Annotated in this window: 50 protein-coding genes and 3 tRNA genes (2 of these 53 only partly in view); 26 read left to right on the forward strand and 27 right to left on the reverse strand. The window is 68.1% G+C overall.

Going from position 1 to position 55973, the window contains the following annotated elements; genetic code table 11:
• The 3 genes in view from NKT36_RS04135 to NKT36_RS04145 are tightly spaced (at most 39 nt apart) and all read right to left on the reverse strand, a layout consistent with a single transcriptional unit that may run on beyond the window.
• Positions 1 to 228 carry the 5' portion of a succinate dehydrogenase gene (locus NKT36_RS04135; RefSeq protein ID WP_327052685.1) on the reverse strand. 138 nt of this gene lie to the left of the window's left edge, so 228 of the gene's 366 nt are visible here — the first part of the coding sequence; the start codon lies at positions 226 to 228; its stop codon lies off the left edge, out of view.
• Between the two features lies 1 nt (position 229).
• The gene (gene sdhC / locus NKT36_RS04140) at positions 230 to 622 is read right to left on the reverse strand and encodes a succinate dehydrogenase, cytochrome b556 subunit (protein WP_327052686.1); all 393 of its coding nucleotides are present in this window, start codon (positions 620 to 622) and stop codon (positions 230 to 232) included.
• A 39-nt stretch (positions 623 to 661) separates the two neighbouring features.
• On the reverse strand, positions 662 to 1741 hold the full coding sequence (locus tag NKT36_RS04145) for a succinylglutamate desuccinylase/aspartoacylase family protein (RefSeq protein WP_327052687.1): 1080 nt from the start codon (positions 1739 to 1741) through the stop codon (positions 662 to 664).
• Between the two features lie 201 nt (positions 1742 to 1942).
• Between NKT36_RS04145 and NKT36_RS04150 the strand changes: the two genes are divergently transcribed.
• The gene (locus NKT36_RS04150) at positions 1943 to 3292 is read left to right on the forward strand and encodes an ATP-grasp domain-containing protein (protein ID WP_327052688.1); all 1350 of its coding nucleotides are present in this window, start codon (positions 1943 to 1945) and stop codon (positions 3290 to 3292) included.
• A 35-nt stretch (positions 3293 to 3327) separates the two neighbouring features.
• Entirely contained in the window at positions 3328 to 3888 is a 561-nt protein-coding gene (locus NKT36_RS04155) for a DNA-3-methyladenine glycosylase family protein (RefSeq protein WP_327052689.1), read from the forward strand.
• A gap of 80 nt (positions 3889 to 3968) precedes the next feature.
• Here the strand turns inward: NKT36_RS04155 and NKT36_RS04160 are convergent, their stop codons facing one another.
• A complete protein-coding gene (locus NKT36_RS04160) occupies positions 3969 to 4334 on the reverse strand; it encodes a DUF7344 domain-containing protein (protein WP_327052690.1) in 366 nt (121 codons plus the stop codon).
• 111 nt (positions 4335 to 4445) lie between these two features.
• Positions 4446 to 5600: an acyl-CoA dehydrogenase family protein gene (locus tag NKT36_RS04165; RefSeq protein WP_327052691.1), complete on the reverse strand. Its 1155-nt coding sequence runs from the start codon at positions 5598 to 5600 to the stop codon at positions 4446 to 4448.
• A 115-nt stretch (positions 5601 to 5715) separates the two neighbouring features.
• Here NKT36_RS04165 and NKT36_RS04170 point away from each other — a divergent pair, with 115 nt between their 5' ends.
• Both NKT36_RS04170 and NKT36_RS04175 read left to right on the forward strand, forming a co-directional pair.
• Positions 5716 to 7683 (forward strand): 3-hydroxyacyl-CoA dehydrogenase/enoyl-CoA hydratase family protein, encoded by a 1968-nt coding sequence (locus NKT36_RS04170; protein ID WP_327052692.1) that lies wholly within the window; start codon positions 5716 to 5718, stop codon positions 7681 to 7683.
• Between the two features lie 255 nt (positions 7684 to 7938).
• Positions 7939 to 8013, forward strand: a tRNA-Glu gene (locus NKT36_RS04175).
• Between the two features lie 189 nt (positions 8014 to 8202).
• On the opposite strand, the gene NKT36_RS04180 is transcribed toward NKT36_RS04175, so the two are convergent.
• From NKT36_RS04180 to NKT36_RS04215, 8 genes are all read right to left on the reverse strand, one after another.
• Positions 8203 to 10182 (reverse strand): SpoVR family protein, encoded by a 1980-nt coding sequence (locus NKT36_RS04180; RefSeq protein WP_327052693.1) that lies wholly within the window; start codon positions 10180 to 10182, stop codon positions 8203 to 8205.
• Positions 10179 to 11489 (reverse strand): YeaH/YhbH family protein, encoded by a 1311-nt coding sequence (locus tag NKT36_RS04185; RefSeq protein WP_327052694.1) that lies wholly within the window; start codon positions 11487 to 11489, stop codon positions 10179 to 10181. The genes NKT36_RS04180 and NKT36_RS04185 overlap by 4 nt, the downstream gene beginning before the upstream one ends.
• Entirely contained in the window at positions 11480 to 13768 is a 2289-nt protein-coding gene (locus NKT36_RS04190; protein WP_327052695.1) for a PrkA family serine protein kinase, read from the reverse strand. The genes NKT36_RS04185 and NKT36_RS04190 overlap by 10 nt, the downstream gene beginning before the upstream one ends.
• A 4-nt stretch (positions 13769 to 13772) precedes the next feature.
• The gene (locus tag NKT36_RS04195; protein WP_327052696.1) at positions 13773 to 15845 is read right to left on the reverse strand and encodes a PrkA family serine protein kinase; all 2073 of its coding nucleotides are present in this window, start codon (positions 15843 to 15845) and stop codon (positions 13773 to 13775) included.
• 647 nt (positions 15846 to 16492) lie between these two features.
• Positions 16493 to 16903, reverse strand: coding sequence for a hypothetical protein (locus NKT36_RS04200; RefSeq protein WP_327052697.1), 411 nt, complete (start codon positions 16901 to 16903; stop codon positions 16493 to 16495).
• Positions 16904 to 17225: 322 nt separating this feature from the next.
• Positions 17226 to 17299 (reverse strand) — tRNA-Thr (locus NKT36_RS04205).
• A gap of 17 nt (positions 17300 to 17316) precedes the next feature.
• The gene (locus tag NKT36_RS04210) at positions 17317 to 17844 is read right to left on the reverse strand and encodes a GNAT family N-acetyltransferase (RefSeq protein WP_327052698.1); all 528 of its coding nucleotides are present in this window, start codon (positions 17842 to 17844) and stop codon (positions 17317 to 17319) included.
• Positions 17845 to 19044 carry a phosphoglycerate kinase gene (locus tag NKT36_RS04215; RefSeq protein ID WP_327052699.1) on the reverse strand — a complete coding sequence of 400 codons (1200 nt, stop codon included), beginning with the start codon at positions 19042 to 19044 and terminating at the stop codon, positions 17845 to 17847.
• 278 nt (positions 19045 to 19322) lie between these two features.
• Here NKT36_RS04215 and NKT36_RS04220 point away from each other — a divergent pair, with 278 nt between their 5' ends.
• The 4 genes from NKT36_RS04220 to NKT36_RS04235 are packed head-to-tail and all read left to right on the forward strand — an operon-like array spanning position 19323 to position 23342.
• Complete coding sequence (locus NKT36_RS04220; RefSeq protein ID WP_327052700.1) at positions 19323 to 20435, forward strand: branched-chain amino acid ABC transporter permease; 1113 nt, start codon at positions 19323 to 19325, stop codon at positions 20433 to 20435.
• On the forward strand, positions 20432 to 21796 hold the full coding sequence (locus NKT36_RS04225) for a branched-chain amino acid ABC transporter permease (RefSeq protein ID WP_327052701.1): 1365 nt from the start codon (positions 20432 to 20434) through the stop codon (positions 21794 to 21796). The genes NKT36_RS04220 and NKT36_RS04225 overlap by 4 nt, the downstream gene beginning before the upstream one ends.
• A complete protein-coding gene (locus NKT36_RS04230; protein WP_327052702.1) occupies positions 21793 to 22638 on the forward strand; it encodes an ABC transporter ATP-binding protein in 846 nt (281 codons plus the stop codon). Before NKT36_RS04225 ends, NKT36_RS04230 begins: the two co-directional genes overlap by 4 nt.
• Positions 22638 to 23342 carry an ABC transporter ATP-binding protein gene (locus tag NKT36_RS04235; RefSeq protein ID WP_327052703.1) on the forward strand — a complete coding sequence of 235 codons (705 nt, stop codon included), beginning with the start codon at positions 22638 to 22640 and terminating at the stop codon, positions 23340 to 23342. Before NKT36_RS04230 ends, NKT36_RS04235 begins: the two co-directional genes overlap by 1 nt.
• Positions 23343 to 23379: 37 nt before the next feature.
• Here NKT36_RS04235 and NKT36_RS04240 read toward each other — a convergent pair whose 3' ends face one another.
• From NKT36_RS04240 to NKT36_RS04250, 3 genes are all read right to left on the reverse strand, one after another.
• The gene (locus tag NKT36_RS04240; RefSeq protein ID WP_407652228.1) at positions 23380 to 24624 is read right to left on the reverse strand and encodes an ABC transporter substrate-binding protein; all 1245 of its coding nucleotides are present in this window, start codon (positions 24622 to 24624) and stop codon (positions 23380 to 23382) included.
• 171 nt (positions 24625 to 24795) lie between these two features.
• Positions 24796 to 25374, reverse strand: a complete 579-nt coding sequence (locus tag NKT36_RS04245) for a CBS domain-containing protein (protein WP_327052705.1) — start codon at positions 25372 to 25374, stop codon at positions 24796 to 24798.
• A gap of 71 nt (positions 25375 to 25445) precedes the next feature.
• Positions 25446 to 26216 carry a GTP cyclohydrolase III gene (locus NKT36_RS04250; protein ID WP_327052706.1) on the reverse strand — a complete coding sequence of 257 codons (771 nt, stop codon included), beginning with the start codon at positions 26214 to 26216 and terminating at the stop codon, positions 25446 to 25448.
• Positions 26217 to 26607: 391 nt separating this feature from the next.
• On the opposite strand from NKT36_RS04250, the gene NKT36_RS04255 reads away from it, so the two are divergent.
• Together NKT36_RS04255 and udk are read left to right on the forward strand one after the other, a co-directional pair.
• Positions 26608 to 27849, forward strand: coding sequence for a methyl-accepting chemotaxis protein (locus tag NKT36_RS04255; protein WP_327052707.1), 1242 nt, complete (start codon positions 26608 to 26610; stop codon positions 27847 to 27849).
• A gap of 91 nt (positions 27850 to 27940) precedes the next feature.
• Positions 27941 to 28663 (forward strand): uridine kinase, encoded by a 723-nt coding sequence (udk, locus tag NKT36_RS04260; protein WP_327052708.1) that lies wholly within the window; start codon positions 27941 to 27943, stop codon positions 28661 to 28663.
• A 42-nt stretch (positions 28664 to 28705) separates the two neighbouring features.
• Here the strand turns inward: udk and NKT36_RS04265 are convergent, their stop codons facing one another.
• Positions 28706 to 29026 carry a DUF5785 family protein gene (locus NKT36_RS04265; protein WP_327052709.1) on the reverse strand — a complete coding sequence of 107 codons (321 nt, stop codon included), beginning with the start codon at positions 29024 to 29026 and terminating at the stop codon, positions 28706 to 28708.
• A 45-nt stretch (positions 29027 to 29071) separates the two neighbouring features.
• Positions 29072 to 30241, reverse strand: coding sequence for a succinyl-CoA:mesaconate CoA-transferase (mct, locus tag NKT36_RS04270; RefSeq protein ID WP_327052710.1), 1170 nt, complete (start codon positions 30239 to 30241; stop codon positions 29072 to 29074).
• 152 nt (positions 30242 to 30393) lie between these two features.
• Here mct and glmS point away from each other — a divergent pair, with 152 nt between their 5' ends.
• The 7 genes from glmS (at position 30394) to NKT36_RS04305 (ending at position 37585) form a co-directional block, all read left to right on the forward strand.
• On the forward strand, positions 30394 to 30834 hold the full coding sequence (gene glmS, locus NKT36_RS04275; protein ID WP_327052711.1) for a methylaspartate mutase subunit S: 441 nt from the start codon (positions 30394 to 30396) through the stop codon (positions 30832 to 30834).
• Between the two features lie 9 nt (positions 30835 to 30843).
• Entirely contained in the window at positions 30844 to 32277 is a 1434-nt protein-coding gene (locus NKT36_RS04280) for a methylaspartate mutase subunit E (protein WP_327052712.1), read from the forward strand.
• Positions 32274 to 33539, forward strand: a complete 1266-nt coding sequence (locus NKT36_RS04285; RefSeq protein ID WP_327052713.1) for a methylaspartate ammonia-lyase — start codon at positions 32274 to 32276, stop codon at positions 33537 to 33539. Before NKT36_RS04280 ends, NKT36_RS04285 begins: the two co-directional genes overlap by 4 nt.
• Positions 33532 to 34605 (forward strand): 2-methylfumaryl-CoA hydratase, encoded by a 1074-nt coding sequence (gene mch / locus NKT36_RS04290; RefSeq protein ID WP_327052714.1) that lies wholly within the window; start codon positions 33532 to 33534, stop codon positions 34603 to 34605. The genes NKT36_RS04285 and mch overlap by 8 nt, the downstream gene beginning before the upstream one ends.
• A gap of 16 nt (positions 34606 to 34621) precedes the next feature.
• A complete protein-coding gene (gene citE / locus NKT36_RS04295; protein ID WP_327052715.1) occupies positions 34622 to 35647 on the forward strand; it encodes an L-malyl-CoA/beta-methylmalyl-CoA lyase in 1026 nt (341 codons plus the stop codon).
• A gap of 69 nt (positions 35648 to 35716) precedes the next feature.
• Positions 35717 to 36862 (forward strand): chorismate synthase, encoded by a 1146-nt coding sequence (gene aroC, locus NKT36_RS04300; RefSeq protein ID WP_327052716.1) that lies wholly within the window; start codon positions 35717 to 35719, stop codon positions 36860 to 36862.
• A gap of 90 nt (positions 36863 to 36952) precedes the next feature.
• The gene (locus NKT36_RS04305) at positions 36953 to 37585 is read left to right on the forward strand and encodes a uracil-DNA glycosylase (protein ID WP_327052717.1); all 633 of its coding nucleotides are present in this window, start codon (positions 36953 to 36955) and stop codon (positions 37583 to 37585) included.
• A 2-nt stretch (positions 37586 to 37587) separates the two neighbouring features.
• Here the strand turns inward: NKT36_RS04305 and NKT36_RS04310 are convergent, their stop codons facing one another.
• Positions 37588 to 37788: a hypothetical protein gene (locus NKT36_RS04310; RefSeq protein WP_327052718.1), complete on the reverse strand. Its 201-nt coding sequence runs from the start codon at positions 37786 to 37788 to the stop codon at positions 37588 to 37590.
• 68 nt (positions 37789 to 37856) lie between these two features.
• Between NKT36_RS04310 and NKT36_RS04315 the strand changes: the two genes are divergently transcribed.
• From NKT36_RS04315 to NKT36_RS04330, 4 genes are all read left to right on the forward strand, one after another.
• Positions 37857 to 38603, forward strand: a complete 747-nt coding sequence (locus tag NKT36_RS04315) for a TIGR04282 family arsenosugar biosynthesis glycosyltransferase (RefSeq protein WP_327052719.1) — start codon at positions 37857 to 37859, stop codon at positions 38601 to 38603.
• Positions 38604 to 38706: 103 nt separating this feature from the next.
• Positions 38707 to 38789 (forward strand) — tRNA-Ser (locus tag NKT36_RS04320).
• A 133-nt stretch (positions 38790 to 38922) separates the two neighbouring features.
• On the forward strand, positions 38923 to 39336 hold the full coding sequence (locus NKT36_RS04325; RefSeq protein WP_327052720.1) for a hypothetical protein: 414 nt from the start codon (positions 38923 to 38925) through the stop codon (positions 39334 to 39336).
• Between the two features lie 81 nt (positions 39337 to 39417).
• A complete protein-coding gene (locus tag NKT36_RS04330) occupies positions 39418 to 40680 on the forward strand; it encodes a lactate racemase domain-containing protein (protein WP_327052721.1) in 1263 nt (420 codons plus the stop codon).
• Between the two features lie 26 nt (positions 40681 to 40706).
• Here the strand turns inward: NKT36_RS04330 and NKT36_RS04335 are convergent, their stop codons facing one another.
• The 3 genes from NKT36_RS04335 to NKT36_RS04345 all read right to left on the reverse strand — a co-directional run bounded on the left by NKT36_RS04335 (position 40707) and on the right by NKT36_RS04345 (position 44766).
• A complete protein-coding gene (locus tag NKT36_RS04335) occupies positions 40707 to 41144 on the reverse strand; it encodes an NUDIX domain-containing protein (protein WP_327052722.1) in 438 nt (145 codons plus the stop codon).
• 73 nt (positions 41145 to 41217) lie between these two features.
• Positions 41218 to 43956 (reverse strand): ATP-dependent helicase, encoded by a 2739-nt coding sequence (locus NKT36_RS04340; protein ID WP_327052723.1) that lies wholly within the window; start codon positions 43954 to 43956, stop codon positions 41218 to 41220.
• Between the two features lie 60 nt (positions 43957 to 44016).
• A complete protein-coding gene (locus tag NKT36_RS04345; protein WP_327052724.1) occupies positions 44017 to 44766 on the reverse strand; it encodes an endonuclease/exonuclease/phosphatase family protein in 750 nt (249 codons plus the stop codon).
• A gap of 148 nt (positions 44767 to 44914) precedes the next feature.
• Between NKT36_RS04345 and NKT36_RS04350 the strand changes: the two genes are divergently transcribed.
• Positions 44915 to 45646: an MBL fold metallo-hydrolase gene (locus tag NKT36_RS04350; RefSeq protein WP_327052725.1), complete on the forward strand. Its 732-nt coding sequence runs from the start codon at positions 44915 to 44917 to the stop codon at positions 45644 to 45646.
• 1 nt (position 45647) lies between these two features.
• Here NKT36_RS04350 and NKT36_RS04355 read toward each other — a convergent pair whose 3' ends face one another.
• The 3 genes from NKT36_RS04355 to rqcH all read right to left on the reverse strand — a co-directional run bounded on the left by NKT36_RS04355 (position 45648) and on the right by rqcH (position 49736).
• The gene (locus NKT36_RS04355) at positions 45648 to 46733 is read right to left on the reverse strand and encodes an mRNA surveillance protein pelota (RefSeq protein ID WP_327052726.1); all 1086 of its coding nucleotides are present in this window, start codon (positions 46731 to 46733) and stop codon (positions 45648 to 45650) included.
• Between the two features lie 76 nt (positions 46734 to 46809).
• Entirely contained in the window at positions 46810 to 47502 is a 693-nt protein-coding gene (locus NKT36_RS04360; RefSeq protein ID WP_327052727.1) for a DUF4013 domain-containing protein, read from the reverse strand.
• Between the two features lie 140 nt (positions 47503 to 47642).
• Complete coding sequence (rqcH, locus tag NKT36_RS04365) at positions 47643 to 49736, reverse strand: ribosome rescue protein RqcH (RefSeq protein WP_327052728.1); 2094 nt, start codon at positions 49734 to 49736, stop codon at positions 47643 to 47645.
• 192 nt (positions 49737 to 49928) lie between these two features.
• Here rqcH and NKT36_RS04370 point away from each other — a divergent pair, with 192 nt between their 5' ends.
• Positions 49929 to 51845, forward strand: coding sequence for a methyl-accepting chemotaxis protein (locus tag NKT36_RS04370; RefSeq protein ID WP_327052729.1), 1917 nt, complete (start codon positions 49929 to 49931; stop codon positions 51843 to 51845).
• A gap of 1 nt (position 51846) precedes the next feature.
• On the opposite strand, the gene msrB is transcribed toward NKT36_RS04370, so the two are convergent.
• Positions 51847 to 52248, reverse strand: a complete 402-nt coding sequence (gene msrB / locus NKT36_RS04375; protein WP_327052730.1) for a peptide-methionine (R)-S-oxide reductase MsrB — start codon at positions 52246 to 52248, stop codon at positions 51847 to 51849.
• A gap of 107 nt (positions 52249 to 52355) precedes the next feature.
• On the opposite strand from msrB, the gene NKT36_RS04380 reads away from it, so the two are divergent.
• Positions 52356 to 52508 (forward strand): HVO_A0556 family zinc finger protein, encoded by a 153-nt coding sequence (locus tag NKT36_RS04380; protein WP_327052731.1) that lies wholly within the window; start codon positions 52356 to 52358, stop codon positions 52506 to 52508.
• Between the two features lie 62 nt (positions 52509 to 52570).
• Here the strand turns inward: NKT36_RS04380 and NKT36_RS04385 are convergent, their stop codons facing one another.
• Entirely contained in the window at positions 52571 to 53812 is a 1242-nt protein-coding gene (locus tag NKT36_RS04385) for an MFS transporter (protein WP_327052732.1), read from the reverse strand.
• Between the two features lie 173 nt (positions 53813 to 53985).
• Here NKT36_RS04385 and dph2 point away from each other — a divergent pair, with 173 nt between their 5' ends.
• Positions 53986 to 55035 (forward strand): diphthamide biosynthesis enzyme Dph2, encoded by a 1050-nt coding sequence (gene dph2 / locus NKT36_RS04390; RefSeq protein WP_327052733.1) that lies wholly within the window; start codon positions 53986 to 53988, stop codon positions 55033 to 55035.
• Positions 55036 to 55127: 92 nt separating this feature from the next.
• A protein-coding gene (locus NKT36_RS04395; RefSeq protein ID WP_327052734.1) for an HFX_2341 family transcriptional regulator crosses the window boundary here: on the forward strand, positions 55128 to 55973 show its 5' portion. It continues 57 nt past the right edge of the window; the window shows 846 of its 903 coding nt (coding positions 1–846); it begins with the start codon at positions 55128 to 55130; its stop codon lies beyond the right edge, outside the window.

Raw genomic sequence — 55973 nt, forward strand, 5'->3', positions numbered from 1 at the left:
GTTGACGCCGTGGAACGTCGCCGTGACGAGGAACAGCACCATCGTGGCGAAGTAGCTCCACTGGCTCATCCGGCCGGACGTGCCGGCGAGTGTGATATCGGCGGGGTGGTGGACGAAGTGGAGCAGGAAGAAGTGGAACGCCAGCACGAAGACGAGGAACGCCGCCGTGACGCGCTGGAGCAGCCACGAGAGGCTCCCGCTCCGGAAGGAGGAGTACCGCTCCGCCATGTCAGAGCACCCCCTCCATGAACCGCGGGACGCTCGCCAGGACGATGACCGCGGTCACGACGAGCGACGCGTAGAAGCTCTTGTCCTGCGATTCCAGTCCGACGCCGAGGTCGACGAACAGCAGCCGGACGCCGTTGAGAATGTGGAAGACGGCGACGGCCAGCAGGCCGACCTCACCGATGCGAACGATGAGGAGACTCTCCAGCCCTCCGAGGGTGGAGTTGTAGGCCTCGGCTCCGGTGGTAGCGGTGCTCAGAACGGCGATATGCGTGAACAGGTAGCCGATGAGCACCCAGCCGGTGAACTTGTGGAAGATCCAGGCCCACATCCCGGCGGTGAACTCGCGCCACCGACCGAAGTCCTCGACCAGGCCCCGGTCATACGTTTGACTCATGCCAATCCGTGACTGGGGACCGGGGGCAAATAGAAGTTTCTACCTGCCGCCGTTCTCGCTCTCTCGACCGGCGAGATACCCTGGCGGCTGGACCTCGTCCTCGTGGTCGGACCGCGCCCGATCGCGCTTGAGCGCCCGCCGCGTGTCGGCGTTCAGCTCGACGATGTGACAGATGGGGTTGCCCGGGTAGACGACCGGGTTCTCCAGGATGCCCACGAGCAGTCCCGTGAACGGTGCCTCGACCGCCTCGCTCTCGGTCTTGAACGGGTTCGTGATGGTGCAGATGGGCGTGCCCTCGTACACCAGCGAGCCGCGGTCGTAGTGCATCTCGACGAGGCCGCCGACGTCCGCGCGCAGCCACGTCTTCTTCTCGTCGTCGATGACGGTCCGCCAGCCCGGCCACTTCACGGGGGCGTCGGGGTGGAGGTCGTACTCCGCGAAGGCACTCATCACGCCCTCGAGCGCGCGGTCGATGAACGTGCGCTGGAACCGGTGGGCTTCGCCCATTTCGATGGTGATGGTCGGCGTCCCGGCCTTCGACGCCTCGCGGCGGAGGGTGCCCGAGGGCCCCGAGGAGGAGATGATGACGTGCGACCCGAACGCGCGGGCGAGTCGCGACACCTCGGGGTCGTCCATGTCCGCGCGGACGTGGAGCATGTTCGTCCGCCCCCGCGTCGAGGTGTGGAAGTCGATGCCGATGTCGCAGGGCTCGATGAAGTTGCGGTAGATCTGGTCTGCCATCCGCTTGGCGCTCGTCGACCCCTTGCGGCCGGGGAACGAGCGGTTCAGGTCGCGGTCGTAGATGGGGAGGTAGCGCTGCTGGGCGAGAAAGCCCGGCACGTTCAGGACCGGCATGCAGACGATGGTCCCGTGGAGGCCGTCGTGGTTCCACTCGTGGGCCACCTCGCGCACGACCTCGATGCCGTTGAGTTCGTCGCCGTGTGCGGCCGCCGACAGGAAGACGGTCGGTCCCGGGTGCTCGCCGTTGACGATGGTGACCGGGATGCGAACCGGGTCGCCGAGATACGTCTCGCTGATGCCGTACCGGACGTTCTGCGTCTCGCCCGGTTCGACGATGCCGCCGTTGTACGTGAACGCCTCTGCCTCGGACGCGGCCATGGCGACCCCTCGGGCGGCAGCGTACAAAAAGGTGCTCAGTGCCGTCTTCGGGATCACCCCCGAGCACGGCGGGTCGGCGGTCTGCCGTCGCCGGAACCGCAACGATGTATCTTCTGCCCCCGAAAGATTGCTATCTTCTGAAGTTTTCAGTTCAAGAGTCCGCGAACATTTTAGTCGAGCGGGGCCGAAACGGAGACATACATGGTTGTCAACGACACCACGGTCCAGGTAGGGGTCCTCAGTCTCCACAACAGCAAGGAGACCAAGGCGATACTGAACGCGGTCGAGGACCTCGGACACGAACCGCGGTGGCTGCGGAACGAGAACACGGCGGTCCACATCGAGGACGACGAGATAGCGCTCGAACCGAACGTCGACGTCGTCGCGAACCGGCTCCTGCTGTCGAACACCGAACAGCCGTCGGAGGCGCTCGGACTGGCGAACGTCTACGACTCGCTACGCCCGGTGTTGAACCGACCGTGCACCGTGATGACGGCGATCCACAAGTTCTCCACCGCCACGGCGCTCTCGAACGCCGGTATCCCGGTGCCGGACGCGCTGCTGGCGCTGGACGCAGGACGGCTCAACGACGGGCGCGCCGAGTTCGGCGACGAGGCGGTGTACAAGACCGCCATCGGCACCCACGGCGGCGGGACGTGGAAGGTCGGTCGAGACGAGCTGGTCAACCCCCGCGTGGGCGACCGACAGGCGTTCCTCCAGGACCTCATCGAGCGCGACGACCAGCGCCACCGCGACCTGCGCGTCTACGTCGTCGGCGACCGCATCGTCGGCGCGATGAACCGCTACGCGCCCGAGAACGACTGGCGGACCAACGTCGCGCTCGGCGGCGACGTCGAGGACGTGACCGACACGATGCCCGACGAGGTGGCGGAGACGGCACGGCGCGCCGCCGACGTCGTCGGACTCGACTACGCGGGCGTCGACCTCATCGAGGGCCACGACGGCTGGTACGTCCTCGAGGTGAACCCGACCGCCGGGTTCAAGGGGCTCTACCAGGCGACCGGACGGAGTGCGGCACCCTACATCGCCCAGCTGGCCATCGAAGAAGGTGGCGGCACCGTCGACCGCGAGCGCGTCCAGGAACTCGCGGCGACGCTCGACGACTCGGTGCCGGCCTGCAAACCCACCCGGAAGAGCCCCGAACCGACCGATTCCATCGTCATCGGCTACACCGAGGAGGTGCTCGTCTCCGGCACGAGCGGGTCGGAGACCGTCGTCGCCAAGGCCGACACCGGCGCGACGCGGTCGAGCATCGACACGAAACTCGCGGCCGACATCGGCGCGGGCCCGATAAAGAGCATGACCAAGGTGCGGTCCGGCAGCCGGAAGAGCAGCAAGTCGCGGCCGGTCGTCGACGTCGTCATCGGCGTCGGCGGCAACCGCCACACCGTCACCGCGAGCATCGAGGACCGCGGCCACATGGACTACTCCGTCCTGCTGGGCCGCGACATCCTTGAGAACTACCAGGTCGACGTCCGCCGCAGGGTCGACCAGGACGAGGAGGACGAACTCGAGGAGGAAGAGGAGTAGCGGCCCTTTTCCGCTTCGACTACCAAGCCGCGGTCATGGAGCCGCTGCGCTCGGACCCGGTGATGGCCGAACTGCTCGACGAACACGGACCGCTCGAACTGGTGCCCGCGGACGACCCGTTCGAGCGGTTCGTCGTCTCCATCCTCCGCCAGCAGGTGTCGATGGCGTCGGCGGAGGCGATCCGCGAGCGCGTCTTCGACCGGTTCGAGGTCGCGCCGCGTCCCATCCTCGACGCCGACGAGGCCGCGCTCAAGGAGGCCGGCCTCTCCAGACAGAAGGTCGAGTACGTCCGCAACGTCGCCGAGGCGTTCCTCGAACGCGAGTACGACCACGCCTACTTTGCGGGGATGGACGACGACGCCGTGGTCGACGAACTCACCACCATCCGCGGCGTCGGCGACTGGACGGCGAAGATGTTCCTGCTCTTCTGTCTCGGCCGCGAGGACGTGTTCCCCGTCGAGGACCTCGGCATCAGGTCGGCGATGCGGACGCTGTACGACGAGGAACTGTCTCGCGATGCGATGGTCGACCACGCCGCGCGGTGGCGACCGTACCGTAGCTACGCGAGCCTCTATCTCTGGCGAGCGACGGAGTGAACGGTCGAAAATCGAGCAGAACGATCAGCAATCGGACGGCGACGAACTGTACCGTCTCCGACGGCACGTCGTGGACGCGCTCAGAGCGGACGCTCCTGTTCGGCGGCGAGGTCGAGGTACGCCTCGATCTGCGAACTCATGTGGGCGACCTCCACGGACCCCTCGACCCTGACGACGCCGTTCTCGGTCAGCTTCGGCAGGTGCTTGTGGTGGAGTTCCGTGAGGATACGCCGCCTGTGCTCCGGCGTCGTCGTCCCCTCCCATCGGCTCAACTGTTCGGCGAGTTCCTCGACGTCGGCCGCCCCTTCCTCCCGGAGATAGTAGAGCACGTAGCGGCGGCGGCGGTCGGCCAGCAGGTCGAACGCGTCGTCGAGATCCGCGGTCCTCCCCCTGTCGTCGTAGCCGTCGGTGTGCGTCGCCACGATCTCTGGCGTATCCGAACTCATACACGCTCGTTGGCGTGTAACCCCAAAAAGAGCCGCGCCTAACTGTTTAGGTCCGCGGTGAGCGACCGCTCGGCGGGGAGCGATTCGAAAGCGAGAGCGCGCGAGGCGGCGCTAGAAGCCCTTGCCGAGCAGTTCGCGGGCGATGACGTTCTTCTGTATCTCGGTCGTCCCCTCGTAGATCTGGGTGATCTTCGCGTCGCGGTAGAGCCGTTCGACGTCGAAGTCGTTGACGTAGCCGGAGCCGCCGTGGATCTGGACGGCCTCGTCGGCGACCTCGACCGCGATGCGGGAGGCGTACTCCTTGGCCATCGACGCGAGCTGCGTCAGGTTGCCCTCGTCGTTCTCGACGCTCCACGCGGACTTGTAGGTGAGGTTCCGGGCGGCCTCGGTCTGGGTGTGCATCTCGGCGAGCTTGTGCTGGATGGCCTGGAACTCCGAGATGGAGCGGTCGAACTGTTCCCGCTCCTGTGCGTACTCCAGCGCGCGCTCGGCGGCACCCTTGGCGATGCCGACGCCCTGGGCCGCCACCGCCGTCCGCGTCTCGTCGAAGAACTGCATGAGCTGGAGGAAGCCCATCCCGCGGGTGCCGACGAGGTTCTCCTCGGGGACGCGCACGTCGTCGAAGATGAGTTCGGCGGTGTCGGAGGCGCGGATGCCCAGCTTGCCCGTGATCTTGTCGGCCTCGAAGCCGTCGCGGTCGGACTCGACGACGATCTGGGAGAAGCCGGAGTAGCGGTCGTCGACGTCGGGGTCGGTCTGGCACATCACGACGAAGTAGTCGCCGATGGACCCGTTCGTGATCCACATCTTGTTGCCGTTGATGACCCACTCGTCGCCGTCCTTCTCCGCCGTCGTCGAGACGCTGGAGACGTCGGAGCCGGTGTCGGGTTCGCTGATGGCCGTCCCCATGACGGCGTCGCCCTCCGCGACCGGCGTGAGGTACTTCTCCTTCTGCTCCTCGGTACCGAACTCGATGATTGCGTCGGCACCGAACGCGGCGCTGGTGATGCAGAGCCCGATGCCGGGGTCGACCGCGAACAGTTCCTCGGTGATGATCGCAGTTTCAAGGGGTGAGTAGCCCGCACCGCCGTACTCGACGGGGATGTTCGCGCCGGTCAGCCCCATCTTGGCGGCCTCGTCCATGACCTCCCAGGGGTACTTCTCTTCGACGTCGTACTCCTTCGCGACGGGTGCCACCTCGTTCTCCGCGAAGCGACGCACCTCCTCGCGGACGGCCTGCTGCTCTTCGGTCAGTCCGAATTCCATAGCGGGTGCTTGTGGGGCCAGTGGTAAATCGTTTTGTAACCGCGAATAAACCTGCGGAGAGTTTGTAGATTCCGATAGAGAAACGTTGAAACACTCCCATGTAGAGCATCCACGCATGGAGCTCGACGATATCAACACCATCACCGTTCTCGGAGCCGGCAACATGGGCCACGGCATCGCCGAAGTCGCGGCGCTGGCCGGCTACGACGTCAACCTCCGCGACATCAAGGAGGAGTTCGTCCAGAACGGCTACGACCAGATCGAGTGGAGCCTCGGGAAGCTGGCCGAGAAAGAGCAGATCAGCGAGGAGGAGGCCGACGCCGCCCTCGACCGCGTAACGGCGCTCGTCGACCTCGAAGCGGCCGTCGAGGACGCCGACTTCGTCATCGAGGCCGTCCCGGAGAAGATGGAGATCAAGAAGGACGTGTACGGCGACCTGGAGCAGTACGCACCCGAGCGGACCGTCTTCGCCACGAACACGTCCAGTCTCTCCATCACCGACCTGTCGGAGGTGACCGAACGCCCCGAGAAGTTCTGCGGGATGCACTTCTTCAACCCGCCGGTCCGGATGCAGCTCGTCGAGGTCATCACGGGCGCGCACACCGACGACGAGGTCCTCGACCTCACCGAGGACCTCGCGGAGGACCTGGGCAAGACGCCCGTCCGCGTCCGCAAGGACAGCCCCGGATTCATCGTCAACCGCGTGCTCGTTCCGCTGATGAACGAGGCCGCGTGGATGGTCGAGTCCGGCGACGCCACCGTCGCCGAGGTCGACAGCGCCACGAAGTTCGACATCGGCCTGCCGATGGGGAGCTTCGAACTCGCCGACCAGGTCGGCATCGACGTCGGCTACCACGTCATGGAGTACATGTACGACGTCATCGGCGAGGCGTACGAGCCCTGCCCGCTCCTGGAGGAGAAGGTCGAGAACGAGGAGCTCGGCAAGAAAACCGGCAAGGGGTTTTACGACTACGAGGACGGCGGCGTCGACATCCCCACCGACGCCGGCACCGAGGCCGCGGTCCTGCGCCTGCAGGCCGTGATGGCCAACGAGGTCGCGAAGCTCGTCGGCAACGACGTCGCGCCCGCTGACGAGATCGACGAGGCCGTCATGCTCGGCGCTGGCTTCCCCGAGGGGCCGGCGAAGATGGCCGACGACGCCGGCCTGGACGACCTCCTCGACACCCTCGAAGACCTCCACGAGGAGACCGGCGAGGAGCGCTACGCGCCCGCCGACTACCTTCGCGAGGCCGCCGAACAGGGCGGCTTCTACGGCGAGGAGGACGAGGACGAGAGCGAGGAGTACGACGCCATCCGCGTCGAGCGCGACGGCAACGTCGCCCACGTCGTCCTCGACCGGCCGCACCGCATGAACACCATCAGCGAGCAGTTGCTCGACGACCTCGGCGACGCCGTCGACGCGCTGGCCGATGACGACGACGTGCGCGCGCTCCTGCTCACCGGCGAGGGCGACAAGGCGTTCTCCGCCGGCGCGGACGTCCAGAGCATGGCCGCCGGCGGCGCGGACCCGCTCTCGGCCGTCGAGCTCTCGCGGAAGGGCCAGCAGACGTTCGGCAAGCTGGAGTCCTGTCCGATGCCGGTCGTCGCGGCCGTCGACGGCTACTGCCTCGGCGGCGGGATGGAGCTCTCGATGTGCGCCGACATGCGCATCGCCACCGAGCGCTCGGAGTTCGGCCAGCCCGAGCACGACCTCGGCCTGCTGCCCGGCTGGGGCGGCACGCAGCGCCTCCAGCACATCGTCGGCGAGGGCCGCGCGAAGGAGATCATCTTCACCGCGGAGCGCTTCGACCCCGAGACGATGGCCGACTACGGCTTCGTCAACGAGGTCGTCGAGACCGACGAGTTCGAGGACCGCGCGTGGGAGCTCGCCCGCGACCTCGCCGCCGGCCCGCCCATCGCCCAGGAGTACACCAAGCGCGCCATGCTGAAGGGCTGGGAGGACACCGAGGCCGGCCTGGAGATCGAGGCCCAGGCGTTCGGCCACCTCATGGCCACCGACGACCTGATGGAAGGCATCACGGCGTTCATGGGCGACGGGGACCCGGACTTCGAAGGGAAGTGACGGAGTCACTTTCCCGGTGACCCGGTTCGGCGTCGCAGACGGTGAGCCGAACTTCGAGGGGAAGTGAGGCGAACGTCGTCAGAGCTCGTCTCTGACGGAAGCGAACCGGACTTCGAGGGGAAGTAACTCCGCTCGATTTTGTTTCCGCGCTGGAGTGCTTCGTTTTCGCGTGGGAACCGTTGACGGGCGAAGCGGCCGCTGTCGGGCGAAGACGGAAGGTTTAAACTAATCTGGCGGGAACGAATGGATGCGCTCGCTCCGTTGGTGTAGTCCGGCCAATCATTTCGGCCTTTCGAGCCGATGACCTGGGTTCAAATCCCAGACGGAGCACTACAGCGACCGAGTTTTTGCGAGGGAGCGAAGCGCGCACGGATGGGATTTGAATCAGACCAGTCGCGCGCAGCGTAGCGAGCACGTCTGGGCGTGGTTCAAATCCCAGACGGAGCACTTCTCGCGACGCAAAACAACGCAGAGCCGAGCGTCCCCGTTTTGCCGGATAGAAAACCGAAATGCAACGAGTCACGCAAGCCACTCGTCGGGCTTGGTGTTGTAGTCGACCTCGGTGGCGGCGATGTCCTCGACCTCGCTCCAGGGGAGGTCGCGGGTCTCGAACTTGGTGCCGTCGTAGCGCAGTAGCTTGCCGACCTCCTCGGGTTCGGGTTCGCGGTCGCGCCGGCGGGCGATCTCGGCGTCGCGCTCGTCGACCTCCTTGACGATGGTCTTGAGGTTCACCGGGCGGCCCCAGAGGTCGTAGACGCGTTCGAGGGTGCGCTTGGCCTGCTCGACGTCGAGCATGACGCCGTTGTAGTGGTGGCCGAGCAGCAGTTCGTTGCGGTTCTTGTAGTTGCCGTCGTACACCGCGACGGTGGGCTTGCCGAAGTTGGTGAACTGCAGCATCAGCTTCTTCTTGACGTCCTGGTACTCCGTGCTGGTCACCCGGTAGTCGCCGGTCGTCTGGCTGAACTCGTAGGTGAAGTAGTTGTTGTCGGCGACGAACTCGTGGGTGAGGAAGCTGTCGAGGAACGTGACGTCGTTGTGGCTGGCGCGCACCTCGTACATCCGGTCCCAGCCGGCGGTGTAGTCGACGTCCGCGATGGCCGCCTCGACGCTGTCGTACCGCGCGTCGTCGATGAGGTACCGGGCGAACTGTTCGAGCGTCTCCTGGCTCACCGCCTCGACGAACCCCTGGTTCTGGAGCTTGCAGAGCGAGAAGTGCCGCTCGGCCAGCCCCTCGTAGGTCAGCACCTTCCAGGGGTACGTCTCGACGTCGACCTCGCCGTCGCGGGCTTGGTCGAGCGCCTCGTGGTCGACGGCGTCGTCCCGGAGGTCGGCCAGCGCGTCGAGGTCGGCCGGGTCGACGGTGTCCAGAGCGGGGTCGGGCTCCAGCAGTTCCTGGACGCGGTCGAAGTCGACGACGTCGTGGAAGTTGCGCCACGTGACCCCCTCGACGCGCAGGAGCTTGCGCGCCACCTCGCGGCGGTTCTCCGTGTTCTCGATGTACTCCCAGAGCTGCTTGCCGAGCTTGTAGGGGTTCAGGCCCGGCGACCCGAGCACGCGCGCCTGGTGGTCGGCGTACTCGACGAACTCGTCGGTGCCGGCGAACCGCTCCTCGCCCATCATCATCGACTCCCAGTAGGCGGCCCACCCCTCGTTCATCACCTTCGTCGTCTTCTGGGCGGCGAAGTAGTACGACTCCGCGCGCAGCATCTCGAGGACCTCCAGTTGCCACGTCTCCATCTCCACGGCCTTGCCCTCCTCCTCGTCGAACGCCTTGCCGTGGTCGCGCAGGAACGCGAGCAGGTCCTTCTCCGGTTCGTCGAGTTCGCCGGCCCGCCGCTCCTCCTGGGCCTCCAGCCACTCCTCGTCGAACACCTGCTGGCGCACCTCGTCGCTCAGCGCCATCTCGTCGAGGCGGTCGGTGAGTTCGTCCGTCTCGCGGTCCTCGTCGACGCCGCGGTCGTCGCGCTTGAACGCCGCGTGCTGGTCGATGTTGTCCTGCAGGCAGAGCACGCTGTCGATCCACTTCTCGACCTCCTCGCGGTCGATCTCGGGGTCGGCCATGATCTCCTGGATGCGGTCGGCGTGGCGCTCCAGCAGCGCGGCCGCGTCCAGTTCGTCGGCGAACATCCCGTACCAGCGGTTGTTGGCGAAGAAGTCCGAGTGGGCCTCGACGTGCGTGATGACCGCCTTCTGGTCGGCGAGGCCGTTGGACTCCTGGAGGAACGCGTGGGCCGGGTCGTCGTTGATGACGATCTCGAACGCCTTGCCCCCGCCGTACTGGCCCTGCTTCTGCTGGCGGTCGTACTTCATCCCCCACCGCCAGTGTGGGTACCGCTCCTGGAACCCGTCGTAGGCGATGAGCTCGTTCATCTCGTCGTAGTCGACGATCCAGTAGTTCACCGGGTAGGGGTCGAGGCCGAGCTTCTGTGCGAGCTTGCGGGCCTCGACGACCGGTTCCGTCACGCTGTCGGCGGCGTTGAGCTTGGTCCGTTCGTTCATGATTCCTCCGTGCTGAGAATCTCGTAGATGGCGTCGGTCACGTCGCCGGGGCCGTTGACGTAGCCCACGGCGACGTTGTCCTCCTCGCCCAGGTGCTTCTCGACCTCCTCGGCGTGGGTCGCGTTGATCGCCTTCCCGTCGGGCTGGGTCTCGACGTAGGCGTGGAGGTTCGCCGGCACCTCGTTCATCAACGGGATGACGTTCTCCTCGGTGTCGTTGCGGCTGTTCTCGCTGTCACCCGCGGCGAACACGTACCGGTTCCACTCGCTCCAGGGGTACTCGGTTTCGAGTATCTCGGCGGCGAGCTCGTACGCCGACGATATCTTCGTCCCGCCGCCCGAGCGGATGCCGAAGAAGTCCTCGCGCTCGACGCGCCACGCCTCGGCGTCGTGGGCGATGTAGACGAACTCGGCGTTGTCGTACTTGCCGGTGAGATACCAGTCCAGCGGGGTGAACGTCCGCTCGACGAGTTCGCGCTTCTTCTCGCGCATCGACCCGGAGACGTCGCGGATGTTGACGACGACGACGTTCTTCTCGCGCTCCTCGACGATCTCGGGGTAGCGGTAGCGCTCGTCCTCGCGCCGGAACGGCACGTGGCGGATGCCCTGCTCGCGGATCTTCTGGGCGGTCGGGGTCGGCGTGACGTTCGCCTCCATCTCGTCGATGGAGGACCACTTCGCCGTCGCGTCGTCGTCGAGGTCGGCGTAGTTCTCCTCGATCCAGTGCTTCGAGACGGTGAGGTTGTTCGTCCGCGCCCACTCGAACACCTCGTCGGGGCCCCAGTCCTCGACCCCCATCGCCTCGCGGACGTAGTCGGGGTCGAAGTCCATCGACAGCTTCCGCTTGAGCCCCTCCTTGAACATGCGCTCGAAGTCGAGGGTGCTGTCGGGGCCGGTCTTGGTGACGTCGGTGAAGTCGCCCTCGACCTCCTCGATGACCTCCTTGCCCTTCGGTTCGAGGTCGAGGCCGAGTTCGTCGTCGAGCTCCTCGGCGAACTCCTCGGGGTCCATCTCGTAGTAGCCGTGCTCGCCGCCCTCGTCGCCGGGGTCGCCGTCCTCGTCGCCGTCGTCGCCGGGCTGGGGCTGGGGGTCGCCGACCGGGTCGCCGACGTCCGGGTCGCCCTGGCCGACGCCGCCGCGGTCGCGCTGGTCGTACTCGAACTCCGGCAGGTCGACGATCTTGATCGGGACGTGGATCTGGTCCGGGAGGCTCTGACCGAGGTCGCCGTACTGGATGAACTCGGAGAGGTCCTCGCGGCGCTGTTCACCGACTTCCCGGTACCGTTCGAGGTCGTCTCTCAGTCCCATTTGTAGCTCACCTGGTTCATGACGTGCTGGCTCGTCAGTTCGGCGGAGGCCGCCGAGTAGTCGAACAGTTCCTGCATGTTCTGGATGGTCTCCTCCTTCACCTCGGCCGTCTCCGTGTTGCCCGGCGGGTTCTCCCACTGGCCGGGCTCGAAGTCCTCGTACACTCGGCGGACGTCCTCCCAGTCGTTGTTCGCGAGCACGGTCTTGATGATGGGAACCTCCTTCGGGTCGATGTCGCTCACCTGGAAGTCCTCCGAGCGGTTCTCCCAGGCGTGGCGGTTCAGCGCGGTGATGACCTTGTTGCGGCGGAACTCGGCCACGGCGGGGCTGGGCTGGTGGTCGTTGCCGTACGCGCCCGCGTCGAACCGGCCGAGGTGCTCGGTCTCGAACACCTTCATCTTCAGCGCGTCGGGTTCGACGCGCTCGCCGCGGTCGTTCTCGACGACGTCGTCGGACGCCCAGGCGTAGACGTGCTCGATGTACTCGGAGACGGTCTCCTCGTCGACCTGCCGCTCGCGCATGATGGCGTCGAGCACGTCGCTCTCCTGCTGCTGGAAGACGTGATTCTTCACCGGAACGAGGCGGTTCTCGTACTCGGTGCGCTCGCCGGTGGAGAACACGGGCGCGTCGCCGATGCTTTCGGCCATCGCGTTGAGGATGTCCCGGGGCATGACGACGTTCTCCACGTCGTACTCGGGGTGGAAGCGGTCCTGCGTCTCGTTGAGCAGGTCCGCGATGACGTCCCTGGTGTAGGTGACGGGGATGCCCTGTTCGCCGTCGGTGGCGTCGTCGTCGAACTCCAGGTCGTCCTTCTCGATGCGCTCGTCGCCGTCCATCAGGTAGCCGCGGTCGAACAGCATCGCCTTGTCGACGAGGTCGCGGCCGGACGGCAGGTCGTCGTCGTCGAGCCGGGAGACGACGCTGTACAGCGCCGCCGCCTCGATCGCGTGCGGGGCGATCTCGCGGTCGCGGACGACCTCGTCGCTGCCGCGCACCCGCACCGTCACCGGGGCCTGGTAGCGCGCCTCCACTGAGTCGTACTCCTCGGCGCCCCAGACCGCCGTCTCGTTCGTCAGTTCGCGACGGATGAGCTCCGCCTCGAGGCTGAGGTTGGTCAGGTACTTGAACTCGCGGCGGTCGAGCCGGCGCTTCAGCGCGCGCAGCGGGTCCTGTCCGCCCGCGTCGGCGTGCTGGTTCAGCTGGGCCTCCAGGTCGGGGTTGGAGATGATGACGAGCTGGGTGTCGACGTCCATCTGGATGCCCTTGTCGAGCTTCACCGACTTCTCGTCGGGGACGTTCAGCAACTTCTGGAGCAGGTCGGCGTGCTGGGCGGCGTCCTCGACGATGGTGAGGAGGCCGTTGCCCTGCGAGAGCACGCCGTCGTAGCTGAACGCCTGCGGGTTCTTGCGGCCCCGGGAGTCGAGCTCCTGCAGCATCCCCTGCATCCAGCTCCCGACGAGGCGCTGTTTCGGCTGGCCGCTGTCCTCCGAGTGGAGGACGCCGATGCCGTCGCCGACGTCGACGACGTAGTTCTTCACGCGCAGGTGTGCCGGGTCGGTGATGGCCGAGAACAGCTCGTCCTCGCCGTCGCGGCGGTACTTCTCCTCGAGGTAGTCGTACGCCTCGCGGCTGAACGGGTCGAGGCGGCCCTCGACCGTGATGTCGACGTGGTCGTCGACGCGCTCGTTCAGTTCGGCCAGCAGTCGCTCGCGCACCTCCGGCGGGAACGCGAGCAGCGGGTGGGCCTGGACCGGACTGGCGTACCAGTTCTCCTCGTCGGTCGTCGGTGCCTCGTCGCCGTAGGTCAGGCCGCCGCTGTCGGCGGCGGTGGCGACGTTCCACTCGACGGTGTACCGCCGGCCCTCGTCGGTCTTCGAGAACTCGCGCAGGCCGTTGACGAGACAGCGCTTGAGCTCGGACTTGCCGGTCGCCGTCGGGCCGGCGAACCAGATGATCTTCTCCTCCTTGCCGCGCCGGGCGGCGATGGAGCGGAGGTCGTCGACGAACGCGTTGAGCACCTCGGTGTTGCCGAGGATGGCGTGCTCGCCGTCGTTGTTCGGGTCGTCGAAGAAGCGGTAGCGCTCCTTCTCCTCGCCCTCCTCGACGACGGTCCGGGTGCCCATCGACTCGATGGCGTTGAGCAGGTACTTGCTCGCGTGCGCCGCGATGGACGGATTCTCGAAGGCGGCGTCGACGTACTCCGCGATGGTCATCGGCTCCTCGTAGGTCTCGTGGAGCTGGCGGTCGGCGTCCTCGACGAAGTCAGTTCCCTCGGTCACTGCTCTACTCCTCCATCTCCGCGCGGGCGACCTCGGCGCCGGCGAACTCCAGCACCTCCTTTGCGCCGTCGCGGGAGTAGCCCTGTTCGATGAGTGCGTCGATCCACGCGTTCTGCTCGTCGTCGTCCATCTCGTTGGCCGACACCAGCGCCGAGAAGTTGATGTTGTGCTTCTTGTCCTCCCAGAGCTTGCGCTCCAGGGCGCGGCGCAGGCGGTCGTTGTCCTGCGGGTCGAACGGCGACCCCTCGCGGGCGCGGCGGGAGACCCAGTTCGACACCTCCTGGCGGAAGTCGTCCTTGCGGTCGCGCGGGATGTCGAGTTTCTCCTCGACCGACCGGAGGAAGCTCTCGTCGGGCTCCTGCTCGCGGCCCGTCAGTTCGTCCTCGACGGTGGCGTTGTCGATGTACGCCATCACGTGGTCCATGTACTTCTCGCCCTGGCGCTGGATCTCGTCGAGGTCGTACGCCAGCGCGTGGCGGACGTCCTCGATGGCGCGCTCGCGGTACTCGCCGCGCACCTTCTCGAGGTAGCGGTAGTACGTCTCGAAGTTCTCCTCGGGGATGGAGCCGTGGTTCTCGAGGTTCTCCTCGAAGTGGTTGAACAGCGACAGCGGGCTGAGGAAGCCGCGGCTGCGGTGGGTGGAGTTCATGATGGCCTCCGCTATCTCGTCGCCGATGAAGCGGGCGGAGACGCCCTCCATGCCCTCGCCGATGTCGGACTTGTCCTCGGCCTCGTCGCGGAGCTTCTTGACGTCGATGTCGTCGCCGTCCTCGATCTCGCCGTTGTAGGCCTTGGTCTTCTGCATCAGGTCGACCATCTCGGTGTCGGGCTCCTCGACGCGGGTGAGGACGCCGAACAGGCCCGCCATCTCCAGCGTGTGCGGCTCGATGTGGACGTCCGGCACGTCGGCGTTCCGGAGCATCTTCCGGTAGATGTCGGCCTCCTCCTCGTACTCCAGGACGTAGGGGAAGTCGATGCGCTTCGTGCGGTCGTTGAACGCCTCCATCTTCTCGTCGCCCTTCTTGTCCCGGTACTCGGGCATGTTCGTCCGGCCGACGATGACCTGGTCGATGTCTATCCGCGGGTTGTTCTTCGGCTTGATGGTCTGCTCCTGGGTGGCGTGCAGGAAGTCGTAGAGGAACTCCCGCTGGAGCTTCAGCAGCTCCTCGCCGCTGAAGATGCCACGGTTGGCGTTGCAGAACGCCCCGGAGTAGTCGAACGCGCGTGGGTCGGACTCACCGTAGATGGCGATCTTGCTGTAGTTGACGTCGCCGGTGAGTTCGGTCTCGTCCTGGTTCTTCTTGTCCTTCGGCTCGAACGTCTCGACGGACTGGCGCTTGTTCTCGTCGGCGACGAGGCGGAGTACCTCGACGTGGTTCCGGAGCACCTGCTGGATGTCGTCGTCGTAGTGGGCCAGCAGCGCGTCCATGTAGAACTCGCTCGCGGGGTCGAGCGCCTGTTCGTTCTGGATGGTGTACGGCGCGTCGAGTCGCTCGTTGACGTCGTCGATGACGTGCTGGCGCTGCTCGTACGGCAACAGCACGAGCGGGTCCTGGTTCATCGGCGACCGGACCGTGTCGTCGGCCGGGTCCTGGTCGACGATGACGTCGCAGAGGTTCGTCCACCGGAACGTGTACATCCGGCCGTCCTCGCGCAGCGTGTAGTCCTCGAAGTACTTCCGGACCTGCCGGTCGAAGTCGGACTTGCCGGACCCGACCGGACCGAGCAGCAGCTTGATGCGCTTCTCGGGACCCAGGCCGCGCGCGCCGCTCTTGACCTTGTTGACGAACTCGTGGATCGCGCGGTGGATCTCGCGCCCGTAGAACGTGTTCTCGCCGTCGTGCAGCGGGTCCTCCGACGCCAGTCGGTACTCCACGACGCCGGAGTCCTCGTCGTACTCCGTGCCGTAGTAGTCGAACATGTCCGCCACCCGCTGGTGGGCGTTGCGCGCGATCTTCGGATCGGCGTACACCTCCTCGAGGTACCAGTCGAACGACTTGGTCTCGCGGAGGTCTTCGGGCATCGATTCCTGGTAGCGTTGACTGATGTCTTCCAGCGTTTCCATGTCACCTTTCATTGTATCACGTGTTGGTTGGGGGTCGCGGAACCGGCGAATGTCGAGAGAAGACCGACGGGGCGTCGCGGTGCCAACGAGGAGTATTGAGATGACGCCCACCCACAAAGATGCTTTGGGCGTAACGAGGGGATAGCTCTACGACGGGGCGTAACCGGGGGACGCGTCGTGCGCCCGCGCGGAGTTCGAGGTTGACCTGTCATGTACGTGCCGTCCCCACGCACGCCGGACACGTCGGCCAGCGAGGCGACGCCGCGACGGTTTCCCCGCCGGGTGTCGCGCGTGACCGTGTGCCGTGTGGGGGTTTGCCACCCGATACTATTTAATGCATGGGTTGAAGGAATATATAACTGTTGCCTGTGGCGGCAGATATTATAGAATAAATTAAGAGGTGTATGCTCGCGAAGTTACACCCAGGCGGTGGTTTCCATCGAATCGATCGGACGATTCGAACAAACGGGGTAGCCTAGCATATTTAAGTAGCACCTGACCGCCCGGGCCCTGCACCGACTTCTGCAGTACACCCGCCCGGCGTGCTGCGTTCGCGGACGAGAGGGAGTCGCCGTCGACCGGTCGCGTCGAGGCACCGACGCTGTGAGAGGCTCGCCACGGTCGGACCGCAAACGAAGTCGGGGCGTAAGCCACGGGTCCTAGCGGTCGCCTGCGTCGGACTCCTCGTGGGACGCGAGACGGGTGATCTCGACCATCAGGTCCGGATGGTCGGAGTCGGGGTAGCGGAAGGTCCAGGAGCGGTCGAACTCGATGCCGCGTTCGTGGGCCTTCACGAGGAGGTCGCCGAGGACGTCCCGGAAGTCGGTGACCATCGCCTCCCCCGGCGGGTCCGTCGGAACGGGCGGTTCGAGCGAATCGTCCGAGTCGCGCTTCTGGAGGTGCGTGATCTCGACCATCAGATCGGACCGTTCGTCGTCCGGATACCGGAACTCCCAGGCGCGGTCGAACCGCCGGTCGTTCCGATAGGCCGTGCTCAACACGAGTTTCAGCGTCCGGCTGAACTCGCCCGGCGCGGCCATCCATCCGGGGACGTTCTGTGCACGACTCATGGGGAATCGACAGGGGCGGTACCAGCATAAACCCGTGTCATCGTTATCGCGTGCGCAGGCGGAAGACAACGGTTGACAATCCGCGCGGTCGATTTAGACCCCGGTTAATTTCGTCAACGGCCGCGTACCGACCGGAAGTCGACAGACGGAGACGGGTAACGTCGCTGGGAGACGGCGAAGCCAGGAGAGGCAGGACGACGGGAGGAGCCGCGACGACGGAGAGATGGGAGCGAACGAACGAGCGGACGAAGAGCACCGGAGCGGACGAAGAGCACCGGAGCGGACGAAGAGCGGTGAGGGAACCGGGAGCTGACGGTCGTAGAGCCAAGGGTGGGATTTGAACCCACGAATTCTCGATTACAAATCGAGTGCTTGAGCCGCCCAAGCTCCCTTGGCGCAGGGCAATCTTGCGGTTACTCCTTTGAGTGGTTATCGCTTTCGACCGATTTTTCCATCTGTATCCGGCGAGGTTCGTAGCCCGCACGCCGGTAGAACCGCTTCGCGGCCTCGTTGTCCGCGAGGACCTCCAGTTGTACCACGTCGGCGCCGCGGTCGGCGAGTTCCACCTCCGCGGCCGCCAGCAGCGCCGAGCCGACGCCCTCGTCGCGGTGTCCCTCGGCGACGAAGACGTTCCGGACGAGACCGCGGGTGACGTCCTGGGCGTACGGTCCCGTCTCGACGTCGAAGGTCACGAAGCCGACGACGTCGCTGCCGTCACAGGAGCCGACGGCACTGTCGTCGCTGGAACCGACAGCATCGCTGTCGCGGGCGACGAGCAGGGTGTCGTTCACCACGTGACGGGCGATCCGTTCCCGGACGGGGACGCGGTTGGCCCGGGCGTAGAGGTGGCTGCCGTACGCGCGCTGGTCGCGGGCGAGGTCGACCCAGAGGTCGGTCACGCGGTCGACGTGCTCGCCCGTCGCCACCTCCACGGAGACCATCTACTGCTCCAGCGCCTCGACGGCCGGGAGCGATTCGCCGGTGAGCATCCGCAGTGCGGCGCCGCCGCCGGTGCTGACGTGGTCGAAGCCGTCGAGGTCGAACTTCCGTATCGCTGCGGCGGTGTCGCCGCCGCCCACGATGCTGTAGGCGGACTCGGCGGCCGTGGCGTACAGTTCGCGGGTGCCGTCGGCGAACGTCGCCTCCTCGAACACGCCCGCCGGACCGTTGAGGACGACCGTCTCGGCGTCCTCGAGCACGGCGGAGTAGGCGGCGACCGTCTCGCTGCCGACGTCCATGGCCGCCTCGTCGTCGGTCGGCGGGAACTCCTCGCGGGCCAGTTCGTAGCGCTCGCCGTCGCGCTCGACCGCGACGTCCGCCGGCAGGTGGATGCTGTCGCCGTACTGCTCCAGCAGGTCGGCGGCGTCGTCGATGTACTCCCAGTAGCCCTGTTCGTGGATGAAGTCGGCAGTCGCGTCCCCGATGTCCGCGCCGTCGGCGAACAGGAACACGTTGCCGACGACGCCGGTCGTCAGGACGTGGTCGGCGATGCCGCGTTCGAGGACGCTCTCGGCGACGCCGATGGAGTCGGAGACCTTCGCGCCGCCGAGGACGTACGCCCGCGGTGCGTCGGTGTCCTCGACGCCCCCGAGCACGTCCAGTTCCGCCTCCATGACGCGGCCGGCGTACCCCGGCAGTCGCGTCGGGAGGCCGACGAGCGAGGGCTGGGAGCGGTGGGCGGCCGCGAAGGCGTCGTTGACGTAGGCGTCGAGCACCGTCGAGAGTCGCTCGACGAGGTGGGTCCGGGCGGCCCGCTCCGGGGGGAACTCCATGTACTCCTCGCTGTAGAACCGGGTGTTCTCCAGCACGACCGCCTCGCCGTCGTCGAGCGACCTGACGGCGTCGCGGGCGGCCTCGCAGAAGGTAGCGTCGCAGTAGGAGACAGGGGCGGAGAGCATCTCGTCGAGACGGTTCGCGTGCGGACGGAGACCGCAGAACTCGTCGCCACCCGGCCGGCCCTGGTGGGCCAGGACGGCCACCCTGCCGCCGCGTTCCAGCAGTTCGGAGAGCGTGTCGACGTGCGCCTGGAGGCGCGCGTCGTCTGCCAGTTCGCCCGAGTCGGTCAACGGACTGTTGATGTCGATTCGCACGCCGAGCGTGGTCCCTTGGACGGCGAGGTCGTCCAGGGTCTGGATGGGCATACGTGGGGTTCCACTATCGCGCGGCATATGTGTGTCGGTAATGTCTGTCTGTAATGAAGTACGCAGATACGAGTAAATCTTCGATGGCTCGTCGGGCCAGCCATCGTTCCGCCCGCTGGCAGGTTATGCCGACGTTACCGAAATCCGCAGGACAGCACGGTGAAGAAGGTTTAATAGCGTGAGGAAACCGTATCGTGTGAAGGGGTATCAATGAACGTTCGCGTGGGGGTCCCGGAACGGGGGAGCAGTGGCACGAAAACTCGTGTGGGGTGGCGTGTATGGGCGTAGCGGACACGTACTCCCGGGGGCGTGACGTGCTCTTCGAGCGTCCGCTGGCGGTGGTGGTCGGCGCGTTCGGCGTCCTCCTGGTCGTCGACTTCCTCGACAGGCTGCTGTTCGGTAGCCTGCTCCTGTCCGACGTGGGGTCGCTCGTCTGGGACGGCCTCATGCGCGGCCTGATAATCGGGCTCGCCGGCATCGGTCTGTCGATGACGTACAGCATCCTGAACTTCGCGAACTTCTCGCACGGCGACTACATCACCTCCGGCGCGTTCGCCGGCTGGGGGGTCACGTACCTCGTCGCGGGGTTCGGGAAGGCTGCCTGGCCGAACCTGCTGCTGGTCGGTGCCGGCGGGACCGTCTACGCCAGCGCCCTCGGCATCACCGTCGCGACGACCCCGCTGGCGGTCGTCCTCGGACTCCTCGTCGCGGGCCTCGGAACCGTCGCCCTCGCGCTCGCCATCGATCGACTGGTCTACCGGCCGATGCGCGACGCCGGCGGCATCTCCCTGCTCATCACGAGCGTCGGGGTCGCGTTCGTCCTCCGGTACCTCGTCGTGTACGTCTTCTCGACGGCGAACCGCGGGACGACCGACTCCGGTCGCATCCCCGAGTGGTCGGTGCCGTTCGTCGACGGCACCGTGGGCGTGAGCGCCCACGACCTGACGCTGCTCGTCGCGACCGTCGCGCTGATGCTCGGCGTCCACCTCCTGCTCCAGCGCACGAAGCTCGGCACCGCGATGCGCGCGATGGCCGACAACGAGGACCTCGCCCGCATCACCGGTATCTCGACCGAGCGCGTCATCCGCTGGACGTGGATCATCGGCGGCGGCCTCACGGGCGTCGCGGGGTTCCTGATGGTGCTGTGGACCGGCACCATCGACTTCCAGTTCGGGTGGCTGCTGCTGTTGCCCATCTTCGCTGCCGTCATCCTCGGCGGCATCGGCTCCATCTACGGCGCGATACTGGGCGGCATCGTCATCGGCCTGACGTGGAACCTCGCCATCATCTGGATCCCCGGCGAGTTCGGTCGCGCCGCCGCGTTCGGCGTCATGATTCTCATCCTGCTGTTCAGGCCCGAGGGACTGTTCGCCGGGAGGACGACCGCATGAGCGTCCGCGACCGCCTCGACGTCGAGGTCAGCGACACGGTGCTCATCGTCGGCGCCCTGTTCGGCGTCTACGCCGTGTACCTCCTCGCGGGGACGGTGCTGGGCTACTCGCTACGCGGCCAGATGAACTCCATCGCCCGGCTCACGTTCCTCATCGGCGTCTACGGCATGATGGCGCTCGCGCTGAACCTCCACTGGGGGTACACCGGCCTGTTCAACATCGGCATCGCGGGGTTCATGGCCGTCGGCCTGTACACGATGGCCATCGTCTCGAAGCCGCCCGCGAGCGCGACGGCCGGCGCGGCCGCCGTCTCCGGCCTCGGCCTCCCGCTCTGGGTCGGCGTCCTCGCCGGGATGGTCGCGGCGGCGGTCCTGGGCTTCCTGGTCGCGCTCCCGGCGTTGCGGTTGCGCGCCGACTACCTCGCCATCGTCACCATCGCCACCTCCGAGATCGTCCGGTTTTTCTTCCTCTCCGGGGAGTTCCAGACGTTCACCGTCCCCGGGAGCGTGACGGTGTTCGGCGTCACCGTCGGCCTCCCGTGGAACCCCGTCGAACTGGGGACCGGCGGCGGCCGGGGCCTCATCCTCAACTACGACGACCCGATGGAGTACGTCTTCGAGACCGGCCCCTACCAGGCGCTCGTCGACGCGCTGGATCCACTGATGGGCGGGTCGGTGAAACCCGTGGTGGACGGGCTCGCCTACGCCGTCGTCCTGCTGGCGGTCGTCGCGGCGTTCTACTGGCTGCTGAAGCGCACCGGCGAGTCGCCGTTCGGTCGCGTGCTGAAGGCCATCCGCGAGGACGAGGACGTCGCCAACGCGCTGGGCAAGAACACCGCCCGGTTCAAGATCAAGTCGTTCATGCTCGGCTGCGCGCTGATGGGCCTGGGCGGCATCCTCTGGCAGCTCCGGCAGGGCGCCATCACGCCGACGGCGTTCCGCCCCCAGGTGACCTTCTTCATCTGGCTGGCGCTCATCATCGGCGGCGCGGGGTCGAACACCGGGAGCGTCCTCGGCGCGATCCTCTTCGCGGGCTTCCTGTTCCAGGGACCGCTCTACCTGAAGAACATCGTGCGGCAGGTGTACGGCGTCACCGGCGCGCCGAACACGTTCGCCGGCGCGGTCGGCCCGCTGCTCGACGGGAACGTCGAACCCTTGCTGGCCTACACCATCGGGAACATCAACGCGCTACAGCTGGTCATCATGGGTCTCGTGCTCGTCTGGCTGATGCAACACCGCCCCGAGGGGATGCTCGGCCACCGCAAGGAGGAGGCGGCCACCATCCCGCTCGGGCAGACGCGGGAGGAGCGGCCTGCTGCGCCCGCCGCCGACGGCGGGACGGAGGGAGGTGGAAAGCGATGACGGCGAGCGAGACGAGCGAGACGGACGAGGAGGTCGGCGGACTCGCCGCCACGACCCCGGCGACCGAGCTGTCGGACACGCCGCTCCGGGTGGAGAACCTGCAGAAGCACTTCGGGGGCATCACCGCGGTCGACGGCGCCACGTTCGAGGTCGAGCGCGGGTCGCTCACCGGCCTCATCGGCCCGAACGGCGCGGGCAAGTCGACGACGTTCAACTGCATCACGGGCGTCCACGAACCCGACGGCGGTGCCGTCTACTTCGACGACGAGGACATCACCGGCCTCGAACCGTACCAGGTCGCCGACCGGGGGCTCGTTCGCACGTTCCAGATCGCCCGCGAGCTCGCCGAGATGACCGTGCTGGAGAACATGATGCTCGCGCCGAAGAGCCAGATCGGCGAGCACCTCTGGCGGTCGGTGACGCCCGGGTTCCGGGACGACGTCCGCGAACAGGAGGAAGCGATGCTCGACCACGCGTGGGAGACCCTGGAGTTCTTCGAGATCGACCACCTCGCGGAGGAGTACGCCGGCAACCTCTCGGGCGGCCAGCGCAAGCTGCTGGAGATGTCCCGGGCGCTGATGACCGACCCCACGATGTTGCTGCTGGACGAACCGCTCGCCGGCGTCAACCCGACGCTGGAGGAGAAGCTCCTCGAACACGTCCACGAACTCCGCGAGCAGGGGTTCACGTTCCTGCTCGTCGAGCACGACATGGACGTCATCATGAACCACTGCGAGCGCGTCATCGTCATGCACCAGGGGACGGTGCTCGCCGAGGGGACCCCCGCCGAGATACAGTCGAACGAGCGGGTCATCGACGCCTACCTCGGAGGTGAGGTGTGATGGCGCTGCTCGACATCGAGAGCCTCGACGCGGGGTACGGCGACCTCCAGGTGCTGCACGGCGTCGACCTCGCCGTCGAGGACGGCGAGTACGTCGCCATCGTCGGCCCGAACGGCGCGGGGAAGTCGACCGTGATGAAGTCCGTCTTCGGGCTGACGTCCTACATGGGCGGCCGTATCGCCTTCCGCGACGAGGAGATACAGGGCGACAGCCCGGAGGAGGTCATCCGCGAGGGCATCGGCTACGTCCCCCAGGACGACAACGTCTTCCCCACGCTGACGGTCGAGGAGAACCTCCGGATGGGCGCGTACATCCTCGACGACGTGCCCGAGGACGCTCTCTCCGAGGTGTACGACCGGTTCCCCATCCTGCGGGAGCGCCGCGAGCAGCGCGCCGGGACGATGTCCGGCGGACAACAGCAGATGCTCGCCATGGGTCGGGCGCTGATGCTCGACCCCGCGCTGCTGATGCTCGACGAACCGTCGGCCGGCCTCGCGCCCGACCTCGTCGACGAGACGTTCGACAAGGTCGACGAGATAAACGACTCCGGAACTGCGGTCCTCATGGTCGAGCAGAACGCCAAGGAGGCGCTGCGGCGCTGCGACCGCGGCTACGTGCTCGTCCAGGGCCAGAACAGCTACGTCGACGCGGGCGATTCCCTCCTGGCCGACGACGAGGTCCGCCGGGAGTTCCTCGGCGGGTGACCGGCGCAAAGAACGAACGTCCAGGGACGGATCGGCGCTATCCGCCGCCGAGCGCCTGCTGGATGACCGACGTGTACGACGACTCGCCGATGTTGAACGCGACCTGGTCACCGATGGAGCCGTCGTGGTCCTGGCGGAACGCCTCCGCGAACTGGTTCGACAGCTGCTGGCCGTAGTCGTTGTTGACGAACAGGGTGGACGCCGACGACGCGCCGAGGCGTTCGGCGGCGACCTGCGCCATCACGCGCCCCTGGAGCAGGTCGCTCGGGGCGGTGCGGAAGACGAAGTCGTCGTCCTCCAGCCGCGACACGGTGATGGCGGTGCTCGACGGCGAACACCCGACGACGTTGTTCGGGATGTACACCTCCGACGAGACGGGGATGTTGTTCCCCGACGAGGCCGGCCCCGAGATGGCCGGAAAGCCGGCGTTGACCAGCGCGTTCGCACCCGAGAGCGCGGCCTGGCGGGCCGTCTGGGTGTCCTCCACCTGCGTCTCGACCTGGAGGTCGAGGTCGCTCTCGTTCACCTGCTGGACGGGGATGCGGGAAGCCCGGATCATCGGCGTGCCGACCGACCCGAGGTCGCCCGTCTCCGGCAGCAGGATGCCGGCCCTGATGGTGCGCCCGGTGCCGCCGGGGGCGTCGTCCGCCGACGGACCACCGGCCTGGCTCTCGAACCGGCGGGTGTTGACCACCTCGATGCCCGCGTCCGTCTGGGGGGCGAACTGCCAGACGTCGTAGGCGGCCGAGGCCGGGTCGCCGTTCTCGTCGAAGTCCGTCACGCTCGATGCGCCCTGGTAGTTGATGTCGTCGCCGTTCGCGGCGGCCTCGACGGCATCCACGAAGTTCTGCGGCCCGAAGTCCTGGCCCCCTGGGTTGGCGATCCGGCGCATCTGCTCTTTGATGGCCGGCCCGCTGTTCTCGCCCGCGGCGGCGTTCGCCAGGATGAGTATCGCCATCGAGTCGTACGACTGCGAGGTGAACACGCCCGGCGCGCTGTTGTACTCGTCCTGGTACAGCTGACGGAACGCCTGCTGGTTCGGGCCCGCGGCGGCCGGCGCCGTGCCGGTGACGTTGTCCATCGGGTTGCCGACCTGCTGTGGCAGCGCGGAGTCCTGCAGTCCGTCCGGTACGAGCACGTCCAGGTCCCCCTGCCCCTGGCCGTACAGGTCGCGGAACAGCTGGATGCCGCTCTGGGGGTAGCCGATGACGACCAGCATGTCGGGGCCGCCACCGTTCTGCTGGAGGCTTCCCATCAGCCCGACGGCCGACGCCGCCCCCATCCCCCGAAGATAGTCTCGTCTGTCGATTTGTGGACTCATGTCCGGAGCTAAATGTCGATGGTACGTGCAAAAAGTCTATCTTAAATTATCGTTATGGATACGGGTCGATTCATCCGCTCGGTCGGGAGAAGACAGCGGTCGACGTTCCGACCGAGGTCGGCCGAGAAAGGGTCAGAACTCCCGACAGTCGGCGCAGACCAGCTGGCCGTTGACGTTCGTCAGCTCCCGGGTCAGCGAGCCGCAGACCTCGCAGATGCCCTGGTTCGCGTACGCCGCGTCGCCGCCGTCGGTGTTCGCGGACCCCTCGATGGGGGTCGTCGCGTCGGTCGGCTCCGTCGTCTCGCGCCCCGTGAACGAACCGATGCTCGACGGCGAGGCGGACGCCGAGATGACGTCGCGCTCGGTCAGCACGCCGACGAGTTCGCCGCCCTCGGTGACCACGATGCGGCGGATGTCCTGGTGGGCCATCGTTCCTGCAGCGTCCGCGAGGCTGCGGTCGGCGTTCATCGAGACGACCGGGCTGCTCATCACCTCCGCGACGGTCGTCTCCGCCGGGTCTGCCTCCTCGGCGACGAGGTCTAGCACGTCCGACTCGGTCATGATGCCGACCGGCTCGCTTCCCCGGAGGACGACGACGCTCCCCGTCCCCTCCGACCGCATGAGTCGCACCGCCCCCAGGACGGCGTCGGACTCGCTGACGCCCACGTATTCCCTGGTCATCACGTCCCTGACTGTGACTTCGCCCTCCATGTGGTAACGATTGACACAACGCGCCTAAAAGCTATCCCCGGCAGGTTTATGCCGCCGTCGGTCGAATCTCCCTAGTCTTCTCGCTCCGCGAACTCCACGCGACTGCCGGTCGCCCGACAGGTCTCCAGGGCGTGTTTGGCCGCCATGCCCGCGTCCTGCGGGACGGCCGCGCTCCCGACGCCGACCTTGAGGGCCACCTCGGTCGTCTCCTCGACGTGGCGGATGGCGTCCTCGTACTCGGCCTCGTCGAGGTCGCGGCAGACGGCGATGACGTTGTCGCCGCCGACGAAGAACGCCAGCGAGTCGTACTCGGTGCGCATGTACTCCATCAGCGCCGCGTACCCCTGTTCGACGTGGATGAACGAGTCGAAGGCGTTCACCTCGTCGGTGTAGTTGCCGGTCATGTCGTTGACGTCGAAGTGGGCGATCTGGACGTCGTCGTCCGTCCGGAACTCCTCGTCGATGGTTCGTCCGCGAAGTATCTCGCGGCGCGACCCGTCCTGGGCGCTCCCCGCGTCCTGGAGGCGCTCCGTCGCGTCGTGGAGTGCGGCGATGGGCGTCGTTCCGGTGGCGACGCTCAGACTCACCGTGACCGGGAACCGGTTCGCGACCGACTCCTGGATGAGCGCGTGGTCGTCGATTGACAGCCCGTTCGTGACCGCGATCATGTTGTCGAATCGACTGAAGAAGACGTACCCCTCGCGGTTGCCGAACAGCTGCGAGAGGTCGGCGTACAGCCGCGACTGTAGCGTCTGGAGGTCGACTTCCCGGCGAGGTTCTGGCGTCACAGTCCACGGCCCGTAGTTGTCGATCTGGATCAGCGTGATCTGGGCGTTCGTCACTGTTGCCTGTCCATTCCACGTACAGGAATATAAGTTACCCTAATCGTAGTGTGCGTCTCAGAAGTGAGAAACCGGGGTGGCGACCCCGTGTGCTTCGACGACCTCCGCCCGTTCCGATGGGACTGACACCGGAACGCTGGACGCCTCGACCACCCCGACCGCGTCGGTCGCTCTCGACCGCGTCGACCGCCCTGGCACCGAAAGACGTCGAAAGGCACCGCCTTCACCGATATTTTGTAATCAACACGTGGACATATATGGGAAGAGCACAGTGTCGGTTTCAAGGAAGGACAACCCAGACACAATGAATTCAGAAAGATTGTCAATAGATTTCGGAGATGGCTCAGACGAAAGTGACTCGTTGCGCCGAGAGCGGGACTTCTGGCAACAGATGTTCGATACGGTCGTGGCGTCGTTTCCGGAGCCGGCCTTCGTCGTCAATCGGGAGAGTCGGATCACGCACTGGAACGACGAGATCGCCGACCTGCTCGGCGTCGCGCCGGAGGAGGCCATCGGCGAGAACGCCCACGTGATCACCGGGACGGAGGGTGAGAGCGAGACGCTGGCGGAGACCATCGTACGGACCGGCGAGACGATCCGCGAGGACGACCTCCGGACCGGGACTGACACGGACGGAGAGGAGTGGCACGTCCGCGCGGCGGGGTTCCCGCTCACCGACCAGGACGGACGGGTCGTCGGCGGGTTCGAGGTCGCCTCCCGGGTCACGAAGATCGTCGAGCAGCGCCAGAAGCTCGAACGACTCCAGCAGCGGATGGCCGACGAGGTGGAGGCCGCCGTCGAGGAGCTCAAGCACGCCACGGACGCCGTCGCCGAGAGCTCCGGAGAGATAAGCGACGTCAGCGCGGACCAGGCGTCGGAGCTCGAGGCGGTCAGCGAGGAGGTCGCCACGTTCAGCGCGACCATCGAGGAGATCGCCTCCAGCGCCGAGGAGGTCAACGCACAGAGCAACGACGCCCAGGAGCTCGCCGAGGAGTCGCGCGAGTCCGGCGAGACCGTGCTCGAGGTCACGAAGGAGGTCGGCGACGCCGGCGAGGCGGTCGCGACGAACGCCCACCAGCTCCAGGCGCGCCTGGACGAGATCGAGAACGTCGTCCAGGTCATCAACGACATCGCCGACCAGACGAACCTGCTCGCGCTCAACGCCAACATCGAGGCGGCGCGCGTCGAGGACGGCGGCGAGGGGTTCGCGGTCGTCGCGAACGAGGTCAAGGAGCTCGCCGAGCAGTCCCAGAACGAGGTCGACGAGATCGAACGCATCGTCGACGAGATCCACGAGAACGCCGACGAGATGCTCGACAGCGTCGAGACGGCCAACGACCGGGTCGGCCGGAGCATCGACCAGGTCGAGTCGCTCGTCGAGAACCAGATCGACATCGCCGAGTCCATCCGTGAGACCGCCAACGGCATCGACGAGATCGCGAGCGCGACCGACGAGCAGGCCGCCAGCGCCGAGGAGATCGCCAGCATGACCGACACGGCGGTCGACCGCGCCGGAACTGTCTCGGACGAGGTCGAGGCGGTCGCCGCGTCGGCCGAGGAGCAGACCGCGATGGTCGACGAGATCTACGAGAGCGTCCGGAACGTCGAGGCGGAGTTCGAGGCGGACGACTGAGAGACGACCCACCGCGGGCGTTCGCCTTGCGCGGACGGCGTCGAACGCCCGTTCCGGGGGATTCAAACCCCCGTCGTTCCTGCACCCGGTAATGACCATCCCCTCGTTCGTCGTCGGCATCGCCGGTGGTACCGGGGCCGGCAAGACGACGGTCGCCCGCGAGATAACGGAGGACGTCGCCGACGCCGTCACGCGCATCCCGATGGACAACTACTACGAGGACCTGTCGCACCTCGAGTTCGAGGAGCGCGAGGACGTCAACTACGACCACCCCTCGGCGTTCGAGTGGGAACTGCTTCGCGAGCACCTCGACGCCCTGCTGTCCGGGCGCACCATCGAGATGCCCCAGTACGACTTCTCGGTCCACAACCGCAAGGACGAGCGCGTCACGGTCGAGCCCACGGAGGTCGTCGTCCTGGAGGGCATCTTCGCGCTCTACGACGGCGAGGTCAACGAGATGCTCGACCTGCAGGTGTACGTCGAGACGGACGCCGACGTGCGCATCCTCAGGCGCATCGAGCGCGACGTGGTCGACCGGGGGCGCGACCTGGAGGGCGTCATGGACCAGTACCTCACGACGGTGAAGCCGATGCACGAGCAGTTCGTCGAACCGACGAAGCGGCACGCCGACATCATCATCCCAGAGGGCGCAAACAGCGTGGCGGTCAACCTCCTCGAGGAGAAGGTGATGGCCGAGGCCCACTCGGGCTGGGGCGTCAGCGAGGCCGACCTGCAGCTACCGGGGGAGCGAGAGGAGCAGGAGGCGCCGGCAGCTACGTCGGGGTCGGACGGCAACGCCTGGCGCGACGAGTAGAAGGGGTCCGTCGCGCCGTCGACGCGGGTCGAGAACGTCCGGTCAGGCGCGTTTCTTCTCGGGATTCTCGCCGACCGGGTGGTAGTCCCAGAAGCCCCCCTCGCGCATCGCCGCGCCGACGCCCTTGTGGAAGTCGACGATGGTCTCGAACTCCGCCTCGTCGACGTACTCGAAGATGTCCGCGACGCTGACGACGCGGTCGTGGTTGATGCGGATCGGTTCGTCGGCGTGCTCCTCGACGAACTCGTCGCGGTCGAGGGGGAAGTCCTCGTCCTCGTCGAGTTTCTTCGCCAGGATGGCGAGACCGTACTTCCGGCCACCCTCGCTGCCTTCCTCGCCGTCGGGGTCGTGCGGCCAGTCCATGTGCCAACGTGTGTACGGGGGGACGAAAAGGATTACCTTCCGTTCTCAGTCGTCCGCGTCGGCGGTCCGGGCCCCGTCGCCGAGCAGTTCGTCGCGGTGCTCGTCGAGCAGGGGCGCGCGCTCGCCGGGTGTCGGCGGCGTCTCGCTCATCTTGATGGGCGTCCCGGCGATGGTCACGTCCTCGTCCGCGCCCGGCTGTTCGACGTCGACCAGCATGTCGCGGGCGTGGACGTGGTCGTCCTCGAACACGTCGGCGACGTCCTGGACGGGCGCGCAGGGGACGCCCCCTTCGAGGACGTCGCAGACGTCGTCTGCGGTCCGCTCGACGGTCCAGGCGGCGATCTCCTCGCGCAGGTGGTCGCGGTTCTGCAGGCGGTCGCCGGTCGTGGGGTACTCCGCCGCGAGGTCGGGGCGGTCCATCGCCTCGCAGAGCGCGGTCCAGTGGTTGTCGCCGAACGCGGCGACGACGACGTGACCGTCGGTGGTCTCGAAGGCGTTGTAGGGGAACAGCGTCGGGTGGGAGTTGCCCCGGCGCTTCGGCACGTCGCCGGTGTAGGAGTGCTGGTAGACGGTGCGCTCGCACATGCTTATCATGGAGTCGTACATCGCCGTGTCGACGTACTGGCCCTCGCCGGTCCGGTCGCGGTGGTGGAGCGCTGCGAGGATGCCGACGGCGTTGAGGGTGGCGGTGAAGAGGTCGCCGATGCCGGGGCCGACCTTGGTCGGCGGGCCGTCCTCCTGACCGGTTATCTGCATCACGCCGCCGAGCGCCTGCGCGATGAGGTCGAAGGACGGCTGTCCCTGGCGGTCGGTCTCGCCGGTGCGGGGGTCGCCGAACCCGCGGATGGAGGCGTAGACGATCTCCGGGTTGCGCTCGCGGAGTCGCTCGTACTCCAGGTCGAACTTCTCCATCGTCCCGGCGCGGAAGTTCTCGACCACCACGTCGGCGTCGTCGACCAGCCGGAGGAAGTCCTCGCGGTCCCCCTCCACCTGGAGGTCGAGTTCGAGGCTGCGCTTGCCGCGGTTGACGCTCTGGAAGTACCCCCCGTAGGCGTCGTCGTCGCCGACGAACGGCGGGTTGGGTCGGATGAGGTCGCCACCGGGGCGCTCTATCTTCACCACGTCCGCCCCCAGGTCGGAGAGAAGCATCGTACAGTACGGCCCCGCGAGCACCTGCGTGAGATCGAGCACGCGCACGTCGTCCAGCGCTGGCATGGTTTCGTCCGTGGGCCAGCCGGGGCAAAAACCTTCTCAATTAATAATGGCGTTTGTGATGCAGTGTCACATGCACCCCTAGAACAGTCTTAAGGAGATTAATCATGAAAGAACATTATCTTTAAGTATCGTTCATTGGAGTTACAGACGCGATGTCTGCCACAGTCATCCTCGGCGTGATCGGATCCGACGCGCACGCAGTCGGCATCACGATTCTCGAACAGGCGCTGGACGCGGCGGGCTTCGAGGTCGTCAACCTCGGCGTCCAGTCCAGCCAGCAGGACTTCATCGACGCGGCCTCGGCACACGAGGGTGACGCTGTACTCGTCTCTTCGCTCTACGGCCACGCCGAACAGGACTGCCGGGGCTTCCACGAGGCCATCGAGGCCGCCGGACTGGACCCCGTCACCTACATCGGGGGGAACCTCTCGGTCGGCCAGGACGACTTCGAGCAGACCCGCGAGTGCTTCCGCGAGATGGGGTTCGACCGGGTCTTCGACTCGGAGACCGACCCCATGGAGGCCATCGCGGCGTTGCGGAACGACATGAATCTCGCCGAATCCGAGGCCGAACGAGCGAGACTCACCTCCTGACACCGTTTCATGTTACAGGACGAACGACTCGATTCAGCTGAGCTTAGACGTATCGGAGACGAAATCAGGGAGGACTGGGCGGTCGAGGACCTCGACTTCGAGGAGGCGGTCGACTACCACGACTCGCTGCCGGCGAGCAAGCGGTTCGCCGACGTGCTGGAGTCCGCGGACCGGCCGCTCCTCCAGCCGCGCGCCGGCGTCCCGCGACTGGACGACCAGATCGCCCTGCTCCGGCACCTCGAAGACGAGGGGAAGGCGGACCTGCTACCCACGACCATCGACTCCTACACCCGCGACAACGAGTACGGGAAGGCCCAGGAGGGCCTCGAGGAGGCCCGCGAGACGGGCGAGGACACGCTCAACGGCTTCCCCGCGGTCAACCACGGGGTCGAGGGGTGCCGGGACCTCGTCGAGGCGCTCGACACGCCCATCGAGGTGCGCCACGGCACGCCGGACGCCCGCCTGCTCGCCGCCGTCACCTTCGCCGGCGGCTTCCAGAGCTTCGAGGGCGGCCCCATCTCGTACAACATCCCGTACACGAAGGAGCACGACCTCGCGGAGACCATCGAGCACTGGCAGTACGTCGACCGGCTCGCCGGCGCGTACACCGCCCGCGGAGTCCGCATCAACCGCGAGCCGTTCGGCCCCCTGACGGGCACGCTCGTGCCCCCCTCCATCGCCATCGCGGTGGGGCTGGTCGAGGGGATGCTCGCAGCCACGCAGGGCGTCCGTAGCGTCACACTCGGCTACGGACAGGTCGGCAACCTCGTCCAGGACATCGCGGCGCTGCGCGCGCTGCGGTCGCTCGGCGAGGAGTACCTCCCCGACGAGGTGACCGTCACCACCGTCTTCCACGAGTGGATGGGCGGTTTCCCGCCGGACGAGGCCCGCGCCAACGGCGTCATCGCCCTCGGCGCGGCGACAGCCGCCATCGCGAAGCCGGACAAGGTCATCACAAAGTCGCCCCAGGAGTTCGGCGGCGTCCCCACCAAGGAGGCCAACGCGGCCGGCCTGCGGACCACCCGGCAGCTCATCGACATGATGCGCGAGCAGGCCATCACCCTCGACGGCGTCGACCGCGAGCAGCAGTTCATCGAGAAGTCCACCCGCTCGCTGATGGACACCGTCCTCCAGCTCGGCGACGAGGACGTCGCCCGCGGCGTCGTCGAGGCGTTCTCGACCGGCAAGCTCGACGTCCCGTTCGCGCCGAGCGACAGCGCCGCGAGCGCGGTCCTGCCCGCCCGCGACGACGACGGCCGGGTCCGCATCCACACGTTCGGCGACCTGGCGCTGGACGACGACCTGCGCGACGTCCACCACGAGCGCCTCGACAAGCGCGCCCGCGAGGAGAACCGCGACCGTTCGTTCCAGATGGTCGCCGACGACGTCGACGCCATCAGCGAGGGGCGTCTCATCGGTCGCCCGGGAGGTGAGCAGGCGTGACGACCATCGAGGCCGTCCGCGCCGTTCCGGGCGTCTCCGGGTTCTTCTTCGACGACCAGCGCGCCATCAAGCAGGGCGCCGAGCAGGACGGCTTCGCCTACCGCGGCGAGCCCGTCACCGAGGGGTTCGACCGCGTGCGGCAGGCCGGCGAGTCGATCAACGTCGTCCTCGAGTTGAGCGACGGCACGGTCGCGTACGGCGACTGCGCCGCGGTCCAGTACTCCGGCGCGGGCGGTCGCGACCCGCTCTTCCGGGCCGAAGCGTTCGTCCCGGTCGTCGAGGGGCCGGTCGCCGACGCGCTTGAAGGCCGACGGGCGACTGCGTTCGCGGACAACGCGGCGCTCGTCGAGGACCTCGCACCGGACGGCGACCGCCTCCACACCGCCGTCCGGTACGGCGTCTCGCAGGCGCTGCTGGACGCCGCCGCGACCGCGCGGCGCGAGACCAAGACCGGCGTACTCGCCGACGTCTACGACACCGACCCGGCGACGGAACCGGTGCCGGTGTTCGGCCAGTCCGGCGACGACCGCCGGGGCAACGCCGAGAAGATGCTGCTCAAGGGCGTGCCGGTGCTCCCCCACGGCCTGTTCAACAGCGTCGAGAAGGTCGGCCCCGACGGCGGTCGGCTGGTCGAGTACCTGGAGTGGCTCGCCGACCGCGCGGAGGAACTCGGTCCGCCGGGCTACGACCCGCGCTTCCACGTCGACGTGTACGGCATGCTCGGCGAACTGTTCGAGGCGCCGTACGACCGCGCGGAACTCGCGGACTACTTCGCCGACCTCCGGGACGCCGCGGCACCTTACCCCCTCCAGGTCGAGGGACCGATGGACGAGGGCGGCCGCGCGGAGCAGATCCGCGCGATGGCGGAACTCCGCGACGGCCTCGCCGACGCGGGCGTCGACGTCGACGTCGTGGCCGACGAGTGGTGCAACACCTTCGACGACGTGCGGGCGTTCGTCGACGCCGGCGCTGCCGACGTGGTCCAGGTCAAGACCCCGGACCTCGGCGGCGTCCAGCGGAGCGCGGAGGCAGTACTGTACTGCCGCGGCACGGACACCGAGGCGTACCTCGGCGGCACCTGCAACGAAACCGTCACGTCGGCGCGAGCCTGCGCTCACGTCGCGCTCGCGACCGATGCGAAGCAGACGCTCGCCAAGCCCGGCATGGGCTTCGACGAGGGGTACATGGTGATGGCAAACGAGATGCGGCGGGCGCTCGCTCGCCGAACCGACCGAACGACAGAGGTGACTGCAGATGACTGACTGGAGCGACGACACCGTCACGGCGGCGCTGGACCGCGCGACGACCATGGAGAAGGGGAACTTCTTCGAGGAGTTCACCGAGGGCGAGACCATCGAGCACGACCCCGGGCTCAGGCTCTCGGAGCACGGCAACGAACTGTGGATGAGCCAGACGCTCAACCACGACCCCGCCTACTGGCGCTCGGACGCCGCGCGAGCGGTCGGCTTCGACGAACCGCCGGTCCACCCGGACTACCTCCTCGCGAGCGTGATGGGGCCGAGCGTCGAGGACCTCAGCGAGAAAGGGGGCTACTTCCTCGGCCGCGACGACGTCATCGTCCACGACGCCGAGGTGCCGACCGGCACCGAACTCCGCGTCGAGTCCACCGTCGAGGCGAAGCGCGAGTCGAGTTCCCGCCCCGACTACGGCATCGTGACCTGGGAGACCACCGGCTACGACGCGGCCACGGGCGACCCGCTGCTGTCGTACAACAGGACGAACATGATTCCCCGGCGGGAACCGATGGCGACCGACGGCGGCGAGTCCGGGTCCGGCGCGCGGACGGACGGCGGGACGGCGAGCGCGGAGTCCGACGACCTGCCGGCGGAACTCATCGCCCCCGACGGCGGCTACTTCGAGGACTTCCGCGCGGCGCTCGACCGCGCCGCCGACCGCGACGCCGCTGTCGCCTACCGCCACGAGCGCGGTCGGACGATGGACGACGTGATGGTGGCGACGCTCCCGCTCGCCACCCTCAACACGGCGAAACAGCACCACAACGACCACTACATGGCCGACTCGCCGTCCGGCGAGATCGTCGCGTACGGCGACGTGACCCGGTCGGTCGCGCTCGGCCACGCCCGGTCGGACGAGCGGACCTACCGCGAGGTCGCCTACGGCGACGAGCGGTTCCACGACTTCGTGACCGTCGGCGACACCGTCTACGGGTTCACCCGCGTCGTCGACGCGAACGACGCCGACGACCCGGCCGCGGGCGAGGTGACGTTCGAACACTACGCGATCAACCAGGACGACGAGCCGGTCTACTCCGGCACGCGGACCGCACTCGTCCAGAAGCGAGACTGACCGACACCACCTACCGATGACAGAGACAACGCTTTGCCGCACGTTCCAGACCGCACCCGCTGGCGTCCCCCGGGACGACAGCGCGAAGTACCTCCGCTCGGGCCTCACCGCCGACGGGTTCGCCGCGCCGGACTGGCTGGTGCCGGACCTCGAGGACGGCACCGCCCCGGACATGAAGGAGGAGGCGCTCGACAACGTCTGTGACCTCCTGCCGGAGTACGGCGACGAGTTCGCGGGCGAGATATGGCCGCGCGTCGAGTGGGCCTACGACAGCGAACCGACCCGCGAACGCGGCGTCGACCAGATAGAAACCATCGCGGAGTCCGTCGGCGAGCACGTCGACGGCGTCGTCGTCCCGAAGGTCGGGCGACTGGAGGACGTGAAGGCCGCCGAGTCGGCGGTCGCCGCGGCGGCGCGCGAGAGCGGGACGGACCTCGGCCTGTCCGTCATCGTCGAGTCGGCGGCCGCGCGGTCGGACCTGCGCGACATCGCCGCGTTCGGTCAGGAGTCGCGGCTGACCGCGCTCGTGTTCGGGCCGGTCGACTACACCGCCGAACTCGGCGGCCGCGAGATCGGCGAGCGCCCGACCTGGCCCGGCCTGTACGAGGAGCTGTCGAACGAGGCGAGCGCGAACGGCCTGCTGGCCATCGGCGGGCCGTTCGACCGCCTGTTCCGCGAGCGGGCGGGCGTCACCTTCTACAACGGCGACGCCTACGCGGACCACGTCGAGCGCGAGGCGCGCGTCGGCCTCGACGGGAGCTGGGCGCTCCACCCCAACCAGACCGCGCAGGCCAACCGCATCCACCTGCCGACGGAGTCCGAACTCCGGACGTCCGTGAAGAAGATCGAGGCGTTCACGGAGGCGAAAGACACCGGGACGGGCGCGGTCGCCATCGACGGCCAGATGGTCGACGAGGCCACGCTGAAGAACTTCCAGAACACCGTCGACACGGTCCAGACGGTCCACGCAGCCCACGAGACCCAGACCCGCGACCGCTACGACGACGACCTGCTCGACCGCGCGCTGGCCGTCGCGGAGTAGTCCTGCGAACCGCGCGGGAACTTGCATCTTCTGCAAAGGCTAAGGGGACGGCCCTCCGAACGTGTGCCAATGAACGGCAACAGCTTCGGTCGGCTCTTCCAGGTGACGACGTTCGGGGAGAGCCACGGCGACGCGATGGGAGTGACGGTCTCGGGCTGCCCCGCCGGCCTCGAACTCTCCGAGGAGGACGTCCAGGGCGACCTCGACCGGCGCAAGCCGGGCCAGTCGATGATCACGACCAGCCGCGGCGAGCCGGACCGCGTCTCGATCAAGTCCGGCGTCCAGGACGGCTACACGACGGGGACGCCCATCGGGATGGTCATCCAGAACAAGGACGCCCGCTCGGAGAAGTACGAGCCGTTCGTCACGGCACCGCGCCCCAGCCACGGCGACTTCACCTACTCCGCGAAGTTCGGCACGCGCAACTGGGGCGGCGGCGGGCGGTCGTCCGCGCGCGAGACCGTCAACTGGGTCGCGGCGGGCGCTGTCGCGAAGAAGATACTCGCCGCGAACGGCGTCGAACTGAAGGCGCACGTCAACCAGATCGGCGACGTGCGGGCCGACTCCGTCTCCTTCGAGCAGATCGTCGAGGAGAGCGAGGCGAACGAGGTCCGCTGCGCCGACCCCGACGCGGCCGCGGAGATGCGCGACCTCGTCGACGAGTACCAGGAGGCGGGCGACTCCATCGGCGGCTCCATCTACTTCGAGGCGCGCGGCGTCCCGCGCGGTCTCGGCGCGCCCCGCTTCGACTCCGTCGAGGCGCGACTCGGCCAGGCCATGATGAGCGTGCCGGCGAGCACCGCCTTCGAGTTCGGCCTCGGCCGCGAGGCCCGCGAGTGGAGCGGCTCCGACCGCAACGACGAGTGGGAATTTGACGCCGACGGCGACCCCGTCCCCGTCGAGAACGACCACGGCGGCCTCCAGGGCGGCATCACGACCGGCGAACCCATCTACGGCGAGGTGACGCTGCACGCGCCGACGTCCATCCCGAAGGAGCAGACGACGGTCGACTGGGAGACCGGCGAGGAGAAGGAGGTGCAGGTCATCGGTCGCCACGACCCCGTCCTGCCGCCGCGCGGCGTGCCGGTCGTCGAGGCGATGCTGGCGCTCACGCTCGTCGACTTCATGCTGCTCGGCGGCCGCATCAACGCCGACCGCATGGACGGCCAGCCGGGCGAGTACGACACGGATTACCACCCGAGCAGTCCCGAGTGAGCGGACAGCGGTAGCAGGGGTCGGTAGGCCCTGACACCACCACCGAAGCCAACGAGCAGGCGCTTTACGTCTCGCGCCGAAAGGGGTCGCATGGACGCGAACCAGGAGACCCGCGAGAACCCGTTCGGGATGGACGCCGAGTGTCGGAACTGCCCCGACCTCTGTGCGTCCCGCGAGCGGGTCGTCCACGGCTACGGCGACGTGGGCGCGGACTTCCTCTTCGTCGGCGAGATGCCGGGCGCGGACGCCGACCGCACCGGCGTCCCGTTCACGGGCGACGCGGCGGGCGAGCGCTTCCAGGACGTGCTCGGGCACCTCGGGCTGAACAACTCGCTGCCGGACAGCGAGCGCCCGGAACTGGAGAACGCCTTCGTCACCTACCTGACCCGGTGTCGCGACCCCGAGCGCGCGCCGACCGACGAGGAGGTCGAGACGTGCGAGCCGTACCTCAACGCCGAGATACGGATGATAAACCCCGAGATACTCGTTCCGGTGGGCCAGCGCGCGCTGACGGAACTCGGGCGTGAGTACACGACGACGCCGGCCGACGAGCTGGACGTCGTGGCCGACCACGCGACGACCATCCGTGGGCGCGGCTTCGAACTCGTGCCGATGGTCCACCCCGCAGAGCTGACCGACGAGCAGAAGGAGACGTTCGTCGAGCATTTCCTCTCGCTGATGTCGGGCGACTACCGCCAGACGAAGGGGCGACAGGAGCGGTAGCCCTACCAGTAGGGCGTCGACGCCGTCCGGCGCGAGCCGAGACCGATTGCGGCCGCGGCGACGACCAGCACGGTCACCAGCGCGACGGTCGCCAGCGCGGCGACGTCGCCGAGGAGGACGGAGGCGAGCGACGCGAGCGACGCGAGGGCGAGGACGACGAGCAGCGCGACGCCGAGCAGTCCAAGCGGTTTCGTCCAGTGCATACCCGACGGTTGGAGACGCGCGGCATAAAACGGCGGCTTTCAAGGCCGCGCGCGACCGAGGGACACGTATGACCGTCATCGCCGTGCTGGCCGACCCGCCGCGAGAGGGACTCGTGCTGCCGGAACTCCCCGAGACGTCGCCGCTGTCGACCGCCGAGGCGACGGAGCTGTACGCCGCGATGCTGAAGGACACCTTCGCGGCCGTCGAGAACAGCGGGGGCGAACTGCTCGTCAACTACCGCCCTGACGACCAGCTCCCCGACCACGACGGCGAGAGCTCGCAGGCGCAACTGCGGGCGCTCGCGAACGAGGTGCTCGACGACGTGGGCGCGGCCCGCTTCGAGCAGCAGGTCGGCTCGACGTTCGCGGCCCGCGCCGGCAACACCGCCACGCACCTGCTGGAACGCGAGGGCGTCCAGTCGGTCGCGGTCGTCGATGGGACGGCGCCGACGCTGACGCGCAAGGACCTCGACAGCGCCGCGATGAAGCTCCGCCGGAGCGAGGTCGTCCTCGGCCCGGCCGACGCCGGCCGGACGTTCTTCCTCGGGCTGACGGAGCCCATCGACTTCGAGGGCGCGTACGCCGCGCCGTCCGTCGAGACACTGGCGAACCGCGCGACCGACGCAGGTCACGACGTCGACTTCCTGTCCCGGATGACGGCGGTCGAGACGGGCACGGACCTGCTGTCGCTCGTGCCGTACCTGAACGCCAGGGTGACGGCCGACCGCATCGTCCCCGTCCACACGACGACGTACCTCCACGACCTCGGCCTCCGCGTCGAGGAACGCGACGGCGAGCCGACACTCGTCCGGTAACGCACGCGCCCGACGAACGCGCCCGTCCGGTCCACCGACGATAGCCCGTCGGCGTCCCGGATACCGACAGTTCTTAGACGGGGCAGACGGAACATGGGAGCGAGGTGGGATGGCAGAGCGGCCTATTGCGCCTGCCTTGAAAGCAGGTGGCGTCAAGCCTCATGGGTTCAAATCCCATTCCCACCGTCGACGTGCACCGCGCCGGACGAGAGACGGGCCGGGACCAGCGAACGGAGCCAGTGACGCGGCGGACAAGTCCGCCGTTCGACCGTGAACCGCACAGCAGGAACTTTATACCGACGATGTGTCAAATGATAACATGGACGAGTCGGCCGACGCCGTGAACCGCAGGCATTTCGCCCGAGCTCTCGGTGCCGCGATCGTCGCGGGGCTCGCCGGCTGCACCACCCGCGTATCGCCGTTCTCGTCCTCCAGCGACCGAAAGCCGATCGGTCTCGTCGTCCGGACATACCTCGAATCACAGCGGACGATCGAGGTCGTCATCGACGACCTCGACTCCGACGCGCGCTACCGGCAGAAGTTCACGCTGGTTCCCGGCGACGTGATCCGCCGGCCGTCGATCCTCGAAGCCGGGACCTACGAGGTGCGCGTCCAGGTGAAAGACGAGATGTGGCAGTCGACGAAGTGGGAGATGGGCGACTGCCGGAGCGACGACATACACATCGAGCTCGGAACGGGCGGCATCGGCGTCGGCTCCACCTGCCACGAGTAGGGGAGTCGGCGACCCACCGGAGTCCGACCGGACGCCACGTCGACTGCACGTTTTTCCTGCCCACCGTGCGTAGCCACGCGCATGGACGCCGCCGCCATCCGGGACGAACTCCCGGACTGCGAGGTGACCGTAGTCGAACCGCCTGGCGGGACGCCCGTCGACCCCCGAGGGGCCGCGGAAGCGGCGGTCGCCGACCCGAACGGACCGCGCCTGCGCGACCGCGTCGGACCGGACGACGACGTCGCTATCGTCGTCACCGACGTGACCCGCGCGACGCCGGACGACGTGCTGCTGGACGTGCTGTTCGACGAACTCCGCGACGGGGGCGTCGACCGCGAGCAGGTGTCGATCGTGCTCGGTCTCGGCCTCCACCGTCCGATGACCGACGCGGAGATCGCCGACGCGCTCGGCGATCACGCCGACCTGGCGGCGAACCACGACGCCGAGGCGACGGTGACGGTCGGGACCGTCGACGGCTGCCCCGTGGAGCTGAACCCGACCGTCGCCGACGCCGACACCGTCGTGTCGACGGGGATGGTCGAACCGCACCAGTACGCCGGCTTCTCCGGGGGTGCGAAGACCGTCGTCATCGGCGCGGGCGGCGAGCCACTCATCCGGTACACCCACGGTCCGGAGATGCTCGCGCGCGAGGGCGTCCGCCTGGGCCGCGTCGAGGGCAACCCCTTCCGGGAGACGGTCGACCGGGCAGGCGACGTCGCCGACCTGGACTTCTGCTGCAACGTCACGCACGGCTCGAGCGGCGTCCTCGGCGCGAGCGCGGGCGACCACCGGGCAGTCGTGCGCGACCTCGCCGCCACCGCCCGGGAGGCGCTCTCCGTCCCCGCCACCGAGAAGTACGACGCCGTCGTCGCCGTCGTCCCGTCACCGAAGGACGCCAACCTGTATCAGGCGACGCGAGCGGCGACGTACGTCGTCCTCGGCGACCGCAACCCGCTGCGCGAGGCGCGACGCACCTCGAACGCGACCGGAGAGCGAACCGACCCGGGAGCGGGCGGCCGGGTGGTCCTCCCCGCGGCCCTCCCGGAAGGTGCCGGCGAGGGTACGGGCGAGCGGCGGTTCTACCGGCGGCTCGCGGAAGCGACCGACGCCGAGTCGCTGTCCCGGGAGATGCGCACGGGGTACGAACCGGGCGCACAGCGGGCGTTCGTCGTCGCCCGCGTGCTCCGCGACCACGACGTCGTCGTCGCGGGGAGCGAGTCGCCGGACGTGGTCGAGGACTGCCTGATGACGGCGACGGACTCGGTCGGCGAGGCCGTCGACCCGGGGAGCGACGTGCTGGTCGTCCCGGACGCGCTGAACACGCTGCTCGTCGGCGAGGAGTAGCGGTGCGGACGTCGGAGCGACGCGAGCTACCAGCCGAGGTCCGCACGCTCCCGTTCTGCGTGCTCGACGGCCGCCGCGGTCCAGGGCGGCACGTCCTCGTTGCGGACCACAGCGTCGGCGGTGAACCACTGCACCGCCGCGACCTCCTCCTCGTCGCGGGGACGGGCGGTCCCCTCGCCGTGGCGCGCCAGGAAGACGACGTTCACGCAGGGGTCGTCGCCGGCGACGAACGTGCTGCTCTCGAGGTAGCGGAGGTCGTCGACCTCGACGCCGACCTCCTCGCGAACCTCGCGGCTGACCGTCCGTTCGAGCGCGTCCTCGGCCTCTCGCAGTCCCTCGACCGTGCCGCCCACGAGCGCGAGCGTGCCGGGAGCGTGCTCCTCGTGCTCCGCGCGCCGGACGAGCAGGAACTCGCCGTCGCGGACGACCGCAGCCTGCACGTTGACGACGTATCGTTCGTTCACGGGGACCTGTCGCTAGCCAGACGTCTTCAAGGTGACTGTCGGGCGGGACCGCCGACGAGAGGCAGACGCGTCGTCAGTCCGTGTCGGCGAGCGCGTCGTCGCCGCCGATGGCGTCGAGCACGCGGTCGTGGAACTCCTTGAGGACGGCGCTCTCGTCCTCGGCGAGTACGACGTCGCTGGCCATCAGCGTCGCGAGGCCGAACGCCCGCGGCGACGGCGACCCGACCTGCTGCTGGACGACCTCGACGTCGCCGGCCTGGACGTCGGCGAGCACGTCCTCGACGGCCGAGATGGCGAGCTTGTCCTCGATTATCTCGCGGTACGTCTCCTCGATGACCGCGAAGTCGTCGAGGTCCTGGGCGAACCCGAGCAGCATCTCGCTGGACACCTGCTGTTCGCTGGCGGACTTCTCGTACCCCTTGTAGCGCTTGAGGATCATCAGCGACCGCGTCGCGTTGATGCGGAAGTAGCGCTGGAGCAGTTCCGTCCCGTCGAGGGCGGCGCGCAGGTCCTCGCGCACCGCCTCGGGGTCGACGTCCCGGAGGATGCGCGCGACGTCGACCTTCCGGTTCAGCGGCATCGAGACGGTGAAGCCGTTGTCCGCGACGGCGACCGAGACGTTCGTGTTGGCGGCGTTGGCGCAGCGGTAGGCGACCAGTCGCGAGAGGCCGTCGTTGAACTTCCGGCCGTAGTTGGAGTGGACGTAGTAGTGGCGCTCGTACTCGTCGCGGTCGAGTTCCACCTCGATGGCGAGGCGGTCGTCCGTGCTGACGCTCTCGCTGCCGGCGTAGCGGGTCTGCTCGTCGAACATCCGCGTGATGGCGCGGACGCTGTTCTCGTCCAGGGGGAACGTCCGGAGCCACACCCGCACCGCCGAGCGGCCGCCCTCCTCCAGGCGGTCGAGCAGGTCGCCCTGGAACGAGAGGATGGAGCGACCGAGGTCGTAGGAGAGCGGCAGGCGCTCGGAGAACCACGAGGGGACGGTCGGCCTGGCACTCGTGCGGTCGACGTACACCTTCGACCCGCGGCGGTACTGGAACTCGTAGTGCTGGCCGCCGAGGACGAAGACGTCGCCCTTCTCCAGGGTGTCCAGATAGTTCTCGTCGAGGTCGCCGACCCACTCGTCGTCCGCCCGGGTGAACACGTTGCAGGAAAAGGAGTCGGGGATGGTGCCGATGTTGGTCATGTAGATGACCCGGGCGAGGCGACCGCGCTTGCCGATGAGGGGTTCCCCGACCGGGAACTCCTCGTAGTGGAACTCGCCGTCCGGCGGGTCGTTCTCGTCGCGCCACACCTTCGCGTAGACGTTCTTGTCCTCCAGGCCGTCGTAGTCGGCGGTGAGGTAGGCCATCAACGACTCCCAGGCCGCGTCGTCGAAGTTCCGGTAGGGGTACGCCCGGCGGAGCGTCGCCAGCACGTCCGCCTCGCGGCGGACATCGTTGATGGCCATGCCGTAGACGTGCTGGGCGGCGACGTCGCGGGCGTTCTCCGGGACGAACACGCGGTCGACGAACCCCTCCTCCGCCTTCTTGAGCATCACCGCACACTCCACGAGTTCGTCGCGGTCGAGCGCGATGACCCGACCAGTGACGGTCTGGCCGAGGCGGTGGCCGGCGCGCCCGACCCGCTGGAGCAGGGCGGCGACCGACTTGGGGCTGCCGACCTGCACCACGAGGTCGATGTGCGGCATGTCGATGCCGAGTTCGAGGCTGGTCGACGTGGTGACGACGTCGAGCGACCCGTCCTTCAGTTGCTGCTCGACCGCCTGACGCGCCTCCTTCGAGAGGCTGCCGTGGTGACAGCCGGAGTTGTCCTCGTCGTACGCCGCGTAGCGCTCGCGGAGGTTCTGGAGGACGCGCTCGGCCCCGGAGCGCGTGTTCGTGAACACGAGCGTGTTGGTGTGGTCGGCGACGAGGTCGTGCAACTGCTCGTAGAATCGGTCCTGCACCACGTCCCGCGGCGTGTGGATGAGGTCGTCGGTCGGACAGCGCAACTCGACGTCGAACTCCCGGACGAACCGGGTGTCGACGAGCTCGTAGTCGCGTGGCGGCCCACCGGGCGACTCGCGGCCGACGAGGAACTCCGCGATGTCGTCGAGCGGTTCGACCGTCGCCGAACAGCCGATGCGGGTCGGCGACGACTCGGCGATGTCCTCCAGGCGTTCGAGGCTGACCGAGAGGTGGGTCCCGCGCTTGCCGTCCGCGAGGCTGTGTATCTCGTCGACGACGACGTACTCGACGGTCCGCAGTTTCTCGCGGAACTTCGGCGAGTTCAGCAGGATGGCCAGCGTCTCCGGTGTGGTGTTGAGGACGTGGGGCGTCTCCTTGAGCATCTTCTGGCGCTCGCTGTCCGCGGTGTCGCCGTGCCGGATGGCGTGGCGGACCTCGCTGACCGCCTCGCCGCGCTCCTCCATCCGCTCGCGGATGCCCGACAGCGGCCGTTCGAGGTTCCGGTGGATGTCGTTGGCCAGCGACTTCAGCGGGGAGACGTAGAGACAGTAGACGGAGTTCTCCAGGCCGTCCTCGCGCTCGCGCCTGAAGAGTTCGTTGAGGATAGCAGTGAACGAAGCCAGCGTCTTGCCCGACCCGGTCGGGGAGGCGACGAGCGCGTTCTCGTCCTCGTGGACGAGCGGGATGGCCTCGCGCTGGGGCGGCGTGAAGAAGCCGCCGTTCTCGGGGACGTACTCGCCGAACTGCTCGACCCACCACTCCCTGACCGCCGGTTCGAGAAGTTCGAGCACGTGCTCGTCGTCGAGGTCGACCGAGTCCGCGACGTCGAAGCCCTCGCGCGAAAGCAGCGCGCGTCCGTCCATTCGAGTCCGGGTTGGCGTCGTGCGACCAAGAGGATTGTGACCCCGGAGTGAAAGTGAAATCTACGCCCAGCGCAGGTCCGCGACGACCGGGAAGTGGTCGGAGGGGTGGGGTGGGTCAGTCTCGACCGTCCGGACCGCAGCGAGCTCGAACGCGTCGGTCACGAGGACGTGGTCGATTCGCTCGCCCGGCGTTCCGGTGAACCCGTGGAACGTGCCGGCCGGACCGTCGGCGGACCCGGCGACGTTCCTGGCGAGTCGGAGTCCGGCCGTCGTCAGCCAGTCCATCGCTGCCGAGTCGGGCGCGGCGTTGCAGTCCCCGACCACGATGGCAGGACGGTCGAGGGCGGCGACGTGCGTGGCGACCGCGAGCGCGCCCTTCCGCCGCGCCTCCGCTCCCGCGTGGTCCAGGTGCACGCTGAGGAAGCGCAGCGGTCGGCCGTCCAGTTCGAGGTCGACCCACGTGGCGACGCGCGGACAGTCGCCGTCCCAGCCGACGCTCGGCCGATCCGGCGTCTCCGAGAGCCAGAACGCGCCGGCGTCGGCGCGGTCGAAGCGGTCCCGCCGGTGCGCGACCGGGGCGTGCTCGCCGTCGTCGCCGCCGTGCCTGCCGACGCCGAACCAGTCGTACGCCGGGAGGTTGCGGCGGAGGCAGTCGAACTGCGCGGGGAGGGCCTCCTGTAGACCGAGCAGGTCGGCGTCGAGACCCGTCAGGAGGTCGACCACCCGTTCGCGGCGGTGGGGCCACGCGTCGCCGCCGTCGTCGGGGGTGTCGTACCGGACGTTGAACGTCGCGACGCGACAGTCGGTCACGTCGACCCCTCCGCGAGATACGTGCGTGTCATGGCGTTCTGTCTGTCATCGCGTCCCATGTGGACGTCTGGCGGCGAGGTACTTCCGCGTCCCGACCGTCCACCCCACGACCGAAGCTATTTTCGGCGGGCCGCACGGGGATTCTCACATGCGCATCACGTTCCTCGGCACGGGTAGCGCGATGCCGACCGGCGAACGGTTCCAGACCGGCGTCCTGCTCTCCGAGGACGGCCGGCGACTGCTCGTCGACTGCGGCAGCGGCGTCCTCCACCGCCTCCAGCAGTCCGGCGCGGGCTACGAGGACGTCTCGACGGTCCTGCTCACCCACCACCACCTCGACCACGTGGCAGACCTCCTCCCGCTGCTGAAGGCGCGCTGGCTGGCGGGCGAGGAGCACCTGGAGGTCGTCGGTCCCGAGGGGACGAAGGCCCTGCTCGACGACCTGCTCGACGTCCACGACTACCTCCAGGACCGCGTCGACCTCCAGGTCCGGGAGGTCGGCGCCCACGAGTTCGAGGTCGCGGGCTTCGACGTCGAGGGGTACGAAACCCGCCACTCGCTGCCGACGCTCGCCTACCGGTTCGACGACCGGTTCACGTTCAGCGGCGACAGCGAGGCGTTCGAGGGACTGGCAAACTTCGCCGACGGGTCGGCCGTGCTGGCCCACGACTGCTCGTTCCCCGACGACGTCGACGTGGCGAACCACCCGACGCCGGCGACGCTCGGCGAGGCGCTGTCCGGCGTGGAGGTCGGCCGCGTCTACCTCACCCACCTCTACCCCCACACGGACGGCCGCCAGGAGGAGATGCTCGACTCCATCGCCGAGTCGTACGACGGCGACGTGCGCTTCGCGGAGGACCTGCTGTCGGTCGAGCTCTGAGCTACTGCAGTCGGTAGCGCAGCAGCGCGGCGATGCCGCCCAGGTTCCGCAGTTGCTCGCCGGGCGCGAACTCGCCGGAGAACACCGTCACCTCGCCGCCCTGGCGCTCGACGGTCGTGATTATCTCGTTGACGTCGACGTCCCACTCCCCCTCCTCGGCGTCCTCGCCGGTCGCGCCACGCTCGGTGCGCAGCTTCTCGTCGAGGACGAGCAGCCGTTCGACCGCGCCGAAGTCGGCCGCCTCCGCGACCTCCTCGACGCCGTAGGCGACCTTCGCCCCCTCGGCCATGCGGCCGGTGAGTTCGTCGATGAGTTCCGCCTCCTCCGCGATGCGGGTCTCCTGCTGGACCTCCGCGACCGCGCCGCGCTTCAGCACCTCGTGGACGCCGCGGTCGCCGACCGCGCTGGTGTCGACCATCGTGATCAGGTCGTCGAGCTCCGGGTACTCGTCGGTGACGTGGGCGTGGGCGTCCTGCTTCGTGAACCCGGGGCCGGCGAGGATGATGGCGTCGACGTCGAGCCGCGACAGCACCGCGCCGAGTTCGTCGAACAGTTCGTCGCGGCCGCGGGCGTACTCGCCCTTGCCGGTCGTCCCCGTCAGCGACGCGTACTCCTCGGTGCCGTACTGGGCGACGGTGTGGACGTGGGCCTCGCCCTCCTCCACGGTGGCGATGGCGACGTCCGGTGAGTCGGTGGCTTCCACGGCGTCGTCGAGGCGGTCGAGCTGGTCGCGCTTCCAGCGCTTCTCGACGGTCAGTTCGTCGCGCTCCTCGACGTTGATGGTGTGGTGGAAGCCGAGCTGGTCCTCGCGCGAGCAGTCCTCGATGACGCCGCCGACCCGGACGCGGTTGGCGAACTTGTGGAACTCCACGCTCTCGACGTCGATGGTGACGTGCATGTGCTCGCGCTCGCCGCCCGTGTCGCGGGTCTTGTCGTCGTCGCGCTGGATGCGCCGGGTCGTGTCGCCGGAGACGAGGTCGCCCGGCTCCAGCAGGTAGGTGAGATGCCAGAGGTCGTCCAGGCTCTCGGGGACGAGCGTGATGCGCTCGCGCTCCCCGTCGAGGGACGTCCGGTCTTTGACTTGCATGTCGACAACTGCGGGCCGGTCCGGTAAGTGCCCTGCTATTCTCGACCTCCCACAGCAGAAAACAGGTCGGAGCGGGTCAGACGACCGGGCGCCCCTCGTCGAGGTCCGGTTCGGTCCGGAGCCCCCGGTCGCTGGCCTCCGCGTACGAGGTCGCGTACAGGTATGCCGCGGTCACCTGTGCGTAGAACCCGACGAAGACGGCCGCCAGCCAGCCCAGCACCGGAACGGCGGCGAGCGCGCTCCCCAGCAGGCCGGCGACGAGCAGCACGCCCAGCGCGATGAGCCATCCGGTCGCGTACTCGCGGCGGGCCAGGACGGGACGCAGCGCGTCGAACTCGAACGCGGCACCGACGCGGCCGGACCGCGCGAGGCGAACGAGCGCCGCCGGCGCGACGTAGAGTGCGGCCGCGGCGGTCACGAGGACGAGTGCCGCCCCGACGAGCGTGGCGAGCGCGCCGACGAACGGCGCGCTGTCTGCCACCGCGACGCCGCCGCCGACGAACGCCACCGCGAGCACCGCCGGGACGATTCCGTAGACGACGGCGACGACGAGCGCCTTCACCCCGTCGACCGCGAGCGCGCCCCAGTCGTCGAACACGGGCGGGTCGGTGTCGCCGTCGGCGACGCGGCCGAGCACGCGAAGCACGTAGCCCTGGACGAGCACGGCCGGTACGATCAGGAAACCCAGTGCGGACAGCAACCCGCCGACGAGAACCGTTCTCACCGCGTCGTCGCCGTCCGTGAGGTACGTGAGACTGTCTTCGAACATGATGTTCCCTCGATGCGCCGCCAGCAGCGGCGAGCATCGTTCGTACCGACGCTGGCTGCGGGCATAACCGTTCTCGACCGGGAACTGACGTATCAGGCTTCGAGCGGGCCGATAGACGGAGAAACGACGGCCGCGGCGGGTCAGTCCTCGACCATCCGGCTGCCGCCGGCCGGGAGGAACTCCTGGATGAGGTCCGGGCTCGCCACCTTCCGGACGAAGGAGGTGTCGGCGAACCGGTCGCGGAACCGTCGGTAGATGCGCTTGGCGATGTCGTTCTGGGCGTACTGGCCGGGTTCGACCTCGACGGACGTCTCCGTCCGCGGGACGACGGCCGAGGGCGGACCACCGATGACGCGCGTGCTCGGTTCGGCCGTGATGCCCACGGCGACGCCGACCGGCACGTCGCGGAAGTAGGTGCGGTCGCCGCGGATGGCGAACCCACCCTTCTCCAGGTACTCGCCGCTCTCGGGCGTCTTGCTCACCTGGTCCGGCGTGACCACGTACGCGTCGCCGGCGAAGCGGCCGTCCTTCCACACCGACGAGTAGGAGACGGCGAACTGGGCGGCCTCCCGCTTGCTCTCGTCGGGGACGTCGACGTCCTTCGCCGGTTCGCTCGGGTCCGAGGTCTTGAGGACGGTGACCGGGCCGCCGTGGGCCTGCGAGTGAAAGAACAGGTCGTGGCGGTCCATGTACTTCTGGACGAGTTCCTCGTTCTGGTCGGCGTTGCGCCCGCCGAGGACGAGGAAGCCGTCCGAGGTGCGGAACCACCGGAACCGGTCGTACCACTTCTCCTGCTTGCGGATGGGGATCGAGGACCGGGAGAGCCAGTCGACGTCCTCCTGCTCCTCGTCCTCGTCGTCGCCGCCCTCGGGTTCGGCCTCCCACTCCTCGCGGCGCTGCTCGACCGCTTCGAGTTCCTCGCGGGTGTCCTCGATGGCGGCCTGCGCGCCCTCCTTCTTCTCCTCGACGCGCTTGGCCTCCTGGTAGAGGCGGTCGGCGTTCTTCTCGACGCCCGCCTCGGGGTCGAGTTCGATGTTCGTGCCGTCGACCGCGACGGTGACCGTCCCCTCGCGCTCGTCGATGCCCTGCACGGCCTCCGCCTCGGGGATGCCCTGTTCGGCACCTTCGGCGAAGCGGGCCTCGATGTCTTCCCAGGGCGTGTCGGCCTCGCGGGCCTCCCGGACGGTCGAGAGTATCTCGTCGACGAACCCGTAGTTGCCGTACAGCAGTTCGGCCTTCTCGCGCTCGGCCTCGGCCTGCTCCTCGAACCCCTCGATGGCGTTCTGCTGCTGCTCGATGATGCGCTTCTGTTTCTCGATCTTGGCCTCGAAGTCCGGGCGCTGGCGCTCCTCCTCGTCCTCGTCCTCGGTCAGGTCGAGGTTCGTGAAGTAGTCGTCGACGGCGGCGTTGAACGTGTCGAACGCCTCCGCGTCGAGGTCCGCGTACTCCTCCAGGGGGAACGGCGTCACGTCGACTCGCCGGTCGTCCTCGTAGTACACCCGCGGTTCGAACTGGCCGGTCTCCAGCGGCTCCTTCAGGCGGTCGACGGCCTCGTACAGCCGTTCGTACTGGTCCTCGCCGGCGTCGGCGATGGCCATTTCCTTCTCGACGCCCGCCCGGGTGCAGACCTCCTCGGCGTAGAGACCGCCGAAGTTGAGCTGGGTCGCCAGCGTCCGCACGAGGTCGGTGTCCGAGTCGGCCATCTTCGCCGCGAACGCCTCGTAGTCGAGGTCCAGCGGGTTCACCCGGGAGTCGGGGAACTCGTACTGCGACCCCGGTGCGACGGTCCGGGACTTGAGCCGGACAGTGGAGAGCGAGTCGACGACCTCGTCGTTCTCGTCGAGCACCGCGACGTTCCCCTGGCCGAACAGCTCGGCCACTATCGTCGTGTCGCCGTCCTGGCGCTTGAAGTGGAACTGGAGGATGCGGTCGAACTCGAACTGCTCGACGCCGGCGAAGTCCGCGCCGTTCAGCCGGTTGCGGAGCATCATGGCGAAGTTCGGCGGCCGGCCCGGCGCGTCCGGGACGTGCTCCGGCGCGACGGCGTGCGCGCGCTTCACGTCGCCGACCTCGACCAGCAACTCGACGCGCCCCCGGTCGAAGTCGCGCATCTTCAGCCGCAACAGGTCGTCGCCGTAGAGGTAGGCCTTGTCGAGCTTCGCCCCCTCGTAGTTCCCCAGCTCGCGCACGACCGCCGCGAGGTCGATGCTGGAGAGTTCCCGCTTCTCGTCCATACCGCCGATTTCTCGGGGCGACCGGAAAGGCGTGTCGTTCGGTCGACCGGTGCGATGGTGCACGCGGCAGGGACGCCTTGCTCCGTCGGGCGGTCGCCGACGAGCCCTGGCGCGCCGCCCAACATATTAACGTTCGGATATATAGGGCTGCTGGCGGAACGTCCCCACCAGTGATCGACAGTGTGGGACGACTTGACATCACACGGCGAGGGACGGGCGCCGGCCGACGCGGACGACCGGGACGGACGCGAGGCGACGACGGACGGCGGCCGCGCTCGCGAGCGGGTCGTCGACCCGGAGGAACTGCGCGCGACGACGGACGGGCGGCTACCGACCGAGGTGGCGACGGCGCACGCCGACCACCTGACGGACGTGGTCAGAGCGGGCGAACCGGGTGGGTCACCGTCGCCGCTGGCGCGACGGAGCGACGAGGCGGGCGTCGGCGCGGACCAGTTCGTCGGCACGTACGGGGCGGCCTTCGACGCGCTCGTCTCGTCCGTCTTCGAGGGACTCGACGGGGGTGACGACCTCGCCACCGCCGAGCGCCGACTGCGCGAGGGCGCGCGGGCGCTCGTCGCCGACGCACGAACCGGCGTCGCGGCGTGCGTCGACGGCCCGGAGGCGGGCGGTTCGCGCGGAGGCGTTGGGTCGGCGACCGCTGGAGACGTCGACCTCCGGGTGGAGGAGGTGCTCGGGGCGCTCCCGATGCCGGCCTTCGTCATCGACGCCGACCACACCGTCCTGGCGTACAACTACGGCGTCTGCGAACTGCTGGGCATCGAGCCGAACGCCGCGCTGGGGAAAGACAACCGCGAGACCATCGCGGCGGCGTCGTACACCGACGGCCGGCGGCACCGCAGTCTCGTCGACAAGGTGGCCGACGCGCCCCGGACCGCCGACGAGGAGTTCGACGTCGAGCGCGTCGACATGCCGTTCAGTGACCGCACCGTCTACGAGGACACGGCCACGCTGCTCAACCGGCGTGACGAGGAGATCCACGCCGGGTTCTGGGCCATCCCGCTGTTCGACGCGGACGACGACCTCCGGGCGGTCCTCGAGGTGGTCGACGACCGCACCGACGAACAGCGGCACAAGGAGAGCGTGGCGGCGCTCGTCGAGGAGGTCACCGGCACGCTCCAGGCCGTCGGCGACGGCGACCTTGCGGCGCGCGCGGAGTACGCCGACGAACACGGCGTGATCGACGAGGAACTGCTGACGCTCACCGACGAGGTGAACGCGATGGCAAAGAACTTCCAGACGCTGGTCGAGCGGGTCGAATCGCAGGCCGACTCGCTGGCGACGTCCATCGGGGAGGCGTCGGCGTCGGCGAGTCGCATCGACGACCAGGTCGACGAGCAGAACGAGTCGCTGGCGACGGTCGCCGAGGAGATGGAGTCGTTCAGCGCGGGCATGGAGCAGGTCGCGGCGAGCGCGAACGAGGTGACGACGGCGGCGGACGACGCGCTCGCTGCGGTCGAACGCGGCCTCGACGCCGGCGAGGCGGCCGGCGACGCCGCAGGGGAGTTGCGCGAGACGAGCGAGGAGACGCTGACGTCGGTGGCCGAACTGGAGTCGCACGTCGACGAGATCGGCGAGGTCGTCGAGGTCATCGCCAGCGTCGCGGAACAGACGAACATCCTCGCGCTGAACGCAAACATCGAGGCCGCGCGCACCGATTCGTCGGGCGACGGGTTCGCCGTCGTCGCGGAGGAGGTGAAAGAGCTCGCCACCCAGACCCAGCGCCACACCGAGGAGATAGCCGACCGCATCGAGGCGCTCCAGGAGCGGGCGAGCGACACCGTCGAATCGGTCGAAACCTCCCACGAGCAGGCCCGGTGCGTGGACGAGGAGGTGACGGCGGCGCTCGACTCGATGCGGGAGGTCTCGGACGCCGTGGAGACGGCGGCGACCGGTATCGCCGAGGTCGCCGAGGCGAACGACGAACAGGCGGCGACCGTCCAGTCGGTCACGGCGACGCTGGACTCGGTCGAGGAGAGCGCGGGGGAGGTCGACGCCACCGTCGACGACATCGTCCGCGAGATGGACGCGGGGGCGGCGGCGGTCACCGATCTCTCCGAGCGGGTCGGCGAACTGACCGACGGCGACTAGCTCACTCCTCCTCGAAGTCCAGTGCGACGGAGTTGATGCAGTAGCGCTTGCCCGTCGGCTCCGGGCCGTCCTCGAAGACGTGGCCCAGGTGGCCGCCGCAGTTCGCACAGACGACCTCGGTGCGCTGCATGCCGAGGCTCGTGTCGGTGCGCTTCTCGATGCGGTCGTCGTCGACGTCGTAGAAGCTCGGCCAGCCGCAGCCCGACTCGTACTTCGTCTCCGAATCGAACAGCTCGGTGCCACAGCCAGCACAGACGTAGGTGCCGTCGTCGGTCCGGTCGACGTGCTCGCCGCTGAACCGCGGTTCGGTCCCCTGTTCGCGGAGGACGCGGTACTCCTCCTCGGAGAGGCGTTCGCGCCACTCCGCCTCGTCGTCGGGCAGGTCGGGTCGGGATGAATCCATCGTCTTCGACTAGGCGCTCGGAAAGGTTGAAACCACCGGCGAGCGCGGGAACCGACCTCGAAGTCGCCACCAGATTCATAACACCCGCGGGTGACGTTCACGAAAACATGAGTTCGATGACCGAGTCGAGCGTCGTTCGACGTCTCGAAGGCCAGGACTGCCAGTGGTGTACCGACGGACGGCTGGAGCGCGGACGGTACAAGGGGAACGTCGCCGTCGTCTGCGAGGACTGCGACACGCCTGCGGCGCAGCTCTGGTGACGCGTCGACGGCGAGCCCTCCCGCCGTGCGCCGGTTGTGGCCCTGCGAGGTTGCACCAGTAATCACTCGGTTCGCCACGGTTGAAGCCACGACCGCCCGCTCGCCAGCGCCGCCAGTCGGCCGCGCGCGAGGTAGGTCAGCGACGCGAGCGCGAGCGCGGCCCCGAGCGCGCCGAACAGGCGCGGGAGCGCCACGGCCGCGACGGACCCGGCCAGCACCTTCAGCGGTGCCGTGACGAGCGAACTCGCCATCGAAGTGGCGCTGAGGACACTCGCCCGCGCGGTCGACTCCGTGAGGTCGTTGACCCGCTGGTTCGCCAGCGGCCGCGACACCACGGCGACTGCCCGGAGCAGGAAGAACAGGGGGAGCGCGAGCACCGGCGCGAACAGCGTGGCGACCATGCCGGCGGCGACGACCACCGGCGCGACGGCGAACCAGCGGTCGATGCCGACGGCGGCGCCGACGCGCCCGCTGACCGCCGACGCGCCGGCGGCGACGAGGGTCAGGCCGGCGTAGATCACCCCGAGCCGTCGCGCGGGGACGTCGAGCAGGTCGGTGCTGACGGGCTGGACGAACAGGTTGGCGGAGACGGTGACGCCGAGCAGCAGCGACGTGAACGCGACGAACGAGCCGAGACCGGGCCGCAGGAGCGTCTCGCGCGTGACCGCCAGCGTCTCGGCCGGGGATGGGGGTGCGGCGGTGTCGCCTGCGTCGGCTGTGGCCCCGTCAACGTCACCATCGGACGACGCGACGAGCAGGACCGCGACGCCGACGACGAGCGCGGCGGCGTCGAGCAGCCACGGCAGGACAGCCCAGCGGGCGTACGCCCAGCTACCCGCCAGAGCCGCGCCGCTGGTCGCGAGCAGACCGACGGCGTTGGCGCGACCGCTGACGGCGGCAAACTGGTCCGCCTCGTCGTCGTCGTCAAGCAGTTCGTAGAGCCAGGCCTGCGCCGCGCCGGAGTCGAACGTCGCGCCGGCGGCCCGGAGCAGCATCGCTGCCGCGAACGCGGCGAAAGAGTGCGCGACGGCGTAGCCGAGGACGCCTGCCGCCGCGACGAGGTTGCCCGCAGCGAGGGCATTCCGTCTACCGATTCTGTCGGCCACGTACCCCGTGGGGAACTCGAAGCCGAGGACGGCGAGCGTGTACCCCGCCTCCAGCAGTCCGAACTGCGCCAGCGAGAGCCCCCGAGACTGGAAGAAGAGGACGTAGATGGGAACCGTGAACGCGGCCGAACGTGACGCGACGTAGCAGTAGTACGCGACGACCGGCTTCGACGGGAGTGACGGACGGCGGTTTCGCATCGTAGTGTGACAATTGTCACACCGGTCGTATCAGTGTACTGCGAGAACCGGTTCCACGTCACATCCGAGAGTCGGTGCCGAGCCCCACAATCGCCGCACGTGGTGCGGGAACCGTCGACGCGGCTGTCGTCGAACCGTCGGAGTTAACCGTTCGTGACGGCTACGACGCGTCAATGAGCCAGGAGAGCGAGTACAGCGAGGGGGACCTTCGGAAGACGGGGATGGCGCTGAAGCACGACCGGGAGTGGGACTACGAACTCGACCGCATCGTGTCGGCCGTCGAGGAGCGCGACGCCGAGACCGTCGGCCTGCAGTTCCCCGAGGGGCTGAAGCGCCGCGGCCCGAAGGTGACCGACGACCTGCGCGCGTCGCTGCCCGACGACGTGACCGTGATGATGTCGGGCCAGCCCTGCTACGGCGCCTGCGACCTCGACACCTACCTGATGAAGCGGACGGACGTGTTCGTCCACTTCGGCCACTCGCCGATGAAGAACACGGACAAGGTCATCTACGTCCCGCTGTTCTCGAACGTCGACGTCTTCCCCATCATGGAGGAGTCCCTGGCGGAACTCGCCGACCCCGAGGACGACCCCGACGTCGGCCTCGTGACGACCGCCCAGCACATGAACCGCTTCGAGGAGATGAAGGCGTGGCTCGACGACCGCGGGTACGAGGTCCACACGCGCCGGGGCGACGACCGCCTCACCCACGAGGGGCAGGTGCTCGGCTGCAACTACGCCTCCGCCGACATCGACGCCGACCAGGTGCTGTACGTCGGCGGCGGGAAGTTCCACCCGCTCGGCCTCGCGATGGAACACCCGGACAAGACGGTCGTCATCGGCGACCCCGTCAACAACGTCGTGACCGTCGCGGACACCGAGAAGTTCCTGAAACAGCGCTACGCCGCGGTCCACAAGGCGATGGACGCCGAGAAGTGGGGCGTCATCTTCTGCACGAAGATCGGCCAGGGCCGCTGGGAGCAGGCCCAGGACATCATCGACGAGAACGACGACGCCTACCTCATCACGATGGACGAGGTGACCCCCGACCGCCTGCGCAACTTCGACATGGACGCGTTCGTCAACACCGGGTGTCCGCGCATCACGACCGACGACGGCCCGCAGTTCCACAAGCCGATGCTGACCCCCGGCGAGTACGAGATCGCCGTCGGGAACAAGCCGCTGGAGGACCTGAGCTTCGACACCTTCCACGGCACCTGGTGACCGCGCGGGCGCTCGTCGGCTGACTCGCTTTTCCGCTCTCCTCGTCACTCCGCGACGAGAGGTTTAACACCGCGTCACGAGAAGCGTCGCGCATGCATACCCACATCGTGCCGGTCGGGTTCGACTACGACCGGCTCATCGCGCCGCTGGTGCGCGACCAGCTCGACGTGGACCGGGTCGTCCTGCTGGAAGGGGCGGTGGGGAGCCAGGCCAACGTCGAGTACTCCCGGCACCTCTCGGAGACGCTGGAGAAGGACTTCCGGAACCTGCTCGGCGCGACGACCGAGCGCGTGATCGTCGGCGACGTGTACGACTACGACGCCGCCTTCGAGCAGGCGTTCGACCTCATCAACGCGGAACTCGACCGCGGCAACGAGGTGTGGGTGAACGTCTCCGCGATGCCGCGGACGGTCAGCTTCGCGTTCGCCACCGCCGCCCACTCCATCATGGTCGAGCGCCAGGAGGAGCGCGAGCGCATCCACACCTACTACACGGCCCCGGAGAAGTACCTGGAGACCGAACTCGCCGAGGAGCTGCGCCGCCAGATCGACCTGCTCTCGGACCTGCAGGCCGGTGGCGTCGACGACGAGCGCGTCGCCGACCGACTCGACTCCGCCCGCGACCTGCTCGCGGAGTTCGACGAGCGCGGGACCACCATCGGCGCGAAGGAGGTCGACGGCGACCACATCGTCGAACTGCCGGTCGCCTCCTTCTCGAACGTGAAGCCGTTCGAGGAGCTCATCCTGTTCACGCTCGGCGAGCACGGCGAGTTCGAGAGTGTCAGCGAACTCGCCCAGCAGCTCGCCGGCGACCTCGGCGAGGAGTACACCGACAGCTTCCGTTCGAAGGTCATCTACAACGTCGACCGGCTCGGGCCTGGCGGCAAGGGCTACATCGAGCAGGAGGAGCACGGGAAGTCCCACCGGACGGCACTGTCG

The organism is Halomicrococcus gelatinilyticus, assembly GCA_024227995.1.
In the GTDB taxonomy this organism is placed as follows: domain Archaea; phylum Halobacteriota; class Halobacteria; order Halobacteriales; family Haladaptataceae; genus Halomicrococcus; species Halomicrococcus gelatinilyticus.

What these genes read in the sequence shown, in the direction of transcription:
- NKT36_RS04340 (WP_327052723.1), bottom strand. Translation starts at nt 43,956, where the DNA reads ATGGACGGACGCGCGCTGCTTTCGCGCGAGGGCTTCGACGTCGCGGAC.
- NKT36_RS04380 (WP_327052731.1), top strand. Translation starts at nt 52,356, where the DNA reads ATGAGTTCGATGACCGAGTCGAGCGTCGTTCGACGTCTCGAAGGCCAG.
- NKT36_RS04235 (WP_327052703.1), top strand. Translation starts at nt 22,638, where the DNA reads ATGGCGCTGCTCGACATCGAGAGCCTCGACGCGGGGTACGGCGACCTC.
- rqcH (WP_327052728.1), bottom strand. Translation starts at nt 49,736, where the DNA reads ATGGACGAGAAGCGGGAACTCTCCAGCATCGACCTCGCGGCGGTCGTG.
- NKT36_RS04165 (WP_327052691.1), bottom strand. Translation starts at nt 5,600, where the DNA reads ATGGAATTCGGACTGACCGAAGAGCAGCAGGCCGTCCGCGAGGAGGTG.
- NKT36_RS04145 (WP_327052687.1), bottom strand. Translation starts at nt 1,741, where the DNA reads ATGGCCGCGTCCGAGGCAGAGGCGTTCACGTACAACGGCGGCATCGTC.
- glmS (WP_327052711.1), top strand. Translation starts at nt 30,394, where the DNA reads ATGTCTGCCACAGTCATCCTCGGCGTGATCGGATCCGACGCGCACGCA.
- sdhC (WP_327052686.1), bottom strand. Translation starts at nt 622, where the DNA reads ATGAGTCAAACGTATGACCGGGGCCTGGTCGAGGACTTCGGTCGGTGG.
- NKT36_RS04180 (WP_327052693.1), bottom strand. Translation starts at nt 10,182, where the DNA reads ATGAACGAACGGACCAAGCTCAACGCCGCCGACAGCGTGACGGAACCG.
- dph2 (WP_327052733.1), top strand. Translation starts at nt 53,986, where the DNA reads ATGAGCCAGGAGAGCGAGTACAGCGAGGGGGACCTTCGGAAGACGGGG.
- mct (WP_327052710.1), bottom strand. Translation starts at nt 30,241, where the DNA reads ATGCCAGCGCTGGACGACGTGCGCGTGCTCGATCTCACGCAGGTGCTC.
- udk (WP_327052708.1), top strand. Translation starts at nt 27,941, where the DNA reads ATGACCATCCCCTCGTTCGTCGTCGGCATCGCCGGTGGTACCGGGGCC.
- NKT36_RS04325 (WP_327052720.1), top strand. Translation starts at nt 38,923, where the DNA reads ATGGACGAGTCGGCCGACGCCGTGAACCGCAGGCATTTCGCCCGAGCT.
- NKT36_RS04195 (WP_327052696.1), bottom strand. Translation starts at nt 15,845, where the DNA reads ATGAAAGGTGACATGGAAACGCTGGAAGACATCAGTCAACGCTACCAG.
- NKT36_RS04360 (WP_327052727.1), bottom strand. Translation starts at nt 47,502, where the DNA reads ATGTTCGAAGACAGTCTCACGTACCTCACGGACGGCGACGACGCGGTG.
- NKT36_RS04245 (WP_327052705.1), bottom strand. Translation starts at nt 25,374, where the DNA reads ATGGAGGGCGAAGTCACAGTCAGGGACGTGATGACCAGGGAATACGTG.
- msrB (WP_327052730.1), bottom strand. Translation starts at nt 52,248, where the DNA reads ATGGATTCATCCCGACCCGACCTGCCCGACGACGAGGCGGAGTGGCGC.
- NKT36_RS04265 (WP_327052709.1), bottom strand. Translation starts at nt 29,026, where the DNA reads ATGGACTGGCCGCACGACCCCGACGGCGAGGAAGGCAGCGAGGGTGGC.
- NKT36_RS04280 (WP_327052712.1), top strand. Translation starts at nt 30,844, where the DNA reads ATGTTACAGGACGAACGACTCGATTCAGCTGAGCTTAGACGTATCGGA.
- NKT36_RS04185 (WP_327052694.1), bottom strand. Translation starts at nt 11,489, where the DNA reads ATGGGACTGAGAGACGACCTCGAACGGTACCGGGAAGTCGGTGAACAG.
- NKT36_RS04350 (WP_327052725.1), top strand. Translation starts at nt 44,915, where the DNA reads ATGCGCATCACGTTCCTCGGCACGGGTAGCGCGATGCCGACCGGCGAA.
- NKT36_RS04255 (WP_327052707.1), top strand. Translation starts at nt 26,608, where the DNA reads ATGTTCGATACGGTCGTGGCGTCGTTTCCGGAGCCGGCCTTCGTCGTC.
- NKT36_RS04230 (WP_327052702.1), top strand. Translation starts at nt 21,793, where the DNA reads ATGACGGCGAGCGAGACGAGCGAGACGGACGAGGAGGTCGGCGGACTC.
- NKT36_RS04355 (WP_327052726.1), bottom strand. Translation starts at nt 46,733, where the DNA reads ATGCAAGTCAAAGACCGGACGTCCCTCGACGGGGAGCGCGAGCGCATC.
- NKT36_RS04200 (WP_327052697.1), bottom strand. Translation starts at nt 16,903, where the DNA reads ATGAGTCGTGCACAGAACGTCCCCGGATGGATGGCCGCGCCGGGCGAG.
- NKT36_RS04170 (WP_327052692.1), top strand. Translation starts at nt 5,716, where the DNA reads ATGGAGCTCGACGATATCAACACCATCACCGTTCTCGGAGCCGGCAAC.
- NKT36_RS04330 (WP_327052721.1), top strand. Translation starts at nt 39,418, where the DNA reads ATGGACGCCGCCGCCATCCGGGACGAACTCCCGGACTGCGAGGTGACC.
- NKT36_RS04215 (WP_327052699.1), bottom strand. Translation starts at nt 19,044, where the DNA reads ATGCCCATCCAGACCCTGGACGACCTCGCCGTCCAAGGGACCACGCTC.
- NKT36_RS04155 (WP_327052689.1), top strand. Translation starts at nt 3,328, where the DNA reads ATGGAGCCGCTGCGCTCGGACCCGGTGATGGCCGAACTGCTCGACGAA.
- NKT36_RS04210 (WP_327052698.1), bottom strand. Translation starts at nt 17,844, where the DNA reads ATGGTCTCCGTGGAGGTGGCGACGGGCGAGCACGTCGACCGCGTGACC.
- NKT36_RS04315 (WP_327052719.1), top strand. Translation starts at nt 37,857, where the DNA reads ATGACCGTCATCGCCGTGCTGGCCGACCCGCCGCGAGAGGGACTCGTG.
- NKT36_RS04220 (WP_327052700.1), top strand. Translation starts at nt 19,323, where the DNA reads ATGGGCGTAGCGGACACGTACTCCCGGGGGCGTGACGTGCTCTTCGAG.
- NKT36_RS04240 (WP_407652228.1), bottom strand. Translation starts at nt 24,624, where the DNA reads ATGGGGGCGGCGTCGGCCGTCGGGCTGATGGGAAGCCTCCAGCAGAAC.
- NKT36_RS04225 (WP_327052701.1), top strand. Translation starts at nt 20,432, where the DNA reads ATGAGCGTCCGCGACCGCCTCGACGTCGAGGTCAGCGACACGGTGCTC.
- NKT36_RS04160 (WP_327052690.1), bottom strand. Translation starts at nt 4,334, where the DNA reads ATGAGTTCGGATACGCCAGAGATCGTGGCGACGCACACCGACGGCTAC.
- NKT36_RS04385 (WP_327052732.1), bottom strand. Translation starts at nt 53,812, where the DNA reads ATGCGAAACCGCCGTCCGTCACTCCCGTCGAAGCCGGTCGTCGCGTAC.
- mch (WP_327052714.1), top strand. Translation starts at nt 33,532, where the DNA reads ATGACTGACTGGAGCGACGACACCGTCACGGCGGCGCTGGACCGCGCG.
- NKT36_RS04310 (WP_327052718.1), bottom strand. Translation starts at nt 37,788, where the DNA reads ATGCACTGGACGAAACCGCTTGGACTGCTCGGCGTCGCGCTGCTCGTC.
- NKT36_RS04305 (WP_327052717.1), top strand. Translation starts at nt 36,953, where the DNA reads ATGGACGCGAACCAGGAGACCCGCGAGAACCCGTTCGGGATGGACGCC.
- citE (WP_327052715.1), top strand. Translation starts at nt 34,622, where the DNA reads ATGACAGAGACAACGCTTTGCCGCACGTTCCAGACCGCACCCGCTGGC.
- NKT36_RS04150 (WP_327052688.1), top strand. Translation starts at nt 1,943, where the DNA reads ATGGTTGTCAACGACACCACGGTCCAGGTAGGGGTCCTCAGTCTCCAC.
- aroC (WP_327052716.1), top strand. Translation starts at nt 35,717, where the DNA reads ATGAACGGCAACAGCTTCGGTCGGCTCTTCCAGGTGACGACGTTCGGG.